Genomic DNA, 57671 nt, shown 5'->3' with positions numbered 1-57671 from the left:
GAGAACGTTGTAAGTGAACCGATGACAGCAACGCTATCGGACATAGTTAGTCGTGTCGCCGAGAATACAGTCGATTGGGACATGGAGATGGGAATCGACTGGGAGAAAGCCTGCCTGATCGATGGACTCCTTGCAACCGGGGAACAACCCGAACGAACCCAGGAGATCGTCGATCGCTGTATAGCGACCCAGACCAGTGATGGACAATTTTCCTACGGCTCGCTTGATCCGCTCCACCTCGACTGGGCGGCGGAGTGGACCATCGGCGAATATCAGTCCGTTCCCGACCCGGCCGCGATCGGTCACGGGGTTCTCGAGTACTACGATCGAACGGGAGAGGAATACTATCTCGACGCCGCACGAAAGCAAATCGAATACCTCCGAGATGTCGAGCGTTCCAATGAGGGTGGCATTCCCCAGCAACGCGGTGAGATCTCGCTCGCCGTTGACGGCCTATGGATGGTCTGTCCGTTTCTCGCTCGGTACGGGGTTCTCGCAGATGACCCCGTGGCAGTCGATGACGCGATCCAACAGTTCGAAGTACAACGCAAACACCTGCAAGATCCCCACACGGGCTTATTCCGACACACGTGGATGGAACAACCAAACTCATACGTTCAGAGTTGCTTCTGGTCGCGTGGGATCGGATGGGCCACCTGTGCGCTAGTAGACACCATTGAGCACGTTCCTGATGATCACGAAGGACATGCGCTCATGGAAGAAATACTTCGAGAAACGTGTTCGACAATGGTCGGCCTCCAAGATGACACAGGATTTTGGCACAATATCGTGGATGATCCAGAGGAACCTCTCGAGACGTCGGGAACGCTTATGGCAGCGTACACGTTCAAACGAGGGCTCGAACTTGGAGTCCTTGAGGACGAGAAATACGAAAAATCTGCTGAACGAGCAATGGAAGTCTGTAAGGGCGTCGTAGACGACGACGGAGACGTTCGTCGCGTCGCGGTCGTTCCCGGTGGACCTGAGGCACCCATTGGTGTTACACTCCACGGCCAGGGATTGTTCCTGATGGCGGCGAGTTGCTTCCAATAATCAGTTATCCGAGTGCGATAAGAGCGACGCCAACTGCGGCACTGCCAGCGGCTACGAGCCGCAGCGCAAGGCGATCCTCCCCAAGAATGATTCCACCGAGTACGACGGCAACAATCGCCTGTAAACTGATGATAGGGGAGGCGACGCTTGCAGGGACGGATGAGAACGCGAGTGCAGTCAACCACTCGCCGACACCGACGAACGCACCGGCGACCGCGAACTTGCGAAGATCGGCCCATACACTGGACGTCCAGTTTCGCCACACAATAGGACTCAGAACCAGTGGTACGCCTGCGAGTTTGACCAGCGTCCAAACCTCCGGAGTGATTCCCCCATCTTGAAGCAGCGCTCGCTGACTTACGTCTACAATCCCGAGTAGGAGTGCGCTCGCTAATGCGAGGCGCGCAGGACGAGCGGATATGGCGGTGCGGAACGGTTCGTGGAGACCACCGCCCTGGTAATTTGCTATGTAGACGGCACCCGTCGCGATGATAATTCCCATAACTTGCACAGGCTTGAGAAATTGACCGAGTACAATGACCTCAAGTGGCAGAACGAATGCTGGTGAGAGCTTGCTGAGCGGTGCCACGTACGAAACGTCGCCAACTGCAAGGGCGTGATACAGCATAAGCAGCCCCAGTGAGAATACGCTTACCACGACGAATGCCGCAACCCAATCGCTCGGCGGTAACGACACGATCCCGTCGACCACTGTTCGGTTCGCGGTAAGTCCAACGGCGGCTAAAAACCACGCCACTGAAAAGACGTTAGTCACTGCGAGGACGAGTGCGGGCGGATATTCACTGAAATGGTACTTCAGATAAAAGAGGAACGCGCCCCAAATAACTGCTCCTGTTCCTGCATAGGCTACCCCATAGCTCGATGGAATTTCCACCATTAGTTAAACAATTAAAACGTAGTTTCTTACCTGTTCTGCTATTGGACCCTCGATTGTCATCTATTGTTAAGAATTGGACAAATAATTGAGGGCAAATAATATAGGAGGGCGCTCTAATCGTACTAGTGCATGCCAAGCAAGCAACGCAACTTCATTGGCGGAGCGTGGGTCAAATCCACGTCCGGTGAAACGTTCGAGAACAGAAACCCGGCAGATATCAGCGATGTTATTGGGCACTATCAACAGTCGACAGCTGAGGATACAGAAGCAGCTATCGATGCCGCTAACGAGGCTTCGAATGAATGGGCGGGAACTCCAGGACCAGAGCGTGGACGCATCCTGCGCAAGGCGAGTGAAATACTCGCCGAACGGAAAGAGCAATTAACGGAGACGCTTTCTCGCGAGGTCGGGAAGACGATGTCCGAATCGTCAGGCGAGGTCCAGCGCGCCATCGATATTTACGCGTACTACGCGGCGAAGGCAAGTGATTTCGGTGGCTCTGTAAAGGCGTCTTCAAACCAAAGTACGCACCTTTACTCTGAGAATGAACCACTGGGAGTTGCAGGTCTCATTACACCTTGGAACTTCCCCATTGCGATCGCATCGTGGAAAATGGCGCCGGCCCTTGCGGCGGGGAACACCGTCGTGCTCAAACCCGCATCGCTCGCTCCGGAGATCGTCCTCGAACTCGTCGAAGCGCTCGAGGAGGCGGGCATCCCCGATGGTGTCGTGAATTTCGTGACTGGTCCCGGTCGAGCTGTCGGGTCCACCATTGCCGCTAGCCCGTCTGTGGATGCCGTTTCGTTCACCGGAAGCCATTCGGTCGGCGAAAAGGTCCGCGAACAAGCAGCCAAGGACGGAAAGCGCGTTCAGCTTGAACTAGGCGGGAAGAACCCGACCATTGTGATGCCGACAGCGGATATCGACAGTGCAGTGGATATCGTGGCTGACGGTTGCTTCGGAGTGACCGGCGAGGCATGTACGGCAACGTCGAAAGCACTCGTCCACGAGGACATTTACGAGGAGTTTGTGGACGAGATGACCGCTCACGTCGACGGTATCGAAATCGGTCCTGGCCTCGAAGACTACGATATGGGTCCACACGTCAGTGAGTCAGAACTCGAGTCAACACTAGACTATATCGAGGTCGGAAAACGAGAGGGTGCTACGCTTGAAACCGGTGGGAGCCAACTTACCGGTGGCGTCTACGAAAACGGCCACTTCGTCGAGCCAACCGTCTTCTCCGACGTTACGAACGATATGCGTATCGCTCAAGAGGAGATATTTGGTCCGGTGCTCGGTATCATCCCCGTCTCTAGCTTCGAAGACGCGCTTGCGCAGGCGAATGATGTTCGATATGGGCTCGCGGCGGGGCTCGTAAGTCAAAACCTCTCTGAGGCCCACGAGTTCGCAACGCGTGCTGAAGCCGGTATCATCAAGGTCAACGAGAAGACGACCGGTCTCGAACTCCACGTTCCGTTCGGCGGATTTAAAGATTCCTCGAGCGAAACTTACCGCGAGCAGGGTGATGCCGGACTGGATTTCTACTCGATCAGCCGGACAGTCTATATAAACTACCAACAGTGAATGAAAACTATCCGCGGCTAACGATACGTATCTGAAGTCGGGGCCGGCCACCATTAGCAGGAAGAGACAACCACCTGTCTGTTCCAGACCGACTTTCCGGCCACTCCCTCGAGATTTATCCCCGAAACGTTCGTTCTGAAGTGGTTTTCTCCTGACAGTGCTATTTTTTACCATAGGGAACAGATAACATGTATGCCTACACTCGTCCCGATCGACGACTCGGAGTCGGCGCTGGAATCAGTTCGGTACGCCGCAGAAAGATTCGGCGATCAAGATATTACGTTGGTAACGATCTCTTCGATGAACGTAGGGAGCTATACAGAGGGCAGCGGCTACGCGTGCGATCAGATTTTGGAAAGACAGAACGAAACCATGGAAATGATATTTGCGAACGCAATCGAATTACTATCCTCTTCGGACTGCAACGTTGAAACGAAAGTAATCACTGGAAGGCCCGTTCGGGAGATAATTGCATTGGCGGAGAGTACGGATACGGACCATATCGTGGTGAGCGAGAATTTCAAATCCAGCCTCTTGGAGATTCTCTTTAGAAGTATCGCTGAACAACTCGTCCGTCAGGCTCCAGTGCCGGTAACGGTTGTTCACTAGCCACGTCCGGGCGTTCATCTTTATCCGAGCGTTGCTGGAACAGGTGATGACAGGTTTCTCACAGGAAGACGACGTCGATACATTTAAGATACTGTTGGATAGAAGATGATCAATATGGACCTGCAAATCGAAGGCAATAGTGCACTGATTACAGCATCCAGCAGCGGACTCGGAAAGGCTGCAGCAACTCGCCTCGCAGAAGAAGGGGTAAACGTTGTCCTCAATGGACGCGACGAAGACCGCCTCGAAGCTGCGGTCGAAGAAGTAAGAGAGACAGCTACCGGCGAAGTAATTGGCCATACAGCCGACCTTACCGACGCGGACGATATCACGTCACTCGTAAATCGCACTGTCGAGGAATTTGGTAGTATCGATCACCTTGTCACGAATGCCGGCGGCCCCCCAAGCGGGCCGTTCCTTGAAACGACTGACGACGAGTGGTACGATGCGTTCGAACTTCTCGTAATGAGTGTCGTCCGCCTCGTTCGAGAATCCGTTGATCACCTGGCGGCTGGTGGCGGTGGAACTGTCGTTATGATCACGTCGCGCAGTGTCAAAGAAGCCATTCCGTCGCTGGTGTTATCGAATGCCGTTCGGATGGGCGTCATCGGTCTCGAAAAAACGCTCTCAAAAGAACTCGCACCCGATATTCGGGCCAACGCGGTCCTGCCAGCTCCGCACGAAACGGATCGGACAGCAGCGCTCGTCCGTCAAGGGGTCGAACGTGGTGAGTACGAGTCTTACGAACAGGGGCTAGAGGAGCGCGGTCAAAACATTCCGGTCGGTCGGATCGGCGATCCGATGGAACTCGGTGACGCCGTCGCATACCTCTCTTCGGAGCGCTCAAGTTTCATAAACGGTGTATCTCTCCCGGTTGACGGGGGCCTCGGGTCATCGAACTTGTGACCACCCAATAGTTAGTTCGTGTGGCGACCGGTGTGTTTTCGCAGCCGTTGTACCGTCTCGATATTTTCCACTGTCTTTCCCCTCGAGATCTGCCTAGGTTTATGCTGGTCCGTTCAAATTGGTATCTATGGAGGTCATACATACTGCGTTCAGAGTAACGGATCTCGATCGGTCGAAAGAATTTTACATCGATGGCCTGGGATTCGATGAAAAGTGGGGATTCGTAGAAGACGGAGTCGAACACGTCTACGTCGGTCCGAAAACAGGATCTGACATCCATATTTTTGAGGACCCATCGAACGATGCGCCTGTAGAAGCCAGCAGTGGCAACAACATTCACGCTGACCATTCGGTTTGTCTACTCGTAGATGAGGACCTTCAGGAACGGTTTGAGACCCTCGTTGCGCGCACCAACTGTCACGTTATTCTCGAACCGAAAACCATCGACCTCGGTACGCACCGGAATACTATCACCTTCGTTGCGGACCCCGATGGCCACGCCATCGAACTCATCGAACGTCTTGAGGGACCTCCACCCGAATAACAGCCGCTGTGATCTGTCCCGTTAATGGCGGTTGTGCCGAGGTGAGACGCTTTTTTCACTACTGATCGTGTCTGTACGGTACTAGTCCAATTATCGGTGGAATTAAGCCATCGGTCAACTAGTTCCCTGATGTATGACAACACCACTCGATGATGTGACTATCGCAGATTTTAGCCAAATGCAACAAGGTGGCTGGGCGACCCAAAAGCTCGGAGACATGGGTGCGGACGTCATCAAAATTGAGCCGGCCGGTGGCGAGCTCGTTCGAACCGCCCCGATAGAGGGCGCTCTCCTCGAGGACACCAGTCCATATTTCCTGGCAATGAATCGAAATAAGCGTTCTATTACACTTGATCTCAAGTCTGATGAAGGGCGACAGATCGCTGAGGGCATTATCGACGAAGCAGATGCGCTGGTGGAGAACTTCCGCCCGGGCGTCATGGAGAAGTTCGGTCTTGGTTATGAAGATGTAAAAGAGATAAACAATAGTATCGTCTATGTATCTGCCTCCGGATTCGGATCTGACGGTCCGTATGCAGATCGTCCTGGTCAGGACATCCTCGCACAAGCAATGAGCGGACTCGTACAGAATACTGGCCGGAAGCAAGACCCTCCAACACCTGCTGGTTCGTTTATCTGTGATGCACACTCTGCAAACACAATCGCACTTCACACCGTAGTTGCGCTGTATCACCAGCAACTCACAGGCGAAGGACAAAAAATAGAGACGAACCTCCTTAACGCTGGTATCGATTTCCAGACACAGGAGATTACGAGCGCTATAAACATGGATGCTAAGGCAGAGCGTAGTGAATCGGGCATCGGTCACGTGTACTCCGGTGCGCCGTATGGAGTCTACGAGACGGAAGACGGCTATGTTGCACTTTCCTTCGCGAATCTGCCGAGTATTGCCACTGAACTCGGTATTGAACCGCTCTGTGATTATGCAGATAGTCGTGAAGTGTACGTGAATCGTGATGAGATCAAACATCAACTTGAAGATGAAACGCAAGAGATACCGACGGAAGATTTGATGGATCGTTTGCTTAATGCAGGCGCTTGGGTTGCAGAAGTTAACGACTATACGGAGGCCGCAAATCATCCTCAAGTTAGGCACAATGATATGATCATCGAACTCGAATACCCTGGGATTGGAACGTTCGAAACGACTGGTGTTCCAGTTTCGATGTCGAACGCATCTCTTGAATTCACAGATCCCCCAACACCTGGTGAACAGACCGATGAAATCCTAGATGAGCTTGGCTATGATGAAGATGAAATCCAGACTCTCGAGGAGAATGGAATTACCGCGAAAGAAGGTAGTGCCAGATCACAATAACGATGACCGAAAAAATAACTAAAGAGGACGAGGCGCTTATCGAAAGTGCGCGAGATGTTATCCGAGATGCGTACGTCCACGGGACACACTACGTCGGCTCAGCGGTGCGAACGACCGATGGGACTGTCCACACAGGCGTCCATGTCGAAGCGAATGTCGGCCGTGCGTCTGTCTGTGCGGAACCCGTTGTTCTCGGGACAACCGTTGCGAACGGCAATTCTTCGGATGAAATCGAGACTATCGTGTCTGTACGACATCCCGGGCCCGCGGAAGATGAGAACGAAATCAAGGTAGTTTCGCCCTGCGGCGTTTGCCGAGAACTCATTACAGATCTCGGTGCGCACATTCAGGTAATCTACCCTGGCGAGAAGGATGAGCTACACAAGGACGATGCTATCAATCTGCTTCCAAACAAGTATATTAAAAGTTACCGTGATGTTCACTTAGAAGAATGATGATTTGAACGACTGAGGGCCTGTGTTTAGTTAGTCGCATCACGTTAGACAATAACCGGAATAGAGCCACGATTTAGTAGTGAGATTACTGTGGCTGAAATAGTTCGATGGCAAAGAAGCCTATTTACGTATACTTACTCTTTCAATCTATATCGAACGAAACGCGCCCAACGATGAACACGGATTCTCCAGGAAAGCAGAATTCCCACTCTGGATCCTCAAGATGCCCCTGAACCATGTTCTGATCTTGTTCATTTAGAAACTCGAGGCACTGTCTAATTAGGCCAGTTTGCGGAACGAGCAGGTCGTAGAGTCAGTGTGGAATGTTGCTCCCAGACCTTCTCAGCGTGTACACCGCCTTAATAGGAAGGATACTAAGGAAGTATACTGGGTTTTCATACAGTGATGAACGTAATGTTTCAATTACATCTATAGTTACATTTCCAGTATGGGATTGTCCGCCAGTTAGTAAGAAAATTATAGATAGGGGGCGACTTCTCGAGCGAATAGTTCTGCGGATCTCTTATTAGGATAATCGATGAAATCAAGCACGAATTCATCGATACCGAGTTGAGTGTACGGCTTAAATTTTTCAAGAATCTCACTAGGAGTTCCAACTATAACTGAATCATCAATATTTCCATTTTTCTTCATTTCTTCGAGTTTTTCCCGTGACTCTCCGATGAGACAGCGGCAGAACCAGGATTTTTTTATGTCCTCGAACGATCGATCATATGTGTCGCAGTGTTTTGAAAGAATCTTCATTTTACTATCTATAGTTTCTAGATCACCATAGTAGTTCCAAATATCTGCATGCTTAGCTGCTATACGGAGTGTGAACTCTTCACCTCCGCCGCCGATCATGACCGGAGGATGCGGATTTTGTATCGGATGTGGCTTACAAACTGCGCCATCTAAATTATAGAATTCACCATCAAAATCAACAGAATCTTCTGTCCAGAGTTTTTTTAATACGATTATGCTCTCTTCCATTTTATAAAGTCGCTCTGGGGCATCTGGCCAATTGTATCCATAAGCATTTGCTTCAGCTTCATACCATCCTGCTCCAATTCCCAATTTAAGCCTCCCACCGCTTATATTGTCGATACTAGACGCTGTCTTTGCAAGAAGCGGACCGTGACGTAGGTTATTATTGATTGTATTGAGATATATGTCTATTTCATCGGTAAGCTGTGCAAATGCGGCAGAAAGAGAGATGCATTCAAGTGAATGCTCATCACCAATCATTAAATGATCAGGAATTGCAATCCCATCAAATCCTTGCGATTCAATTTTAGTTGCGAAATTACACTGGTCAGCCCATTTGACTTCCGAATATCCAGATAGAGCAGGATTAGTATCGGTTGAGATGTTAACAGCTATTTCCACACTCATACCCTATCAAACAACTCCGAGTGTAAATAGTATCCCATGATACTATTTCGCATAGTACACTAATGCACAGATCGCGTTCTCCAAACAAATGTTCAAAAACCATCTATGCACAAAATCTTTCGATTTTCGATCTTGTATGACGTTTTGGCGAATATATTCGTATTGGATCGGCTGAGAAGCAGGTCACCGTAGGCGTTGCACAGCTGGTGTTTGACGAACAATGTTTGAAATGGTGTTGTGAAACCCAAAAAATTAGATATTCCCTTGAATGGCAGTGTTTAGTTTAGCACTTCTGCTGGTGTCTATCTGTTAAGTGATTGGTGTAGTCGTTGTATTTGTAATAATGTGTGGCTTGTTCAAGGCTATTGCAGGCATTCGCCTGACTTCCTACTCACTGGTTATGAAGTGGTCAACCCACATGTTATGGGTATGAAACCACTTTTTGAGCAGGTTTCTTCCGACGTAGTCGAACTGATCGCACAATCACAACCAAGAGAATTCAGCCAGATATCCGTAGTCGTCGACGAGAAACACCGTGTCGTCAAGATCGCGTTTCTCGGTCAATCGGTGCAGGAACACAGCGGCTGGATCGGTGTCTCGCCGTTCGGACACTGCGACATCTAGGCTGAGCCGTGAATCTATATTCATTGCATCATATACCCAAGACCAATTGCTGTCTATCTCGTCGACTATTTTACTAATATCGACTCGAGACGGCTTCGCCGTCCTCAGAACGGTTCGAATTCTGGTGGAGCGCACGAGAGTTTCGCCCTCTCGTGATGACGAGGATCTTCGATTCTCGAACCATTTGATCCCCGGGGCGATTCACTGGCCGCTGGTGACCTGAGCGCGACAAGCGTGAGCTATATATAAACGGACCGGACTCTTCCCTATAGGTGGGTCGCCAATTCTACGTGTTGAGTTCACTACTGTGCCGACGGGCGTGATGGCGAAGATCCATCAAGAGATGGACGACGTCCGGAGTATCGAGCTCGACAACGCGTTCTACGTCGAGGACGGAACGTGGATTGAGTCCCTGACCGTCGCGTCAAACACCGGGTTCGACCCCGAAACGCTCCTTGAAGGTATCTCCGGCGCATCGGTGTTCTATAGCAGCGAGATTCCGACCGCATCGGACGATCTCGAGATTCGCCGACTGACTATTTTGGCAACGGAGTCGTACCCGTTTATTCTGAGTCTGGTCCTCCGTCAGGAGGCGATTCCGAACCGCATCGTTCTCCAGAACGACGTCTTCGAAATCGTGACGACGACGCGCGACTGGGACCAGTTTCGATCGATGGCCGACGAGGTCCAAGAGACCCTCGGCGAGTTCGAACTCCTGTCGGTGACCCAAAACGAGAATCCCGGCGAACCGCTCGACAGCGGACGATTAACGGAGGTTCTCGTCTCGAAACTCACCGACGAACAGTTGGCGGTCCTCGAGACGGCGTACAATCACGGCTACTTCGATATCCCTCGAGAGGCATCAGCGACGGATCTCGCCGACGAACTCGACATCGCTCAGTCGACGGTGAGCGAACGTCTTCGGACCGCCGAGCGAACATTGCTCGCACTCATTTACGGGCCGCGAGAGTGATCGCGATTCGAGTTCGTCCCGAGTGTGGACGTTCACACCATCCCTCACTTAAAGAACGATAGCTATCGGCGCCGATAGGGAGTAAATCGAACCTAGTTAGCCCATAACGTGGGGGTGGATGACGACGCAAGAAAATCATGAAGGTTCGGTCGCAGGGGCTGGTGACCGACTCACGCGACGCGGCTATATCGCCACGGCCGCCGCGGCGCTCGGAACGAGCGCACTGGCGGGCTGTAGCGCCAGTCGCGGCGAGAGTCTCGAGCCGGACGTGTCCGATGGCGTCCCGGAGACCGTCGAAACAAAGCACTGGCGCGAGTGGGAGACCGTCGACGCCGAATCACCGCCACTGGATTACAGCGCAACGGCCGGTTCGGTGCTCGACCGGTTACCCGTCGAATTCTCGAGCGAGGACGATCCGTGGATGCGCGAACACGCGTTGATGGTCAAGCGCGGTCTCAGCGACCTGGGTATGGCCGTCAGGCTCAACGATCGACCGCTGAACCAGCTGTACGCCCAGAGCTGGGATACGCGGGGACTCGAGGCGGTAATCTCGATGAGCACACACGGGCCCGACCCGCAACGGGGGCTCGATCCGAATCCGCTGTTGATGCGTACGACCGAGGGATCGCTCTCGAACTACGACAATTACCACAATCCCGAGTTACAAGAGATTCTCACGGAACAGGCCCAGACGACCGATCGCGAGAAGCGCGAGGAACTCGTCGACCGCGCGCAGGAACTGTTCGCTGAAGACGTCGGGGCACTCATCACACTGTACCCGAACATCATCACGGCGGTGAACACGGGGCGGTGGAGCGGCTACGTCGAAACGCCGGGCAACGGTCCGACGATGGACTCGTTTGTCTGGACGGAGGTTAACCTCCAGCCCGAGACGGACAACCGGACCTACGTCAAGGGCGTCACCACGTCGATGAACTCGCTGAATCTGCCGTGGGCCGCCGGCGGCGCGGAGGCCAATCGACTCACGTTCATCTACGACGGATTATTCGACGCGACGCCCGATTTGGACGTGGTCCCCGCACTGGCGACCGGTGGCGATTTCGTCGACGATACGACCGTCGAACTCACGCTGCGCGAGGGCATCGAATGGCACGACGGCGAAGCGTTCACCGCCGACGACGTGACGTTCACCGTCGAACTGTACAAGGAGTACTCCTCTACGAGCCAGGTGCCGTTCTACGAACCGATCGAGTCCGTCGAGGTCCTCGGCGATCACGAGGTCCGGTTCAACCTGTCGAACCCCGACGCCTCGTTCATGACTCAGCGGGTCGTCCGGAGCGTGATCCTCCCGGAACACCGGTGGGAGGACGTCGACAACCCGTCCCAGCACAACCCGGACGCCCCCGTCGGCACCGGCCCCTTCCAGTTCGAAGACTGGGAGCAGGGGACCCGGTTCGAGGCCTCGCGCAACGAGAACCACTGGATGTTCGACGACGACTGGCGGGCCGACGCCCTCGGCGATCAGGCCGAGCGCGGCCCCGGCGTCGAGAACGTCATCTGGATCAACGTGAGCAACGTCGACGCGCTGATCGGCTCGCTCCAGAGCGGGTCGATCGATGCCATCGGGACGACGCTCTCGACCCTGCAGGCCGACCGTGCGGCCAACACCGACGGGATCGAGAAGATGTCCGTCGGTAGTTACGCGCCACTGAACGCGAAGCTCATGTTCTCCTGTCCGCCGATCCGGGACAAGGAATTCCGCGTCGCGCTCGCGAAAGCGGTCGACTCGCAGGGGTTCGTCGAGGACTTCCTCCAGGGGCAGGCGACGGTACCGAACGGAGAGAACCTGATCTCGTCGCTCACCCAGTGGCACAACCCCGATACGACCGACTACAGCTACGACGTCGAAGACGCACGAACCATCCTCGAGCAGGCGGGCTACACGTGGGACGGCGACGGCAACTTGCGGTTCCCCAACGGCGACGCGTGGGGAGCGTTTGTCGAACGACTTCAGCCCGAAAACATCAACAAGCGTCGCTCGGACCTCGACCAGCCAGATTTCTCATGACCAACCAGACACCAATGGACCGTGCAACCGACCGCCTCCCGCGACCGCCGCGGGGACGGACCCGACCCGAGACGAACCGACACCCCGACCGCGCCACCGTTCGAGCCGAGCGCGCGGCCGATGCAACGGCGCGGCCGGCGACCGGTATCGCGGCGGGTGAGACCCGATGAGCAAATTCCAGCGGTTCCTGCTCAAGCGGCTCGCGATTTCGGTCCTCCTGACCCTGGTCGCGGTCTCGGTCATCTTCGTCGTCCTCCGGCTCCTGCCGGGGAGTCCCTTCGAGACGCTCGTCACCTCGGGGAACCTCAACCAGGAGCAGATCGACGAAATTCGGGCGATGTACGGGCTCGACCAATCGATCTGGAAACAGTACGTCAACTATCTCGGGAGCCTGCTTACCTTCCAGTTCGGCTACTCCATCCTGCGGAGCCAACCGGTCTGGGACGTCCTCGAGCCGCGGCTGATCAACTCGCTGATCCTGTTGGTGCCCGCGCTGGTGACCACGGCGATCCTGAGTTCGGTGCTGGGCATGTACGCCGGCTGGAACCGGGGCAGTCGACTCGAGAAGGCGAGTATCGTCTCGACGACGCTGCTGCGCTCGACACCGGTGTTCATCACGGCGATCTTCTTTATCATCGTCTTCGCGTACAATCTGGAGGTCGTCCCCGCACTCGGGATGCGGTCGATCCGGGCGACGCCGGACGGCTACCTCGACACGTTCGTCTCACTGGACTTCCTCCATCACTACCTCTTGCCGTTTACCGTCGCCGTTCTCTACTACAGCGGCGACTTCCTGTTGTTGGCCCGCAACGGCGTCGTCGAGAAGCGCGGCTCGGAGTTCCTCAAACTCCACCGGGCGAAGGGACTCTCGGAGACGGAGCAGTTGGCCCGTGCAGGCCGTAACTCGATGCTGCCGATCCTGACCTACTTCACGCTCCGACTGGGCATGATCTTCCAAGGGCTGATCCTGCTCGAGGTAGTCTTCAGCTGGCCCGGCATCGGTCGCGAACTCGTGTTGGCAATCCAGCAGCAGGACTACCCACTGGTCCAGGCCGCGGTCTTCATCATGGCGCTGGCGGTCATCATCGCGAACCTCGCAGCCGATGTCCTCTACGCGTACTTCGATCCGACGGTGTCGACGAACGGAGGTGGCTCCGCATGAGTACCGAAACGAAACCCAAGGCGGAGCTGTACAAGCGCGTCGACGCGCTGTGGACGACCGTCCGCGACCAGTTCGCGTTCCTGCGACAGGACCCGATGGCCTTCGCCGGCATGCTCGTCGTCGCGGCGTTCGTGTTCCTCGGACTGTTCGGGCCGTATCTGGCCCTCCACGACCCGATCGAGCATACCGTTCGCGGCGACGGCGGCTCCGTGCTCCGGCTCACTGCCCCGAGCGCGGACGCGTTATTCGGGACGACGGCGTACGGCAAGGACGTGCTGAGCCAGTTCCTCGCCGGCGCGCGGCCGACGCTCATCGTCGGCCTGTTCGGCGGTCTGGGGACGGGCGCGCTCGGCTTCACCGTCGGCGTCGTCAGCGGCTACTACGGTGGCTGGGTCGACGAGCTCCTGATGCGGCTGACCGACCTGACGTTCTCGCTGCCGTTCATGCCGATGGCGCTGCTGTTGCTGACGTTCATGACGCCGAATATCTGGCTGATCACGGCGATCATCGCCGCGTTCCTCTGGAAGATGCCGGCGCGGGTCGTCCGCTCCGAGGTGCTGTCGGTCCGCGAGCGGACGTTCGTCAAGTCCGCTCGAGCCAGCGGTGCGAGCAACCTGCGGACGATGCTGTACCACGTCGCACCGAACGTCCTACCGATCGGATTCCTCTACACCGCCTACGGCGTCGCCTGGGCGATCGCCGCGCAGGCGAGTCTCGCCTTCCTCGGCTTCGGCGATCCGACGATGACCAGTTGGGGCCGAATGCTCCGGCAGGTGTTCGCGTCGGGGAACATGCGCGTCGCGTGGTGGTGGGTGCTCCCGCCGGCCATCGGTATCGCCGCGATAACCACCTCGGTGTTCCTCATCGGGCGGGCCTACGAGGAAGTCATTAATCCCGAAATTCAGACCAACCAATGACGCTACTCAACGTCGAAGATCTCAAAGTCACGTACGCGACCGACGACGAACCAGTCCACGCCGTCAACGACGTCTCCTTCACCATCGACGAGGGCGTCAACTACGGCCTCGCCGGCGAGTCCGGTTCCGGAAAGTCCACCGTCGCGGAGGCGCTGTTGGGACTGCTCCCAGGCAACGGTACCGTCGAGAGCGGGACGATCGAGTTCAGCGGAACGGACCTCACGTCCCTCTCCGAAGCCGAGCGCCGAGACATCCTCTGGGAGGACATCGCCTATATCCCCCAGAGCGCGATGGACTCGCTCGATCCCGTGATGTCGACCGGCGACCAGATCGCGCAGGCGATACACACCCACCGCAACGTCACGGACGCGAAGGCGCGCGACCGCGTCCGCGAACTGTTCGAGATCGTCGGCCTCGATCCGGACCGAATCGACGAGTATCCCCACGAGTTCTCCGGCGGGATGCGCCAGCGAGTCACCATCGCGATGGCGCTGGCCCTCGAGCCGGACCTGATCATCGCCGACGAGCCGACGACCGGGCTGGACGTCATCGTTCAGGACAAGATCATCGACAAGATCTTAGAGATCCAAGAGCGGATGGACAGCTCGCTGCTGCTGATCACCCACGAAATCGGTGTCATCGCGGAGACCTGCGACGAGCTGTCGATCCTCTACGGCGGGAAGGTCATGGAGCAGGGCAGCGTCGACAACGTGCTCGTCAATCCCACCAACCCCTACACGATGGGGCTGAAGAACTCCTTTCCGGAGATCGACGAGAACGAGGACCCCGTCGCGATTCCCGGTTCGCCGCCGAACCTGAACCGAGAACCGACGGCCTGCGTCTTCGAGGACCGCTGTCCGTTCGCCACGGACGAGTGCGGGGAATCCCATCCCGATCTGGTCAATCTCCCCAACCGGAACCACCGCTCGGCCTGCCACCGCGTCAAGGAGGCGGCCCAACTCCGGCGGGACGCCGACGAACCGGAGACGTGGAACATTCCCGACGACGGCGACGCGGACTCCGACCGTGGCGAGGTCATCCTCGAGACGAACGACCTCGAGAAACACTACGAGCAGAGCCAGCCGTTGTTGGACAAGTTCCGTGGTGAAGACCCCGACTACGTGAAAGCGGTCGACGGCGTCTCGCTGTCGGTCCGCCGTTCGGAGGTGCTCGGCGTCGCTGGCGAGTCCGGCTGCGGGAAGTCGACGCTCGGCGAGACGATGGCCTTGCTCGAGGATCCGACCGGGGGCGAGTTCACGTTTGACGGGAAGCCCTACGAGTACTATCAGGACGGCAACCTCCAAGAGTTCCGGCGGAAGGTCCAGATCATCTTTCAGGACCCCTTCGATTCGCTGAACCCCCGCCAGACCGTCCGCAAACTCGTCGGCGAGCCGCTGACGATTCACGACTACCGCACGGACGAAAAAGAGCGGGCGATCGTCGAGACGCTCGAGAAGGTCGGGCTGACCCCGGCCGAGAAGTTTCTCGATAAGTACCCCCACGAACTCTCCGGAGGGCAGCGCCAGCGCGTGGCGGTCGCCAAGGCGCTGGTTCTAGATCCGGACTTCCTGATCTGTGACGAGCCGGCGTCGATGCTCGACGTCTCGTTGAAGGTCAACCTGCTGAACCTGCTGCGCGGGTTAGCCGACGCGGAGGACATCGGGATCGTCTACATCTCCCACGACCTCGCGAGCCTAACACAGGTGTCGGATCGGCTGGCCATCATGTACCTCGGCCGCGTCATCGAGGAGGGCGACGTCGATCGAATCGCGTCCCAGCCGCGACACCCCTACACCTCGTCGCTGCTCTCGGCTGCACCGGAGAAGGATCCGACGGCCGATCGAACGCGCGTCCTGCTCGAGGGCGAACCGCCGAATCCGGTCAACCTCCCCTCGGGCTGTACGTTCGCCCCGCGCTGTCCGCGGGCACAGGAGTCGTGTTGGGAGGCCGAGCCGGCCATCGACGAGACCGGCGATGAGGCCCATCGAGCGGCGTGTTATTTCCCGGAGGGAGAGGAGAGACTCAACGCGTCGGACGCATCGACGGTAGACGAGACCGAGTTCCCGGAGTCGGCCAACACTGACTCGGTCGGTGACTGACTTCCACGTCCGGCCTCGAGCCAGTCGTTTGGGTTGTAGTGAACTTCGATAACGTCGGATGCTCTGTCATGGTGTCCACCCATTCGGCACCACAGAAACCGCACCGGTGGCTACTGGGAAATCACACTGACTGTTGGTCCAACTTGACGAGCCCCTGCTCTTCAAGCGCATTGATGATCTCGAGCAGAAGTAGTCGATCACTCATCACCGGTCAGTGACTGCCAGTAACAGTACCGGTTGTCGTTGATCTCTTGATGATAGGCAGCGCCTTTGCAGGCACGGCATCAATGAGCTCCTCCGAACGCCGCGTGTCACTCTACCGCACGGAAGTGAGTGTTGAGGCGTTCGGCCCACGATTCGTTAGCGTCGCGCGTGCGACCGGCGATGTGGGGCGTGTGGACGACGTTGTGCCGGTCAAGCAGCGGGTCGTCCAGCGGCAGCGGCTCCTCGTCCCAGACGTCGGCAGCCAGCGCGATCTCGTCGTCGAGGACGCGCTCGCGGACGGCGTCCATGTCGATCACGCCCGCGCGGGTGATCAGAAGCATGACACAGCCCTCGGGAAGCGCGTGAACGTGCTCGGCCGTGATCAGCCCCTCGGTGGCGTCGGTAAGGGGGACCGTCGGCGCGAACACCTCGGCGTCCTCGACGAGCGCTTCCAGCGACCAGATCCGGTCGGCGCCCGATCGGTGGAAACAGGGCTCGTCGGCGTAGGGGTCGTAGGCTGCGACGTCCGCGCCGAGCGAGGCGACGGCGTCGGCGTACGTGCTGCCGATGTTTCCGATGCCCGCCACCCTGACGCGGGTGCCGGCGACGGTGCCGTTCGTAAACGCTGGGTCGTCCGCGAACTGGTGGCCGTTCGCGCCCGGAACCTTGTTGTCGAGCTTCTCCAGGTCCCACGGATCGTGGCTCTCAGTCATCCTGGCGTGCTTCTGTGGGATCTTCCGGAGGGCGTCGATCGTTAGGCCGAGCCCGAACTCGGCGACCGACTGCGCCCAGAACCCCTCGTCGGTGTGGTCGTGGACGACGACGCCGCGCTCCTTGAGGCGCTTGTGAGCGTCGGCATCGACGGCGTACATCGAGTCGGTCATCACGAACGCCGACTCAAGGGCGGTCAGGCGCTCGGTGTCCCCTTCGGTGACGGGCACGCCCAGCGCCGCGAGTTCTGTCATCTCGCCCGGGTCGTCCAGCACGTCGACGAGTCGCTCGGGCGTCTCGTCGAGGCGTCGGAACTCGACGGAGCCGCGCTCGGCCCACAGCTCGCGGAGGTGGTTGGCGGCGAGCGGCCAGACGTCCTCGAACAGTGGGCCGACGACGATCGCCCGGGTCATCGGCGATCACCCCCGTCCTCGAAGAGGAACCGCATCGTGTCGAGGATATCCGGGGGCATCCGTTCGGGGAACGACGGGTAGGCGGGCACCTCGGCGGTGATCCAGTCATCGTACCCGATCGCGTCGAAAGCATCGAGCACGCGCGCCCAGTTAATGTCGCCCTGCGGCGGGTAGGTTACCCGATGGGCGTCCGTGTGCCAGTCCTTGACGTGAATCTTCGCGATGCGGCCCTCGAGCGCGTGCAGCCAGCGGCTCGGCAGCCCGGAGCGGAGCGCGTTGGCGACATCGAAGTACGCCCCGACGGGGCCGGCGTCTTCGACGTCGTCGAGGAACGCTGCGAACTCGTCGGGCGAGGGCAGGAAGTTGTTCTGGACGTTCTCGATCGCGACGCCGACGTCGCGGTCGGCCGCGTAGTCCGTGAGCCTGCGGACCGAGTCGACGGCGCGCTCGTAGTCGGCATCGTAGCTTGCGCCGTCCTCGATTACGGCGGGAACAATCAGAACGTCCTCGGCGTCCAGCGCCGCGGCGGCATCGATCATGTCGCGCCCGATCTCGAGGCCGATCTCGCGCAGTTCGTCGTCATCGCTGGAGAGGGGATACTCCCAGTGGCTGATCGTCGAAATCGCTGGGACGGTCAGACCGTGCGCCGCGACCACCTCGGCGGCCTCTCGGCGACCGTCATCGGTCGTTAGCGGGCCGTCGCGCTCGACGTTCGGCTCGACGCCGTCGTAGCCAGCCGCAGCGAGGATCGGGCAGGTCTCCGCGAACTCGTCGGTGGGGAATCCAGCTTGGTTGAGTCCGTAGCGCATCGTCAGTTCATCCCCTCCGTCCAGCTGTCAGGCTCGTCGAGCACGACTCGGGTCGCCTCGACGTCCTCGAGCGTCGAACCACGTCCGCCGACGCCGTACTCCCGCTCGTCGGACTCGAGGACGATCGTCGCCTGGCCGGCGAGCTGTGTCAGCGTCAGCGAGCCGTCGTCGTTCGGCGGCGCCGCAGAGATTATCTCGGTGATCTCGCCAGACAGCGTGACGTCCTCGCCGGTCTGGACATCGAACCCACGGACAGTGGCCGGGATCGTCGTCCCGTCGTTGATGATCGGCGCAATGTCCTGGACGCACTCGCGGACGTCGACGTACTCCAGTTTCGCACCCTCAGCGACCGAGTCGTAGACGTGCGGCCAGGTCCCCCAGAGCGCGCCCTGGAAGTACCAGTGGAACACGTACGTCAGGGTGAGGTCGTCGATGATGATGCCGTACTGGTCGGTCGGGTGGGACTGCGAGGAGAAGAACGTGTGGGAGCGGTCGACCAGCGCGGTGAACGGTGCCGGGAGCGTCCGGTGGCGAACCTCGGTCGCGACGTCCTCGAACGACATGTCGTCGACGACGTGTAGATCCTCCAAGCCAGTCGTCACGCAGAGCTTGACGAACACGCCGCGGTCGACGGCGTCGGCCAGCGTCGGTCGGACGGCTTTGAACTGCGAGGGCGAGACCGCGATCTGGATCCGGTTGGTCGCGTCGGCGGCGGCCACCCGGAACTGTTCGACGACGGAGTCGAATCGCTTGACGATCGAGATTTTGTGGCCGCTGATCTCGGGGCGCTCCCAGCGATCCTCGATCGCTTCAGCGGTCGTCACGAGCCTGTTAGCGCGCCGCTGGAGGTTCGACATTACCTCCGCGGGATCGCGCGGGCGGGCCGACAGCGCTGAGTCCTGCTCGAACGTCTCGACGTAGTCGTCCTGCTCGAGATCCTCGAGAACGTCGTAGATCCGGGACTTGGGAATGCTTGTCTGTTCGGCGATCTTGACCGCGGGCGCTGTCCCCCGCTCTAGCACGGCGAGGTAGGCGTCGGCCTCGTACTGAGAAAGACCCGCTTCCTGCAGCCCGTCGCGTAACTCGTCTTCGTCCATTATCGGCCTCCTTGTTCGTACAGGGGCTTGGGTGCCGTGCCGATCTCGGTCGGAGGAGCTGGGCGAGTAGAATTCACTGTAGTATACAACCGCTGGCAAATACTTATATATTTTCGTTATGTATCCGCCGTATGAGCAGCGTCTCGGAGGTACATCTCGTTCACCTCTGTCACACGGACGTCGGGTACACGCACGACCAGCCGACGCTGTGAGACCTGCAGCGGCGGTACTTCGACCAGGTGATCGACCTCGCGGAGCGCCACGGCGGGCGACGATCGGGCCGGGCGTTCTCTTGGTCGACGTCGTCGACGCGGCGGCGGGCGCCGCAACCGAACCGCCGATCGGTGCCGCGTCGGCATCGCTCGGCGCCGAGATGTCGGACGACGAAGTCGAGGTAGCACTCGGCGCACGCGAGTTGCGGACCGTTCTACTACGCTGTTCGTCCCGATCTAATCGGTTACGAGGTGGGCGGCGTCGCGGTTGCGGCCGCCACGATTGAAGGGGATCGACTAGCTTTGGGTTTCGACCGCGTCCGCGATGGCCAAGACGTCCCCGACGAACCACCGAATCCGCGGACGACAGGCGAGCGCCACGAGTAGTAACTCCAGTGAATGTGCTCACACAAAGTTTTAAGTATATGATTTGCGCATATCGACACGGATTACCATGACAGATCCGACGACCGGGCGCGAACGGCGAACGGTGCTGAAAGGGATCGGCGCGGCGATGCTCGCTGGCGGACTCGCGGGCTGTATGGGCGGGGGCGGCGACGACGATGCGACGACGTACTGGACGACGCAGGTCGAGCAGGATCGCCAAGAAGTGATCAAAGGCCTGATCGAGAGCTACGAGTCCGAGGGCGACGGCACGATCGACATGGTCTCGGTCGAGGAAGGGGACCTACCGACGCAGATCTCTTCAGCGACCGCCTCGGGGACGCTTCCCGCGTTCGGCGAGTGGGGACTCGACCCCATGCAGAACCTCGGAAGCGAAGACTTGCTCTCGACGGAGTCCGCCGAGTCAGTCGTCGATAGCATCGGACGCGACGACTTCTACGAGGGGGCGCTGTCGCTGGCGACCTCCGGGGGCGGGGACCTGCTCGCGGTGCCAGCCCACGGCTGGGTGCAGGGGTTCTGGTACCGCCAGAGCGCGTTCGACGACGCAGGTCTTTCCGCGCCGACGACGTGGGACGCCATCCTCGAGGCCGCCGAGACGCTGCACGACCCTGACAACGACCAGTACGGCATCGTCGTCGGCTCCGACGAGACGCCGTTCGCGCGCCAGTGTTTCACGCCCTACGCGCGCTCGAACGGCGCGCGAGTGCTGAACGGCGACGGCGAGATCGTGTTCGACAGCGCCGAGATGGTCGAGGCGCTCGACTTCTACGGTTCGCTGGCGGAGTACAGTCCGCCAGGCGCCGAAACGTTCGAGACGGCCAACAACACGTACCTCAACGAGCAGTGCCACATGATCATGTACTCCTCGTACATCATGGGCGACATCTCGAGCAACACGGACGGGATGGCCGGCGACACGGCGTTCGCGCCGTACATCGAGAACGACCGGCGCAGTTCGTTCGGCCAGCTCGTGCTGTTCAACGTCATCGACACGGTCTCGGACGAGAACCGCGAGGTCGCCGAAGCGTACGTCAAGCACGTGCTCACCGGGGATCAGTACATCGACTTCCTGCACATGGCGCCCGGCGGGATGAACCCCGTGCTCCAGTCGGTGGCCGAGAGCGAGGCCTACCGCGACAACGAGACGCTCCAGGAGTGGGGCCAGGAGACCCTGAGCAACATCTCGGGAGCGTTCGACAACATCGAGCGGTTCGGCTACGTCGACGGCCAGATGATCCCGGCGTTCGGCGAGATCACGAGTCGCAACCTCGTCGCGCAGGCCGTGCGGCGCGTCTCCGAGGGCGAGGACGCCCAGACGGTCGCCGACGACGTCGCCTCCCAGATGCGCGACGTGATCAACTGACTCCACCGTAGCTCTTTCACAATGGTCACACTCACTCGTAGCGGCGACCGGACGATCGAGGAAAAGGAGGCGCTGCTGGGGTACGCGCTGATCGCGCCCGCGCTGTTGCTGATCACGGCGGTGATCCTCTACCCGGTGCTGTACAACGTCTACCTGAGCTTCACAGTCGTACCGCTCAGACCGGACGAAGCGCCCCAGTGGGTCGGGTTAGAGCACTACTACAGCCTGTTCGGGAGCAGCGCGTTCTGGTCGGCGCTCCGGACGACGATCGTGTTCACGTTCTTCAGCACGACGCTGGCGACGTTGGGCGGGCTCGGGACGGCGCTGCTGTTCAACCGCTCGTTCCGCGGTCGCCGGTACCTCCGCGGGATGGTGCTGCTGCCGTACGTCGCGCCGCTGATCTCGGTCGCGTTCGTCTGGCGGTTCATGCTCGATCCGCTCTACGGTATCGTTCCATACATCGGCAGCGACCTCCTGGGACTGTACGCCGGAAATATCGATCTGCTGAGCAACGGCGATACCGCGATCTGGAGCGTTATCCTCATTGACGCGTGGCGGTACTTCCCGTTCGCGTTTCTGATGCTGATCGCGCGCGTCCAGGCTATCCCCGGCGACATGTACGAGGCCGCGAAGATCGACGGCGCCTCGAAGTTCGCCCAGTTCAAGGATATCACGCTGCCGGAACTGAAGTACATCCTGGCAACGGTGTTCCTGTTGCGCTGGATCTGGAACTTCAACAAGTTCGCCGACATCTGGCTGCTGACCCGCCGGGTCGACACACTGCCGATCTACGCGTACAAAGTCGCATTCGCGAACTACCAGCACGGACAGGCGGCTGCGATCTCGATGGTGCTATTCCTAGCGCTCATCGTGTTCGTCCTCGCGTACGTCGCCTGGGCGCTGGACTGGTGATACGATGAGCACGAAACAATCCACATACCGACACGTCGTCGACTCGTTCAAGACCGCACTCGGCGTCGGCGAGAACACCATCGAAACGTCGCTGGCCGAACGCGTCGTGTTCTACGTCGCGCTGGGGCTGACGCTGCTGGTCACGCTGTTCCCGTTCTACTACATGACCGTGGCGAGCGTGCTGCCCGAGTCGAGCCTGTACTCGCTCCCACCAACGCTGATTCCGCAGGACATCACGCTCGATCACTACCGAACCGTGTTCGGGCCGGAGACGTTCCCGTTCGTGACGTACTTCAAGAACAGCTTCATCATCGCGACGACGACGGCTGGCGCGTCGGTGCTCGTCGCCACGTTCGGGGCCTACAGCTTCGCCCGCCTGGACTACCGCGGGCGCGGGCTCATGTCTCGCGGTGTGCTGATGGTGTACATGTTCTCGGGCATCCTGCTGGTCGTACCGATGTTTCAGGTGATCGTCTGGCTCGGCTTCGTCGACTCGCTGGCGAGCCTGTTCATCACGTACCTGGTTCAGACGCTGCCCGTCTCGCTGTACATGCTGGGCAACTACTTCCGGTCGATCCCCGAGGAGATCGAGGAGGCGGCGATCATGGACGGCTACTCGCGACTGGAAGTGATCTTCAAGATCACACTGCCGCTATCGGCGCCCGCGATCGTGGCCGTGTTCTTCTTCACGTTCATGATTGCGTGGAACGAATACCTGTTTGCCAGCATCTTCCTCCAGTCCCAGAGCGTGTTCACGCTGCCGATCGGCATCGAGGCGCTGTCCTCGAGCTTCCGGCAGGTCTGGGGCCAGATCATGGCGGCGTCGCTGCTGACGAGCATCCCGCTGATCGTGATGTTTACCTATCTGGAGAAGTTCATGGTTGAGGGCCTGACCTTCGGGGCGGTGGAGGGATAGCATGGCAACTGAACGCACCCCTACCGCCGACGCCGCCTCGCTCAGCTCCGACGAGGACTCGGAGATCCAACTCCGGGGCGTCACGAAGCGGTACGACGACCTCGTCGCGGTCGACGATCTCGACCTGACGATCCGGAACGGCGAGTTGCTCGTCCTGCTGGGCCCCTCGGGCTGTGGCAAGTCGACGACGCTGCGGATGATCGCCGGCCTGGAAGTGCCGACCGAGGGCAGCATCGAGCTCGGCGACGCGGAGATCACAGAGACGCTGCCCCAGAAGCGGGACCTCTCGATGGTGTTCCAGAGCTACGCGCTATACCCTCACAAGACCGTGCGAGGGAATCTCGCCTTCCCGCTCGGGAAGATGGACGTCGACGACGAGGAAGCCGACGAACAGATCCAACGTACCGCTGAACTGCTGGAAATCGACGACCTGCTGGACAACAAGCCTGGGCAGCTCAGCGGCGGCCAGCGCCAGCGCGTCGCGCTGGGGCGGACCATCGTCCGCGAACCGAAGGCGTTCCTGATGGACGAGCCGCTGTCGAATCTCGACGCCAAGCTCCGTGTCCAGACACGCTCGGAGCTGCGGAGCCTCCAGCAGAACCTCGGCACGACCACCGTCTACGTGACCCACGACCAGGAGGAGGCGATGAGCTTGGCCGACCGGGTCGCGGTGATGAACGACGGTGAACTCCAGCAGGTCGGCACGCCGAAGGAGGTCTACGAGAACCCGGTCAACGAGTTCGTCGCCGGGTTCCTCGGTGAGCCGTCAATGAACTTCCTCGACCCCGACCGGCTGACGACCGGCGCGTCCGACGACTCGTTCGCGGGCACGTCGACCGTCGGCGTCCGACCGGAGGACGTCGCGATCGCCGAGGAAGGCGGCCAGCAGACCGGCGGCGGACAGGCTTACGAAATCGACGGCGAGGTGCTCGTCGTTGAACCGCTGGGCAACGCCTACGAGATCGAGGTCGAATGCAGCGGTGATCAAGTTACTGCGCGCCTGCGCGACCGACCCGGTGCTGTCAGTTCCGGATCGGCCGTAACGCTCCAACTGCCGGCCGACGCCGTCCATCGGTTCGGCGCCGACTGCGAGGTGATCGAATGATTCCGGACGGCTGCGCGCTAGCGGTCTGCGACGGCATCGTCTGTGTCGTCGGGGAGCGCGGCGACGTCCGTTCCGATCACGCCGGAACCGGCGTGTACGCCAACGATACGCAGTACCTCAGCGAGTTCGAGGTCGCGGTGACCGACCGCGACGCGCCCGAAAGCGGCTGGGACCGGCTCGATCGGCAGGCCGGGGCGGACGGCATGACAACCGTGCTGGTCGGTGCCGCGCCCGGCGAGGGCCGGGGCGACGCTCGACGGTTCCTGCTGAAGAAGGACGTCGCCATCGACGGCGACGTGGTGACCGTCGAGACGACGCTCCGGAACTACACGCCGGAAGAGCGCGTCGTCGACGTCGAATTGACCGTCGCGTCCGACTTCCAACACGTCTTCGAGTGCCCAGGCTTTTTCGCGGCGCGCGACCCGGTCGATCGGGACGCGACTGCGTCCGACCGCGAGAGCGGCGCGGAACTGTCTGGAACGTCCCCCGACGGGACGACACGGGGCGCGACGGTCCAGTTGGAGGGCGGTCGGACCACGTCCGTGGAAGCCGGTACTGACACCGCCGGCGCGGTCGTCGAACGAACGTTGGAGATCCCGCCGGGCGACGAGACGTCAGTCGTCGCGACGGCGCGGCTCCGGCCGATACGTGGTCGGGTCGACCTGTCGTTCGATCCGTCGGTGTCGATGGCGTCGCATCCTGGGCTGTTCGACGTCGCCGCCGACACTCTGCGGGCGCTCGTGCTGCCCGCGGGCGTCCCCGCCGCCGGCGCACCGCGATTCGTCGCGCCGTTCGGGCGGGACGCGCTGCTGGTCGGCTTCCAGACGCTGCCGTTCGCTCCCGACCTGACCCGGAGCGTGCTAACCTACTTCGCCGGGCGACAGGCCTCTACGACCGATCCGGAGACGCTCGCCGAGCCGGGCAAGATCCCCCACGAGGGACGACGGGGCGACCTGCCGGCGCTCGGCCGGTCGATCCGCTCGCCGTACTACGGGACGGTCGACGCGACACCGCTGTTCGCGGCGCTCGTCGCCGCCTACGCAGAGTGGGCCGGTGAGGATGCGATCACCAACGAGCTGTACGACGCCGCCCTCAGGGCCGTTGAGTGGACGGTCGCAACCGGCGACAAGGACGGATTCGCGTGGTACGAACCACACGACCACGACTACGGGCTCACCCACCACGGGTGGAAAGACAGCGACCGGGCGATCGCGCGACCCGACGGAACCGCCGCGACGCCGCCGATCGCTCTCGCGGAAGTGCAGGGGTACGCCTACCGCGCGCTTCGGGGCGTCTCCGAGCTCGCGGCGGCCCGCGACGACGGCGACCTCGCACAGCGCCTCGACGAACGCGCGGGGCGTCTCCGCGAGGCGTTCGACCGGGAGTTCTGGCTACCTGACGAGGAGTGTTACGCGCTCGCGCTCGACGCCGACGGTGTGGTCGAAGCCGTCGCCTCGAACCAGGGCCACGCACTCTGGAGCGGGATCGTCCCGTCGGAGCGCGCCGACGACGTGATCGGCAGGCTGCTGGCCCCGGACATGCTGACCGACGCCGGGCTCCGCACGTACTCGGCATCCCACGTCGCGTTCGACCCACTGTCGTACCACCGCGGCAGCGTCTGGCCCCACGACACCAGCATCGCTGCGATGGGCTGTGCGCGCTACGGCCGCGACGACGCCGCCGCAGTGCTGGTCGAGCGCGGACTGGACGCGCTAGCGGCCGGCGCGACCGGCGACTCCGGTCGCTGGGGATTCCCCGAGTTGCTGGTCGGCCTCGACGACTCCGACGTGAACGAGGGCCGAGCTCGCCATCCCGATTCCTGCGAGCCGGCCGCCTGGAGCGCCGGGAGCGCGTTCGGCTTCGCCCGGGCCGCGCTCGGCCTGGGCGTCGAGTCGGGGACGCCGGTTGCCGAGCCCGCAGCGGGCTTCGGCTCCGGGCCGTGTCTCGGCACGACAGAGGCGACGCTGCACTGCCGCGAGCAGCGCTACGCCGTTCGACACAGCGGCGATTCGACCGTCGTAATGCCGACGTGCAGGGCATCGGCGGCGGGAGGACCGCCCGACAGCGACCGCGATCACCCGGAGGTGACTACCGATGGCTGAACTCACGCTACACGACGTTACGAAAGTCTACGACGACGCCGAAGGAACCGAGACCGCCGTCGACGAAGCGTCCGTAGCCGTCGAGGACGGCGAGTTTCTCGTCCTGGTCGGCCCCTCGGGCTGCGGCAAGTCGACGACGCTGCGGATGATCGCCGGCCTCGAGACGATAACCGACGGGACGATCGAGATCGGCGACCGCGAGGTCCAGCATCTCGCGCCGAGTGAACGCGACGTCGCGATGGTGTTCCAGAGCTACGCGCTATACAAGCGCATGACCACTCGCGAGAACATGGGCTACGGGCTCAAGCACTCGACCGACATGTCGAGCGACGAGCGCGATCGGCAGGTGAGCGAGAGCGCGGAGTTGCTAGGTATCGAGGAACTACTCGACGACAAGCCCGAAGAGATGAGCGGCGGGCAGAAACAGCGCGTCGCGCTGGGACGGGCGATCGTCCGCGATCCGGACGTGTTCCTGCTCGACGAGCCGCTCTCGAACCTGGACGCCAAGCTCCGGTCGCACATGCGCACGGAACTCCAGCGCATCCAGTCGGAGCTCGGCGTCACCGCGGTGTACGTCACGCACGACCAGACCGAGGCGATGACGATGGCCGACCGAATCGCGATCATGAACGATGGCATCATCCAGCAGGTGGATCCGCCAGAGGTCGCCTACGACCACCCGAACAACGAGTTCGTCGGAGCGTTCCTCGGCAGTCCGGCGATGAACGTCTTCGACGCCGTCGTCCGCGAGGACGGCGACGGGTACGCCGTCGATGTCGACAGCATCACGCTCGGCAGAGTGCCCCGCGAGGCCGTCGAGGACGACATCGCCGGCGAGTCGGTCCGCTTCGGCGTCCGGCCCGAAGACCTCCGCCTCGACGACCTCCCAGACGACGCGGCCGGCGGCTGCCGGTTCCCCGCGACAGTCACGGTCACCGAATACCAGGGGAACGACAACTTCGTCTATCTCGACGTCGGCGACCGGTCGCTCACGGCACGCGTGCCGCCGGGCATATACCCCGAACCGGGCGACGAGGTGACGGTTCGCGTCGCCGCCGAAGACGTCTTCCTGTTCGATCCGGAGACGACGGCGGCGATCAAGACGCGCGGAATCGACGGCGAGCGTACCGACACGCAACCAATCACTCGCGGCTGATCCCCGTTTTTCCTACTGATGACCCACTCTACGCAGACGACGACAGGCAGTATCGTCCCCCAGCACGTCGACGCACCGATCGACGACCCGATGTTCCACCTCGACGTGCTGGACGAGCTGAGTTACGACGCCGAGGTCGACGGCGCGGTACCTCTGGCCAGCGATCCCGACAACCGATATCCCTACGTCTACCCGCGCGACGTCGCCTCGATCACGCGCGCCTGGCTGACGGCGCTTCGACACGGCGTCCGGCCGGACGCCTGCCGCGACCGCGTCGTCGACGCGGCCCGTTTCCTGATCGCCGTCGAGGATGACGGCTGGTGGTACCAGCGGTACGGGCTCGACGGCACCGATCAGTCGATCTACCGCCAGGAGGACAACGTCGCCCACGGGATCAGGATCCTCTCTCACGCAGTGCTCGCGCTTGATGCGGCCGACGACCTCGAATCGGCGGACGAGGCGTTCCTGGCGAACGTGGTCGAGTGCATCGACGCTGCGGTGGCGACCGCCCGCTCGGAGCTGTACGACGCTAACGCCCACCTGATCGAGAGCACGACGAGCATCCACGAGGGCGCAATCGAGTCCGGCTACACGCTGTGGGTGAACTGCGCGTTTCTCGCCGCGTTGCAGCAGGCGGCCGACGCGCTCGACCAGATCGAAGTCGCTGGGCAATCCGGGGATGTCGATCCGATAGCCGTCGACGATACCGTCGAGCGGGTCGACGAGCTTTGTTCCCTGCTGGAACCGGGCGTCGAACGGTGCTTCGCGGTCGACGGGACAGTCGTGCCGCGTCGGTACACCCCTGACGGCGAGCGCGACGACCGCCCGGACATTACGCTGCTCGCGCCCGCCTACTTCGGACTCGAGGACGTGTTCGATGAGCACGCAGTGCGCGCCGCCAAGCGAGCGACGGCGAGCCTGGAGGATCCGCGACTGGGCGGGCTCCAGCGGTTCCGCGGCTTCCACCGAGACCACGACGTTCACCAGCACGGCGGCAACGGTCCGTGGATGCAGTACACGGCCTGGCACGCGCAGTTCCGCTACGATCGTGGCGAGTGCGAGCGGGGCGACGAGGTGCTCTCGACGATCACCGGCCACGCCGACGCGACGGGCCACATTCCCGAGCACCTCTCGACGCGCGAGCGCTTCGAGCAGTTCGTCGAACAGGAGTGGGACACTGGCGCGGACTTCGAGAAGGAGTTCGACGACGATGTTCTCCGGGATGTTCCGTTCGACCGCATCGCCGAGGAACTGGGCCACATGCGTACGGCATACGACGAGATGGCAGCCGCTCTTGAGGAGCGAGACGTCATCTCCTTCGCGGCGCCGCTGGCGTGGTGTCACGCGGAGTTCCTGACAGCGCTGCTCAAGCGCGAGCCGTAGTGATGGCGGGTCGCACCTTCGAACACGTCGCGTTCAACACGACCGCCTACTCAATCATTGACATCCTCCCGCGCCTGAAGACGCGGGAATCCAACGACTTCAGTCGTGGGAGGAGGTCAACTGGATAACCTCTAACAGGCAGTACTACTGCGCTGTCCAGCAGTCAGACGATCTCGTCAGTTAATTCGCATCCATTCTTGTCGACGAACGTTGATCTCAGGCGTGTTTTGTGACGTCGCGTAGGTCGAACACGTGTAAGTCATCGCGTTCGGAGACCGCTTCCTGTACGGATTGTGTGACGCCGCTACGCGTGAACAGTGCGTATTCCATATCGGTGTCGCCAGTATCTGGTGTCCAGCGGATTTCCGCAGAATGGTCTTCGAGTGAGGCGAGCGCACTGTAGTCAAGGGGCGCGTTCGTGAACTTACACTCCCCCGCGACCATGGTTCCATCTGTCGTGAATCCGACGACGTCAACCTCATGCTCCCTGTACCACCAGCGGCCGATATCGAGGAACGTCTCCTCGGGAAACAGATTGGGCAGCGCATCCTGACAGATCTTCTCGAATTCTTGGCTCACGAAGTCAGGGAGTTCTGGTTCGATAACCGCCTCGTAGGCGTCTTCACCCAAGCGTTCGTATCGGTCTTCCTTGCCGTAGACGAAGTGGAACCAGAAGCGAAACAGGGGGTCAAGGATTCGATAGCGTCCGCGGCGTGATTTCGCTTTCTCTTCGGTAATTGGAACCTCACGCTCGATGAGTCGTAGCCGTTCCAACTTCTGGGTGTACGTCGAAATCTGCTTCCCATCGATCCCCACTGCCTGTGCAATCTCGTTCGACGTCGTCTTCCCTGCAGCTATCGCAATGAGGATCGCAAAGTACCGATTCGGGTCTGTGAGTTCAGTTCGGAGTACGTACTCTGGTTCATTGTGGAGGTACCCCTTCTGAGAGAGTACTTCCTCAGTGAGAACTGCTCCGAGATCCTGATCAAGATTGACACCGTCGAGATAGTACGGGACACCGCCAAAAATGCCCCACGTGAAGATCCGCTCTTCGGGCGAGTAGTCGCCCGGAAGGAACTCCTGTGCGGCTGAGAAATCGAGTGGCCGGAGGTCAAGTTTCTCTGTAAACCGCCCGTACAGGGGGCTATTTCCAAGAAGAGTCGCTTCTTCCATCATGCTAATCGAGGATCCGACCAGAATGAGCGTGCCGGACGTGTCTTGGAATCGTTGGTCCCACAGCCGCTGAATAACCGAAGGGAGGCTTTCGTCAGCATCGATCAGGTAGGGGAATTCGTCAAGGACCACAATCCCGTCGCGGTCGCCGAGATACCCCAAGAGGGACTCCCAGTTCTGTTTGATCTCCGTAATCCCAGAAAACGTGTCGGCCGCAACATCGACGAACTCGTCAAGTTGTATCTGTGAAGTGGTCTCCGTGGCTTGGTAGATGACGGCGTCGTCCCGTCCGGAAAGCGAGTGCTGGACGAGCTGTGTCTTCCCGAGTCGTCGCCGACCAAAAATAACGACCATCTCGGCGTCGTCGGATTCATAGCACCCACGTAATCGTGAGAGTTCGTTTTCCCGATCCACGAAGCGTTTCATGTGTCTACTCTCTCCCACTAGAGAATAACACTTCCGGATAACCTATTTCAGAATAGGCTAATTCAAAATTGGCTATTTGCTAATCTTCAATCGTAATGTACTCAGAGGGGGTGAGCAACAGTTCTAATTAATCTCGGCGATGAGTGCGCACCCCTCTCGTGGGCGGGTGAAACGCCATGAGCGTCCGCGAACGAGATGCGACCATCCGCTTTCACCTCGGCAGCAAGCCGCCAGTCAGCTCGCTCAATTTGAATCCCCTACCGCTCGAGCGCACGGAGATCGCGATTGGCAGTGCGAAGTGAGTTTGTCGTGGGTTTGTCGTCAATTCCTTCGAAGCGAGCGATGAGTTAGAGTATTTCACCGGCGTTGGTCTCTGCCAACAGCCCTTCGACAGCCCCGTCACGAACGTCTCGAAGATACTCTTCGACGACGCTTCGACCTGGCTCGTCGTAGAGGTATGTGATGTTCGCTTCGGTGTCGCGAACGTCGATATCGGTTGCGACCATCCGCAGGGTCGTCTTCCTAGCAAAGTGCAGCCCTGCACCTCGCAGTGCAGCGATGAGTTTGCCAGCACCATAGCGGTCCATGAAGTATTCTCGCGTTGAACTCAATAATTTGACCGTCGGAGACGAAGGTTCCGCAGCGTTCTCAGGAAGCGTTTTCAGGGCATTGTTCAATGACTGACTCGTTATCGGACCCGTCCGATGTTTCACCAGCCGAGTCGTCGGTTGTTGTCTTCGTTTCGAACAGTCCCTCTTCAACCAGGTTTGTGACTAACCGTGTGTGCCAGTGAATGCGCGTCTCGAGGTCGGGACCACGCGAGAGGGTTTCGATGAGAAACGACTGTGCGTTCAGGTTTCGAGCGGCCTTGTGGACGAGCAACCCGCTCGGTTCGTTTTCCGGCTTGGCAAAGGTATCGGTCTTGAATTCGAGCCCCGGTTCATCGACGTGGTTTCGGTTCACGGTGTCGGCAGCCTGCTCGGCATCAGTAGCGGTCTCGGTACCGTCTGAGTGGAAGATCGCCTGCCCGACGCCGTCGACGGGGCCGCCGGCGTAGATGCCGATTGACTCGTGGAGGTCGATAACCACGTCGGGATCGTAGTCGTCGACGACGTTCCAGAGTTCTCGGGCGAGGTCTGTTGTTGGCTCCTTGTCTTCGGGGAACTGACGATTGAGATCAACGCCATCGTCGTCCGTGCGTGTCTGCCGTTCGACGGCCTCGGCGTTCGCGTCGGGGATCGTTACAAGCGTGCCAGCATCGATTTCCCACTCAGAAATGGCGCTCGCTGCCTCGTACCCTGCAACCTCGTTGCCGTGTATTCCGCCAATGACTAGTACGGTCGGTCCGTCGGCGTTTGCAACCGTCCGATACACCGTCGTTTCGTGATCAGTGCCTTCGAAAATTTGAGATGAGTGTCTCGAGAGATCGCTGCCGGATTCTTCGCTCGAATCAGCGCCAACGACGCTGGCGAGTGCACAACTGGCTGCGGCTGTCAACACTGTTCGTCGAGATGTCTGCAATGATCCCATGTGACCGCTACCTCGAAGTAACAGACCTTATTTATAGTTTTAATATTGTGTTGCACCCTGTTCGGTTGGCGAAAGCAATTGTTCTCTCCCGGGTAATCGAGCGTACGCTCGACAGGTCGGGAGATCCGTAGTCTCGAATCGCCGTTTCGCTGCTTGAAACTGTCTCCGGTACATACGTATAGAGTGAAACTGTCCTGAAATCCTAGCTAACGTGGTTATAAATATACCGTGTGGCTCCAAAAAAAGCGATAGCCAACGAGAACACGGGAGGATAATCACCCTCGCAGATTCGAAACGACCGCAGTAGTGAAACGGAGACGGCGTCGACTCGAGGCGAAGTAGCCGCGGAACAGGACTGGTCGCCGATACCGGATTCCGTGCGGCCAACACCGACTGTAACCATCCGCCGCGATCTCCGCCGAATGCACGCGGTGAAACCGCCGGTACTGCGCTCCGGAGGCTGACGGCGTGGTACTACAGACGGCGCCGGTGATTCGATGGAAATTCGCTCAGACACCACCCAAAACATATGACATTCGAAACAACAACTCGAGAAACGCGATGGACCGTACTCGCCGTAGTGATGATCGTGTCGATGGTCGCTCTGTCGACAGTCGCTGCGGGCGCAGCAACCGCGGCCGCTGCAGACACCGACGACGGTGCTGATACTGACCTCGAGGTGACGGTTGATGCACCGAGTTCGATCGAACCGGCTGAATCGGGCACGTTCGACGTCACCGTGACCACATCCGATGGCGAGCCAGCCATGACTGACGTCGTCTTCGAGATCAGTGGTGAGGGAATCCAAGAGGAAGTGCCTGCCAGCACCGACGACACGGGATCTGTCACTTTCACCGCTGAAGGGATTGTCCTCTCTGAAGGTGACTACGAGTGGACAGTCACCGCCGGTGACGAGGAACGTTCAGGGACACTCACTGTTACCGACACTGCGAACGACACTGCTACCGACGATACTGCTGACAACGACACCGACGCCGCTGACAACGACACTACTACTTCGGAGAACGACACTGCTACTAACGATACTACTGCTTCGGAGAACGACACTGGTACTAACGATACTGCTGACAACGATACCGACGCCGCTGACAACGACACTACTACTTCGGAGAACGACACTGCTACCGACGATACTGCTGACGACGACACCGAAGCTGCTGACAACGATACTGCTAACAACGACAGCGAAACCGAGGATGAATCAGTTCCCGGCTTTGGCATTGGCGGTACGCTCTTCGCCTTGCTTGCAGGAACAGTGCTGTTAGTCCGTCAGCGTAGCTAAGCACACAGCGACCGGGACTTGGCATCTTTTGTCGACGCGTGACTTCTTTACGGCGTGTCTGGTACGTTGATGACCCTCGCGTGGAGCGGTCATTTTCGCTCCACTCGGATCCTCGGTCCAGTTGATTGTCCTTGAGGACGAGGCCACAGTCCTCACAAATCGTTTTACGGTCAGTTGTTCGAACAGTGCCATCACAGTCCGGACAGTCAGTTGCAGTCGTCTGGACGTCTTCGTCGAACGCGGTCGTGTAGATGTCTCTCGTTGCCATCGATAATTCCGAAGGAGCCAACTGAACAGCCCCTTCACCGCTTCTGGGGCGATAAACAATACTAATTGATCACAAACCCAATTAGATAGCAGCGATAGTGGCCTCACGAGAGGTAGCCGATTCGTCATCGATCATAGAATAGTCGTTCAAGGCGGATTCTGTGTCTGCGGTATAGGTGCCAAATGATCGGCAGCTTCAACCCTACAACGGTCCTGCTGAAACAGGCGTATTCAACCGACGTAGTTAACCAACATACGCTAGATAAACCATCCTGTGTTGGTTAACAATAGCTGGTAATTCTGTGAATGCGTTTCTAGTTAGCGATTGAAATTAGTACAGACAAATGACAAGATTCCAATGGAGACAGTCGTGGTGTGGGTTACCCCACAAAATACAACCCAATTCAATGTGGGATAACTCAGATCTCACCAAGAGACACCACTGTTTCCAGTATTTCTGCTGTTAGCGCCTCGAGGAGGTGGCATTACCTTCTCGCTCTAAGTTCGTAGTTACGACCGTTCATCCATCGATGCTCTCGGAGCCCACTCTTGAGCTGTCGACGGGGATCTTTCGCTCGCCGAGCAAGTTCATGCTCTCGAGTTCTTTGCAGCGATTGAGCGTCCCACTCACAGGCATCAGCAGAGAGTGCCAGCCACGCTACTCGAGTGTGGACACGCCCATGTCGACGTCCGACCATCCAGATCGTCGCGACGACGAGTACTCCGATCACCGCCCCTACGAGTGCAAGGAGCCCCAAAACGACGAGCGGAAGGTGAAGCCATCGACGGCTGATACAGCCGTGTAAACCTACAACTCCGTGTTTGGGTCTGTTTGGGTTGAAGGTGTTGGCGGGTGAGTACAACCGTCGCGACGCCGTCGACGGCACCGACATAATGGGGGCCGGCTCACTCTTGAGCGAACTTCTCGAAAAGCTTCCGGTGCTCTTCGATGAACCGCTCCGCGAATTCGCGAGCGTCACGCCTATCCCGATCCTCAGAGATATCCGCTGTCATACTTGCCGATTATTGGTCTATTGTAATGGCCGTTGTGGTGGGTTCGATCTCATTCCGGGCCTGGAGACCAATACAGTCGGCCGCTGGCGCTGACTTTTTTCGTTTTGAGATCGCCGATAAAGATGAGATCCTCCAACTTATTTCGGGCAGTGTTCCGAATACAGTTGAGCGCCTCGGCGATCTCTGGGGCGGTGAACGGTTCACAGGGATCGTCATTCTCCTCAAAGATGGTCAGCTTGTGCACAGCGATAGGAATACACGAATTCACGCCTATAAGATCTGTAGGAGGATTTTAGTAGGAATGAGTTCGTTCAACCTATGATGACAGTCAATCAAGTAGATGCCGACGAATCACTGAGCACAGCGTTTGTCCGAGTACTGGGAGCGATGGCCAATACCTCAACCGAAAAAATGCCACACTGTACGATTCTGTTGATCAGAGGCGTTTGATAGGTTGTTCAGCAACGCAGGGAAGGTCTGGTTCGAGCACGTAGATACCAAAATACTGCTCATGGAAGTGAGAAGATCCACCTTAAAGAGGTGAAAGATGAGTCCTGATCAAGGAGTTTCCGGAGGACCTCATGAGGCAGATTGGAAGTTAAAATTCTCCGTGAGACACTTTGAAGAGTACATCGTCTAGGGATTTTGATCCTGCAAGTGACCTTGATGACTGTGTCCACATTGGTCTTTAGCTAAGCCTCAGCACTCGGTTGAATGGTGGTAGGAGCCGTTCTTGAAGGATCGGTCGTTGTAGAGTGGCGGTGGTGAATAGGCGAGATACTCCCTCAGTTCGCATATTTCGAATTTCTTAAATAATCAGTAAGTGTAGAGTTCTAATATATTGTCTGCCTGAATATATATTCAGAAACGATCTGATTTTCCTGTTTCTCGGATCGAAAGCGGAGCCCGGTTCGACGGGGTGCAGTTCGAAGATGTTTCGGTCTATCGATGAGAAACACGATCGTATTTTTCAGTGAGTTTCGCAGAAGCCGTTCCATCAATACGGCCGTAATCGTCAGATGCGGCCGCATATGGCGAATTTCATTCGTTTCTGGATCACCAACAGTGTACAACCAATAGCGATGAGCATCAAGCGCGACGTGATTCAACTTCTCGTCATTTGCTGGCTGTAGATCGCACTCGTGAGTCCAACCGAGGACTGTCTTATGATCTCGTTTAATGTCTGAATTCTATGTATTCTGGCCAATATCTAAAAGTGGGGAATTAGCAAGATAATATCGAATATCGAGTTCCGTTATCTGAGGTGATGGCCGTCCTCACTCCATGAAATTCGACTCAATCTAATCGATATATTCAATAGGGGGTAAACCATATGACAATAGTCGAAACTACACACAACATTCCATAACAAAATCTAATTAGCATGAAAAATTTATAGGGTACAAAATGCACTTATCAATAATCATTACGTTTATACTGTTTCGAGTGTAGGGATAACGGTATGAGTACACAAAAAACGGTGGGTTCTGTCAAGAGGAGCTTTGAAATAATTTGGACAATTAGGGAATTAGGAGGGGCGCGTATTAACGAAGTAAGTGCATATACCGGAATAACAGAAAGTTCTATTCACAGCCACCTGACAACGCTTGAAGAAGAAGGATATATCCGGAAGGAAGGCCACGAATATGATATCGGCTTTAGATTCCTCCAACTAAGTAGGTATGTGAAGCATCAGAACCCGCTTTATCACCACTCAGTGGACAAATTAAATACAATTGCTAGAGAAACGGGAGAAGTCGCTTCAATAATGGCGGAACAAAACGGAGTCGGATATTATATATTGGGTAGAAAAGATCCGAATTCTGACCGGCCAGGCACGGAGGGAAAAACCTCTATATTACACTGTTGTGCACCTGGGAAAGCCATTCTTGCACACTACTCTAGAGACCGTGTACAGCAGATCATCTCCAAACGAGGACTGACTCCATTAACTGACAGGTCTATTACTGATGAGGCAGAACTGTTCAATGAACTCGAGAAAATTCGAGAACGGGGTGTTGCCTTCAACCGAGGAGAATGCTTAGAAGGTCTCAGAGGGGTCGCAGTGCCAATTAAAGGCAAGTCAGGAAAGGTAGTTGCCGCGCTCAGCGTATACGGCCCATCCCATCAAATGAAGGGTGAATTTCTAGAGAACGACATTCCAGAACTTCTTAAGGTTCATGCAAATGATATTCAACTTGGCGTCATGTATGGGGATGATTGATAATCCTAAAGAAGAGGAATTATTTAATATATGAATATAATTCGCTCGGATTTACCTCGCTCTCGTTCGCTACGTCTTGTTCGTTGAGGAATGGTTGAACAACGAATCATCTCTGTGAAGGGCTGCAGCGAAGACCTCACAATATGATGTAGTAATATCATGATGTAGGCAATGGTGTGGAATATCCAATCATTACATCATACATTTTGTTATACTACTGTTCTATGATGTTATAGAGTGAATTCAATGGCCGCACCTTGACCGAAACCAACGCATTCAGTTGCAATTCCGCGGCTGACGTCTTGGCGGTTCATCTCATGAACGAGCGTCACCGGCAGTCGCGCACCGGAGGCACCTAGCGGATGACCGATCGCAATGGCGCCGCCGTTGACGTTGAGTCGGCTATCCGGGATGCCGAGTTCTCGCTGTGAGTACAGTGTTTGGCTGGCGAATGCTTCGTTAATCTCGACGAGACCGTAGTCGTCGATATTACGGTCAGCACGTTCAAGTAGACCTTCTGTTGCGGGAACTGGGCCAACGCCCATAATAGTCGGATCGACTCCCGCAACGTAACTGGTTCCGACTTCCACGAGGACGTTCAGACCGTTTTGGTCGGCGAACTCACGGCTGGTTAACATAACGCCGGCGGCGCCGTCCGCGATTTGAGACGCGTTGCCGGCTGTGACTGTCCCGTTGTCCTTAAACACGGAGGGAAGCTCGCTGAGCTTCTCGGAGGTGGTACCGGGACGTAATCCCTCATCTTCGTCATGGATGCCATCTTCAGTTTCGATGGGTATAATTTCATCATCGAACCGACCTTCTTCTGTTGCTTCAACCGCTCGCTGCTGGCTGCGTACGGCGTACTCGTCTTGTTCTTCACGGCTGACGTCGTACTTTTCAGCAACTTTCTCGGCGGTCATTCCCATCCGGAGATTTTCCATCCCGTATCGCTTGTCAAGTCCGGGATACATATCCCCGCTGTCGCCGATTTCCATCTTAACGCGACTCATACTCTCGACGCCGCCTGCGACGACTGCCTTGTGGCGTCCCGCAGCGATCGAATCTGCCGCACTGATGATCGCTTGCGCTGATGATGCACACTGCCGGTCGATGGTAGTCGCTGGAACGGACTCGTCGAGGTCGGAGAAGAGTGCAATCTGTCGCGCGATGTTGGTCCGCTGCTCGGAGCGTTGCTGTGCACAGCCCCACATCAGGTCGTCAACATGGTCCCCCTCGACGCCTGTTTCAGCGATCATCTCGTTAACCAACGGGATCGAGAGGTCCTCGCTTCGGACCTCGGCGAGTGCACCGTCTTCCTTACCCTGTGCGGTACGCTTGGCACTAACAATTACAGGAGTAGTATATGACTCTGTCACACCGAGGTCATGTATTCATCTAAGTTTAATGGTTTCGGTGTGGTTTTACGCCGTCAAACAAAAATAAAATAATGCCCCATTCGTGCTGTCACTGTTGAATGATCTCTGATCATGGTCCTATCTTTAACTAAGCTTCATAAAAATTCGCTCATGGTGAATACGCCTCCTGCACCCCGTTCTATATTTGGCCGTTTTATTTACACCCATACGATTGTAATCCTGTGTTTTAGAAGGCAAAATCTGGTGATCTCTAACCTCACAATTGTAGATTCTCTAATGCAGAACCTCGATATCCTGAGATCACTGGCATCGGAAATGAGGCTCACAAACATTTATTATTTTGTATGGCAAACTCCGGCTCGTTGTGTATGAGAAACCATAGCAACGATAAGCAAGACATCGTATGTGCCGTCGACGTCGGTGGGACGTTCACTGATTCCGTTCTCATCGATGAAGACGGACGAGTAACGACAGCAAAAGCGCCCTCGACTAATGATGTCGTTAGTGGGTTCTTCAACAGTTTGGAGACCGCGGCGGCAAAACTCGATCTGGAACTGGAGGATCTATTCGACAAAACCCTCAGATTGGCTCACGGTACTACTGTATCAACGAATATGGTGGTCGAACAAGGTGGTGCCAAAACTGGCTTGATAACAACGCAGGGGCACGAAGACGCAATCAAGATCATGCGCGGCAACGCTAAAGTGATGAACGAACCACCAGAAAACGTATTCCAGCTCACGCAGCTGGAGAAACCTGACCCCATCGTTCCCCAATCTCTCGTTCGAAGAATCCCGGAACGAGTGGATGCTCACGGACAGCAGGTAGTCAACTTAGACGAAGAAACCGCACGAGGGGCAGTCAGGTCCCTCATTGACGAGGGTGCTGAAGCTATTGCAGTCTCACTCCTTTGGTCGTTCAGAAACCCTGAACATGAACAGCGACTAAGAGAGATAATTCACGAGGAGTCATCGGATGTCTACATCTCTTGTTCACACGAGGTATCCCCGACACTTGGTGAATATGAGCGAACCGTCGCTACGTGTATTAATTCCATTGTCGGTCCGGGGACGGAGGAGTATTTGCGCGAGTTAGATAGTGAATTAGGTGATCGATTCGAATTCGACGATCCGTTTCTCCTCATGCAATGCAATGGCGGTACTATACCAGGTCACCAAGCAGCAGACTCACCAATCATGCTCATCGGATCCGGACCTGCCGGTGGTATGCGTGCTAGCGCGCGATTAGTGGAGGAAATTGGGTCTCAGAATGTCATTGCTACGGACATGGGTGGGACGAGCTTCGAGGTGGGACTAATTCAAGATGGCGACCCCCTAGTCCAAGACCAGACAGTGATCGAAAATCATCAATACAACATATCGAAACTTGATATCGAATCAATTGGGGCTGGCGGCGGGAGTATCGCTCATGTAGATGAATATAGTAACAGCCTGAGAATTGGTCCCGAAAGTGCTGGCGCAAACCCCGGTCCTGCATGTTATCGGAACGGTGGCGAACAACCAACGGTAACTGACGCGGATCTCCTCCTGGGATATATTAACCCTGAGGCTACGATCGGCGAACACATTACGCCGAGTACGGAGCTTGCTCACGAGGCAATGGAGAAACTTGCTGAGAAACTTGGCCTCACCATCCATCAGACCGCGCGAGGGATCTATGATGTTGTAAACACAAAAATGGCGAATCTGATGGAGAACAAGATCATCGGTCAGGGTTATGATCCTCGCGACTTCAGTCTGATCTCTTACGGTGGCGCAGGCCCGATTCACGCCGCGTCATATTCCCAGGAATTGGGTGTCGAATCCGTATTAGTTCCCAGTGAGATATCACCCGTCTGGTCAGCGTACGGTATCTCCCAGTCAGATATTCGATATACGCTCGAAGAAGAGATGGTCATGTTAGCGCCGTTCGACCCAGAAGAACTGCAAGCGACGTTCGACCAAATGAGATCGAGTAGTCGCGATCTCGTCGAAGAAAGTGCTGTCGATGAGGAAGCAGTCCAATTCGAGCGTACGGTCAAGATGCGCTACGAGGGACAAGTGCATGAACTCAACGTGACAGTACCTTCCGGCCGTGTTGATGGGGATACTATTAGTACTATCATTGATCGGTTTGAGACGCAGTATGAACAGCGGTATTCGGCTGCTGCGCGCTTACCGGAGGCTCGGCCAGAGATTGTAAGTCTCTCGTTGGAACCAATTGGACGCGTTAACAAGTTCGATCGACAGATTTCCGACATCGTATCGACTGATCCAGATGAGGATGCTAAGCTCCCCTCGCGGACAGTATATTTCTCTGAAAAACAGCCCGAAAGAGAGATATCCGTCTACGATGGTGCGAAGCTTCGCCCTGGAAACACTATGGATGGTCCAGTGATAATCGACCTCGACAATACGTCAACCGTTGCCCATGAAGGACATGAAGTGACCGTGAACAAATACAACGACTTCAAGATCAAACTATAACAATGGCATCAAATCAGTTCGAAAATTGGGATGGAACGGACCTGCCGTATGTCCCATCAAATGTCGAAGTCCCCGACGAAGTAACGCTTGACGAAAAATATGATGAGAATGTCGATCCGGTAACTCACGAGGTCATTAGGCATTCGCTCTGGAATGCGAATGAGGAACACGGTAGTACCATTGAAAACACCGCTGTCTCGCCAATTACACTCGAGACTCGAGACTTTCAGACGGGTATCCTGACGGAAAACGCGGAGTTCGTCTTCTTCGGACCATATCTGCAGTACTTTGCAGGTACAATGGATCTTCTCGCCAACTGGATCTTGGAAAACCGAGGAAAGAGTCCCGGTATCAACGAGGGTGATATCTTCCTCAGTAATGATTGCTGGGTGGGTTCACCTCACCAGCCCGACGTCGCGCTAATCACACCAGTATTCAACGACGGGAAGGTGTTCTGCTGGGTCAGTAATCTCATGCACCAGAACGACGTCGGGGGAACTGTTGCTGGAAGTTTCTGCCCAAATGCAGCCGATACCTATTGGGATCCACCAATGTTCCCACCGATGAAGATCGTCGATGGTGGCGATATTGTTGAAGACAAGGAAGCGGTTTATCGGAGACAGTCGCGGACTCCGAGGCAGCTTTCGATGGATCTCCGTGCCGGTATTGCCGGTATCAACACCGCTCGAGAACGAATCAAAACCCTCATCGATAAATATGGTGTTAGCGCTGTCAAAGGAACGATGCGAGAACTAATCGATAGCGGTGAACGAGCATTTAAAGAAGATATTCTCGCGAAGATTCCTGACGGTGAATGGTCCGAACGCGTCTATCAGGAACGAGCAATAACTGGTGATGACGGTGTCTATCCAGTAGAACTCACTGTACGAAAAGAGGGGGACCAACTCACCTTCAGCAATGAGGGAACACATGAACAGGTCGGCTCCATCAACCAGCCGTTCCCCGGATGGCGCGGTTCCATCATTTCTGTGGCGAACTTGCTAATGCAGCCCGAGCAAATGGGCGCAACAGGCGGAATGATGCGGTCGTTGAACTTCGAACCAGAACCAGGGACGATCACTTGTCCTGAGTTCGGCGCGGCAGTTAGTCCCGCGGGCATTTACGCGAACGAACTCGGGGTCGCAATGGCAAATGCGATTATCTCGAAAATGTTACTGAGTGCGGATGACGAAGAACTGCGTAACAAGGCAGTTTCAACGACTCAGCCGCAATGGCAGCTCACGATCGGCGAAGGTAACAATCAGCGGGGGGACTACTATGTCGCGCCTATGCTTGACGGGATCGTTGCCTCAACGGGTGCGAGATTGAACCAGGATGGTGCCTTTGCTGCGGGTCAGTTCTGGATCCCTGAAGGCGTAGGTCCAAATGTGGAGTATTACGAACGGGAATGGCCGATCCTGTATCTCTACAGGTCAGAGCATCAAGATACTGCTGGGGCCGGCAGACGACGGGGCGGTAATGGGGGGAGACTTGCATTTACTCTTCACCAGGGGTCGATGGATATCGGTGTCTACACAACTGAAGGTGTCCCGAAGGGACCGGGGATTTTTGGCGGCCTTCCCAGCAGTCGTGGCGAGACCCGTGTAATTCATAATTCTGACGTAAACGAGCAGTTCGAAGCGGGGAAAATAGCGAAAGAATTTGACGACCTCAGTGGTGAGGAGGAATTGACCGTTGGGAAAGGCCCAGCGATAAGTCTTGATGATGATTCCGTCACCGAGTGGTGGTGGGGTTCCTGTGCCGGACTCGGAGATCCGATTCTCCGAGATCCTGAACTTGTCGTTGAGGATGTTGTCAATGGCACTATTAGCGAAGATCAGGCTCACGAGACGTACGGAGTGGTCCTCACAAACGATGATGCAGTTGACGAGACCGCGACTGAAACCAGACGCCAAGAAATTAAGCAGGAACGTCTCGAACGGGCACAGACTGCGGACGAACTCGGTATTCCCAAGGAGGTGCGATAATTATGAAGATCGGGAATCAATTTATTGTGGAGGACGATCTCGTCTCCTGTGGTTTCTGTTCGGCAGAGTTGGGAGACGTCTTAGGGAATATTAAGCGAAACTTGGCTATCGAGCAGGTAGGCGTCGAGGAGGCGGGGCCTCACTACGAGGAACCGTCACGCTATATTAATCAGGAGATAGTCTTCCGGAGGTTCTACTGCCCAGGGTGTGCCACGATGCTTACCAACGAAGTAGCACGTCCGGAGGACCCTCTCCACGACGAGGTTACGCTCTTCGAAAGTTGATTGATCGAAGCGAGGTTTAGAGATAAGGGGATCAGCCTCGATCAGTTTCCGTTCTTCTCTATGTCGCAAATCTCACCGAACTAGGTGACAATAGTAACTCTGATGATAAAACGAAGGGAAAGATTTAGTACATACCTCACACATATACGTATCTATGGTTGGAGGAGCTGATATGACAATACAGCCGTTCCTATGGCGTGCCGAACGGCTTTATCCGAGTACAGAAATCGTTTCTCGAACTGTTGAGGACATCGAACGCTACACTTATAGCGAGTATGCGAACCGTGTCCGTCAATTGGCAAATGCACTCGATGACTACGGCATTACAGAGCGAGATAGGATCGGGACGTTTTGTTGGAACGACTACCGGCATTTCGAGACGTACTTCGCCGTCCCGTCAATTGGTGCGCAATTACATACAATAAATCCACAGCTCCCCGACGAGCATATCAAATACATCGTCCAGAACGCTGAGGACCGTTTGCTATTTATCGGTCCTGAATTAGTCGATAGCGTCGAAGAAGTTGCCAAATCTTCGGAATTTAGTTCGGTGGAACAGTATGTCGTGATGTCCTCCGAGTTGCCCGAAACTGAACTTGATGCAGTCCCGTACGAAGAATTCATTGGAGACCAGTCTACTACATACGATTGGCCCGAAGTGGCCCAGGACCAACCGGCGGGAATGTGCTATACCTCTGGGACAACTGGCAAACCTAAGGGTGTTAAATACACCCAGCAGATGATCTGGGCCCATACAATGCAACTCCAAACACCCCAGGGAATTCCAGTAGAAGATGATGATGTCGTTATGCCTGTTGTACCGATGTTCCATGTCAACGCATGGGGGTTGCCGTATGCAGCTACTACGGCTGGAGCGAAACAAGTATTCCCTGGACCTTCTCCTGACCCAGAGGATCTCGCCCACCTCATCGAAAAAGAGGAAGTCACGCTGACTGGTGGTGTCCCGACCGTATGGCTTGGATTGATAGAGTACTGTAAGGAGCATGATGTCGATCTCTCGGCCCTTGAACGTGTTATTGTCGGCGGGTCGGCTGCTCCAGAGTCAATGATCCGCTGGTTCGATGAGCATGACATTCAAGTCATTCATCCGTGGGGTATGACTGAAACGACACCTGTAGCCTCTGTTTCCTACCTCAAGAATGACCTGCAGAACGCGGATGAAGGAACAAAGATGAATAAATACACCAAGCAAGGACTAATATTGCCTGGATTAGAGTTGATTGTTGTAGATGAGAATGGAAATGAGGTTGAGTGGAACGGGGAAGAATTCGGTGAATTGTGGGTCCGTGGGCCGACTGTAACTACAGAGTATTTTGAGCGGCCTGAAGCAAATGAGGAAAGCTTCGAGGATGAGTGGTTGAAAACGGGTGACATCGTCACTGTTGATGAGGACGGGTACATCGAAATTGTGGACCGCGTTAAAGACGTAATCAAGTCTGGTGGGGAGTGGATTTCGAGTGTAGAACTTGAGAACACCATCATGTCGAATGATCACGTTCGAGAGGCGGTAGTTATCGGTGTTCCACATGAGAAGTGGCAAGAACGTCCCGTTGCATTCATCGCGCCCATCAATGGAACGGATCACGAAACAATCGTTGAGGAGATATACGACATGTTGCATCGAGAATATCCAAAATGGTGGGTCCCGGACGAGATTGAATTCACTGATGAGATACCTAAAACAGCCACTGGGAAGTTCTCGAAGAAGGATCTGCGCGAGCAGTATGCGGAAAACGAAAAATAGGCTCCGGATATCATAACACGGACAATAACGACTACCAATAAAACAATGTGCGATACAGATTACGATAACGTGTATATCGAACGGGAAGACTCATTAGCAACAATCTACGTGGATCGTCCTGAGGTGAGGAACTCAGTTAATTTGGATACTATCGTCGAGATCACTAACGCGATTAAAAAAGTAGGTCGAGACGAAAAAACGCGTGTGATTGTTTTAACGGGACACGGTGAACGAGCGTTTATCGGTGGTGGTGACATTAAACAATTTCAGGATAAATCCGGCATCTGGTTTCAGCGAGAATTCCGTCCTGCGACCCATGACTTAGAACGGGCTATAGAAGAGTCAATGCACCCGGTTCTTGCCGCAGTTAACGGTGATGCTCTAGGTGGTGGCACCGAGATAGCCATGATGTGTGACATGATAGTTGCCGCTGCATCTGCGAGGTTCGGTCAACCCGAGATCAGACTAGGAATAATTCCTAATGCTGGTGGTACCCAACGTCTAGCACATCTCGTCGGATCCCTAAAAGCAAAGGAACTGATCCTAACTGGGCGCCACATCTCCGCTGAAGAAGCTGCTGATATCGGTCTTATCAATGAAGTAGTCTCTGATGATGCGTTCGAAGAACGAGTTTGCGAACTTGCGGCAGAACTCGCTGCTGGCCCTGCTCTTGCTCAGTGGTTCGGTAAGCGTGCTGTGAACGCAACCCGTACGAATCTGAATACGGGGTTACAGTTGGAGGCAGCGCTGTCTGGATTGTTATTCAACACTCGCGACAAAGAGGAAGGTATGGGAGCGTTTTTCGAAGACAGGGATCCCAACTTCGAAGGTTACAGTAAAGATGAAGATGGGCGGAACCAGTCATAATATCTCGATGTGTTATAGCCTACTGGAATAATTCTCGCATCGATTGGGGGTGAGGTCGCCCGTTTGCCCTGGTGCCATTGGGAACTGCGAACGCATCGAAAAGCCCGAAAAACTGGAGAGATAACGCCTGAATACCCATTTCCCTAACACCAAAAGGCGCTTCTTTCGAAGGATTCTATTGACGGATATTGTATACGGCCACCGCATTTATGTGACATTTCCCATAATGTCCGAATCATCTAGTGAGGCCAAATATTTAGAAGGCTTAATAATATATGATTATATTCGTTGTAATGTGCGAGACGATAGCTCGGTAGAGAGACCCCACACGTATCGTGTCCCGACGAAAGTACTTGCAGCTTGGTAGCGGAACTGCTGCTGTCGGCGTAGCAGGTTGTCTCGGTGATAGTGGTGATGCCCTCACCTACATCAATCGTGGCGGAGTCGTCCTTGAGGCTGAACAGAAAGTTATGGATCATGGACGCGATCGTGAACAGTATTGTCATCGGTACTGGTGCATCACTGCTGGCTGGTACCATGGGAACCGCAACTGCGTTCGGATTCGTTAGGAGTGATCTCCCGTACAAGGAATTACTTGCGACAGTAATGCTGTTGCCAATCATGATTTGCCCGTCATTGCGGGTCTAGCGCTGCTGCGTTACAGCGTACGCATCGGTATCCCGTCGGGTCACCCGAGAATAATCCTCGTCCACTCGATCTTGGTATTCCCCTTCGTCTTTTTGATCGCCCGCTCGCGGCTGCTTACGTTCGATGATCGACTCGAGCAGGCATCGCGTGTCCTTGGAGCTAACCGACCTGAAACGTTTCTCAACGTCGTTCTACCGATCCTCACATCGTCGATTATCGCCGGGATATTCATCGCATTTATCATCTCATTCGGTGAGTTTACTGCGACTCAGTTCCTGGTCACACCGGATACGACAACCGTTCCGATCATCATCTACAACCAGATTCAAACGGGACTGAGTCCCGAGATCAGCGCTCTTGCAACTGTGTTGGTCGGTCTTATGATCGTCTTTGGTGTCGTCGGCGACTTCGTCACCTGATTGTTCTTCGGTCGGATTTGAGTCGAGTTCGGTTGCGACACCGATTTCGAGGATCGCTTTCGTCTAAAGTTACGCTAATCAACCGGCTAGAACTGCTACGGAGGTGATGGACTCTTTTGCCGATCATTTCCTCATGGTGAATGTGGACAGTGAACTAGACTATGGCTTAGATTCGGTCAGAGGAAGAATCTGGATTACATGCGTACGAGTGTAATATGATGGGGCATTTTCTATCGATCCGCGGTAATCTGATTCACCAATGCAGAATGTGGGACCTGAGTAGTGGGCGGTTTTAAGCCGAGTCGGTCACAATTGAGCGAGGAGAAAACGGTCGCCGTAATGAATTAAGAGTGGATGCTCCGACTCACTCTGAGAAGATATCTTCTGAGTCTCGGAGAACGAAAGTACGTGACTTTCGATAGTTATAAATGACATCCGCAGAGACTCAAAATATGCTCAAAGATAGAGTGTGTATTATCTGTGGTGCCGGTAACGGACTCGGAGAAGAAACGGCGGTAGCAATGGCTGACCACGGTGCAAAAGTGGTAGTAAATGATCTCGGTGTTGATGTCTCTGGCAAGGGATCGGACGAAAAGCCAGCAAATGAGACAGTCCAGCGCATTAGGGACAACGGCGGCGAGGCAATAGCCCATTTTGGGAACGTTTCTGACATAAACTATACCCAGCAACTCATCGAAGACACAGTTACGCGGTACGGGCGTGTGGATAGTATTGCAAACTTTGCGGGAGTACTCCGAGATAGAATGATTTTCAATATGGACGAGGAGGACTTCGATGCGGTCATCGAAGTCCATTTGAAGGGGCATTTTTCCCTGTTACATAGCGCCGCCGTACATTGGCGATCCAAATTCAAGGAGAATAACGGTTTCGACCGCCAGCGGTCGTTTATGTGCGTTTCGAGTGGTGTCACAGCTGGAAATCCTGGTCAAGCGAACTACTCCGCGGCGAAAGCTGGCATCTTAGGATTAATGCGAGCAGCAGCGCTGGAACTACACCAATACGATGTCCGCGTGAACGCGCTGTGGCCTACTGCTATGACACGGATGACTGAGGACTTGTCCTGGATCGACATGAACGAAAAAGAAATGGGGCCACACCATGTCCCCGGCGTCCCGGTGTTCCTCGCAAGTGATAATGCCACGGATGTAACGGGTTGTACCGTCGCCATCGCAGGCGGCCAACTTTCAATCGTCTCCGATCCGGAACGTGAACGTTCACTCTCGAAAGATGTCGTTGCGGAGGGCCGATGGACCGCTCAAGAGGTTCGTGACCGGTGGGAGAATCTCACCGAAGATTTCGAAACTACGCGGATGACTTCCGGTTGGTAAATTCTATCTGAAACTTGACTCGCGGCGAATCCGACCAGGTCTGGATCGACGCCGCTACAGATTTCGATTATCGTCGTCTCGAGGACCCGACCGTCCTTGCGGTGATGACGCTTCGTCGCCGACACGTTCGCTATCGAACCCTGCGTCCGGGACCTGTCCGTGCTACGATTGGGCCTCCGCCGCTTCGGCGTCTCATTCCGTCTCGATGGCCGCGACGGTCCGTCACAGATTGAACAGAAGCAAACTCACAATACACCCAAATGAATACTAATGGCTATGGAATCAGGATGTGAATTATAGCTCTGATATTGGAAGGCATATCTGGGAACAGCCGAAATCATAACCTTTAACAATATGCCGGCTTACAAGTAAGTATGCCAAACATACTCAAGCAAATGGCAAATAGATTTAATGTTGGTATTGAAAAGTATATGCCGCACTCGTTCGTTTTCGCGATCATTCTAACGTTCGCGGCATACGTAGCAGCACTCCTGCTGACATCTACGGGCCCATCTCAAATTGTCATCGAGTGGAACAACGAGTTTTGGGGCTTCCTCGAATTCGCGATGCAACTAGTTGTCATAATTGTGACAGGATACGGTATTGCTTCTGCACCAATCACGAGACGCATTATTAGTAAATTAGTTCGCATCCCGAATACTCCTTTGCAAGCATACTTCTCGATTGCAATCTTCGGATTCTTCGTCACCCTCATCCACTGGGGACTCGGGCTAGTCTCCGTCTCGCTCTACGCGATTTTCCTCGGGAAAGAACGGGACGATATCGATTTCGGATACACCGTCGCGATGGCGTACTCTGGAGCGACGGTCGGTTCCGCCGGCTCGATATCACAGACGGCGCCCCTGTTGGTAAACACGCCCGATCACTTCATGGAAGATCAGATCGGGCTCATTCCGCTTAACGAAACGATATTTAGTCTGTTCCATTTATCGATCGTGTGGGGTGTTTTCCTCTTGTTGCTCGTGATAATCTACTTCACGTATCCGACGCAGGAGAATACGGATCCACTCCCCGAGGAGCGAGTAGACGAACTGCTTCCGGAATACCACCAGGACTTCGATTCGACGACGATCGCAGGTCGTTTCAACGGTTCGCGATTGTTTAATACCGGTATCGTTTTACTAGGCGGATCCATTTCTATCTGGCTGATCATCTCAGAGGGAGCGTTCCAGATGTTGGAACTCAATACGATGAATCTGATATTCCTCATAATCGGTATCGGACTCCACAAGAACATAGTCAGCTACGCCAAATCGATAACCGATGCCGCGGAGCGATGCGGACAAGTGATTCTTCAGTTCCCCTTCTACGGTGGTATCCAGGGGATCTTGATCGGAACCGGACTCACAACGATTCTCATTGATTCCATCACGGGTGTTTCTTCAGCGGAAACATTCCCCTTCTTCACGTGGTTCATGACCGGAATCGTCAACGTGTTCGTCCCGTCGGGTGGTGGTCAGTATATCGTCACCGCCGAATTTCTGCACCCCGCCGCGGAGAGCATGGGGGTTTCACACGCAGTTATCGTCTCGGCCTATACCGTCGGTGACGTCTGGACGAACCTCCTCAACCCATTCTGGGCGCTGCCCGTTCTCGGTATCGCTGGATTGCAGGTTCGAGACATCTGGGGATACGTTCTTATGGTGCTAATCGGCTACGGACTGGTGGCTGGCAGTATTACGCTGCTCTTCCCGATGCTTGGAATCGTCTGATCGATCCTTTGTTTTGTTTCACTGTAGAGACGAACTCCAGGGAGTTGGGTGGTACGTTTCTGTTTCACTACTGATGGTCACTCTCAGGTAAGGGGTAAACGAGAGGGGTGTTATAAAGCAACTACCATAGCAAGGAGAGTCGGGGTTAGTTTGTAGTATTGCCCCAGCGATGGCTTGGAGCCTCGATGGAGCTGTCGACTGTTTGGTGTGACTGAAATAGTTTGAAAGCACTCGAATCATCGCTCCATCGTCCGCCTCTCCGCTCGTCCGTACCGATTCCCGACGGCGCGGTGCTGTTCAGATAAGAGTTTGAAGGAGTGAGGCGGTGGAATTCGAGGTGTCCGTGCCTGAATCGACCCGTCTCACTGGATCTAGCACCGAGATTCAGTTAGAGTTTGTGGAGCGCGAAGCGACACAGCGTGAGTTAATGCGGCTCAGTATTCAGCTCCATCTGCATGAATTATAATTTTTGAATACTGTATCTGTACTGGAGAGCTTCGGTGTCGAGCGTGCACGATCGCCCGTCCATAATTGGGTGCAAAAGGCCGAGTTACAGCCGGCCACCGAACGGAGTCCGGATCACGTAGCGCTCGACGAAACCGTGATCAAACTCAATACCGAACGCTACTGGCTGTACGCTACTGTCGATCCCGAGACGAACGAGTTCCTCCACGTCAGGCTCTTTATGACCAGAAACGAAGGCGTTACCTCGATCTTTCTCTCGGAACTCGCCGAGGAACACGACGTCGAGAACGCCGTGTTTCCCGTCGATTCTGCTCCCTGGCTACAAGCTGCACTCCACCGACACAGGCTCCGATTTCAATACGAACGACACGGAAATCGCAACGTCGTCAAACGTCTCCTCCAAGAGATAAAACGACGTACCTCACAGTTTGGAAACTATTTCCGAAACACCGATCCAGCAACCGCCGAAACATGGCTGCAGAACTATGCATACTTCTATGAAGATGTCTTAAACCACGTTGAACGGTTTCGATACGTCCTTCTTTCGGAGAGACCTCCTCGAGTTTCGCGATCGGGATGACGTGTCCGGGTGCCGTCTGCAATTCCTCGAATACGTTGACGACCGCACTTGTCAGGTCTTGGCCACCGACGACAGCTTCACTCAACCGCCGACTAATCGCCGCTCGAGACCAGCCATCGAGCTGCTTGGCCAACCGCATCGACTGCTCGTTCACGGCTGCCAGCTCCTCTCGTGTGAGTTCTGTTCGAGGATCCGGCCGCTCCGAATCTGCCATCGGGTCCACACTTGCTGCCCGCTTCTGGAACCGCTCCCGCCGCTCTTCGCTCTGCTTTGCAGCGATCTCTCGCGCTCGTTTCGCTCGTCCCTGCTGCTGACTGCACTCGGCCTGGGCACTGATGCGTTCGAGTTCTTCCTCTCGAGCCCGAATGCGCTCTTCCTGGGCTAGGGTCGCGCCGTAGATCCGATCGTCGCTCGTATCGACGATTCCGTCAGAGTGGTTCGCATCCACCTTCGCCTGGATCTCCATCTCGACCGTCGCCTGGAACGTCGGCGTCTCGTCGACGACATCCTCGTGTTCGTCTCGAGCCTGCTCCTGTTCGTATGCCTGTTCATCCACCGAAACGACCTTGCCGCTAGCGCTGTTACTAGACATTGGGTTTCAAATCCGAAGGCGCTCACTCGGCGTCTTCTTCCGACATCACGACTCTCCAGCCGTGGCTGTCCACAACAACCAACTCAACCATCGCGCGCTCTCGCTCGCGCCCCACAGGGACGCGAGCGAAGGCGCGAGCGAGAGCGTCTATGGAGAAGACTCAACCAGCACCGCGCATCGATCCGCCCAGAGCGAGCGGCCAGCACACAAGCCGGTTTCGCGTCCGTCGAGCGAGCGACCACTGGAGCGAGTGAGACGCAACCGAAAGCGCGCTTGGTGCTGGCGCCGAAACCAGATGCCCGGCAGGAACCGCACCCACTGGAGCGGAAGCCCGCCCGGAATGGTCGGTCGCGAGCGAAGCGAGGCGCGACCGTAGGGAGCGCCTCGAAGCGAACGGCGAAGCCGTGAGCGACGCGGAGGGCGGCAGCGGCGAGCGGGGCGGGCCGTTTAGTACCTCTGGTTATCCGGCTACAGCGCTTGGCAAAGCAGCCACCGTCCTGGCGGACTCAGAAAGGGCGAGGCCGTCCCCCGACCCCGCAAGCACCGCAGGTATGAGGAGCGTAGCGTGGTTGCGGGACGTCGAGCGGCCGAGGGCTTTCACCGCTCGTTATCGAGTGCGGTCGCCACCACTTGACCCGCCGCCGAGACGTCTGAAAAATGAGCTGCCACGCTTGCTTTAGCTGAATTGAGGCGCTAAGCCCCCTTCCTCAGCGAACGTCGAAGACGCGAGCAGGGAGGGGATACAGCATCCCCAGAAATCTCCGATTTCTGGCGTGCGAACGAGACGCTTTGCGTCTCGTCAACGCCGCTCGTTTTTCATACACTCTACTACAGCAGGCTCACGCCCGAGTATCGGTATAGGGTGGGGTAGTTCACAGGGTCATCAGAGCTAGCCACCGACGTAGGGTTTCAACGGGGCCGTCTATTTCCGATAAATCGTCTGACAAGCCGTGCTTCTGCCTTCTGTAGATGGTTCGAGGCAGTGCTCGTTGCACAGTCGAGAATCTCGGCTACGTCTGCGACACTCCCGGTCCGGGGATATTCATAGAACCCAACCTCAACCGCCGCTCGAAGCGCCTCACGCTGCCGGGCTGTGAGATCGGCAGCAGGGACGCTTGGGCGAACGTCGTACTCGCCGATCTCAGACACCTCTGCAGTGATTTCGTCAGGCAACCTATCAAGAATCCCTGCTAGATCTTCAGGCTTGCCGACGACGTTGAAGTCTACCCTCCCGTTGGGTCGATAGGCGAGTGGGGGCACAACAACCACTGACGGCTTTTGGAATGCTGTCCGGAAGCGCTTGAAGATCTCCTTTTCACGCTCCTGAACGTATGCGTAGAAAGAGCTGTCGTCAACGGGTGTAATATTGTAGTCGACCGTCCCCTCGGCACCAGCAATGTGTTGTTTGTATCGTTCCCGATCGCCGATAAGATAAAATAACGTATGGATGATGTTTCCCTCACCCAGCAAGTTCCACGTGATGAGCCAACTGCGCTCAAGAGTCTCAGAATCAGTCAGGAGCTGCTGCATCGGATGCTGGACCTCCCGCTCGTACTGCAGCGACAGATGAAGGTATTTCATGGCTAGTGCAGCGGCGGCCTCGCTTTTAAATGCACTAGGACATCCGACAACGACGGAATACGATTTGAGCCCCAACCGCTGTTGATGGCAGTCACAGAAACGTCCCCGGACACAGATGCATCGTTACTTACTGTACACGGGCTCGAATCCTCCTACCGCGAAATTAACGACTTGCAATTACACGTCGTGGCCGTGGGCGACCCCGACGATCCACTGGTCGTCCTCCTACACGGCCATCCCGATTTCTGGTACGGCTGGCGCGACCAGATCGGCCCGCTCGTTGACGCCGGCTTCCGTGTGGTCGTTCCGGATCAGCGGGGTTGTAATCTGAGCGACGCTCCCGACGGTATCGATGCCTATCGGCTCTCGACTCTCGTAGCTGACGTCTGCGAGCTGATCCATGGCGAGGGACAGGAGTCAGCCCATGTCGTTGGGCACGACTTTGGTGGTTTTGTCGCTTGGCACCTCGCTCTTCGGCACCCATCCATAGTCAATCACCTCGGAATCTTGAACGTCCCCCATCCGACGGTCTATAGAAAGACCCTCCGCTCAAGTCCCCAGCAGATCATCCGGAGCTGGTACGTATGGTTCTACCAGATCCCTACGCTCCCCGAATGGCTTTTACGTCGGAACGACATGGACAATATGGTCGATTCCCTCGAAACCACGTCAAATGAAGGTACGTTCGACGGCGAAACGATCAAGCGCTACAAGACGGCTTGGCAATACACCGGCATCGAGCCAAGGATTAACTGGTATCGGGGGTTCCGTCGGTCAGTCAGCCCTCCGCGGGACACTGTTACCCAGCCAACGCTAATTTGCTGGGGCGAAGATGACATCGCTCTCCGCCCCTCGATGGCCGAAGAGAGCGTCGAATACTGCAACGACGGGCAGCTCCGGATGTTCCCCGATGCGTCACACTGGGTCCATAACGAGCGTGAAGAAGTGACTGAAGAACTGATCCAGCATCTCGCATAGAACTCGCTGTAGATGTCTCCGAGGTTCTCAAATCTTCGTCCGAGTACTCGAAATAGTCACTATTCAATCGAATCCGTCTGCCGGATGTCTCCTCTGTATCCAGCACGCAGTTTCTGCTATTTCCTGGATCTATCGGTCGGCACTTCGTTATCTACTTGACCTGGACTTACTGTTTGCCGGGTAGTCACAGAGAATGTATACGAACTGTCTGTGATACCCTCACAGCATGAACGATTGACTACCACGTATATCCGATTCGTTCAACGGAAAAGCTAGGCTTCATACAACACTGAATAGAAGCTACCCTAACGTATGCGTGTCTCCTACCAACACGCGAACGTTCACAGCGGCAACGAGTCGACGCTCCTGCGCTTCACCACTGAGGATGGCACGCGTGCGTGTGTTCTCGTCGATGCTGGCGACGGTGTCGACGTCGAATCCATGCTCGGCGACGACGAGTACCTGAACGCAATTTTGCTCACTCACGCACATATCGATCACTACCGAACACTCGCGAGAAACGTACAACACAGCGCCCCTATTTACACCTCACCTGCAACGGCGACGATCCTCGAGCAGGCATTACCTGAAGCCCAGAAGGACAACGACCTCGGCGATATCTCGGTTGCGCTTGACGCTCTTGACCCGATCGACGAGTGGACGTCGATTCTCCCCACGCTCGAGGTCCGACCGATTGCAGCTGGACACACGCCTGGTGCTGCCGGATTCATACTCAGATTTCGCGACGAGAACGCGAGCGACGACCCCCTCAGCGCCGAGCAACACCTGCTCGTTACCGGGGATTTCACGACGCGACCGTGCGCCGGGTTTCCAGGGCTCGAGACCGCGTACCCGTTCGATATCGACTGTGTGTTGTTGAACGTCTCGAGCGACGATTCGTACACGGCCGCGCTCAACGAGTCACTCGAGACGGTGCTCGAGCGTACGTTCGCCGGTTCACGAGTCGTGATCGCAACGAGCTCGCTCACTGGCGTCCACTACGCGACGCTCCTCGCACACGTTGCAACGGCGCTCGAACGCGAGTTGCCGATCACCCTCGTCGGACAGGCGGCCAAACTGTACAACGCACTCGAATACGGCGAGCCATCGGTTACACCTGTTGAAGTGTTCGAGCGACCTGCGGAGGTACTCGAAGCCGGTGGCGTGACGATTACGGGTCCAGAGTCGCCGACGACCGAGAGTTCCCATCGACTTCTCGAAACAATTGGCGACGATCCAGGAGCGCTGTTTCTCCAACTCGCGACGGGAAACGGTGACGGCATCCCGAATACTCAGTGTACGACGCGATCGGTTCGGCTATGCAACCATCCCACACTCGAGACGATCGACAACGTCGTCTGCTCACTCGCCCCGATCGAGGTCGTGATCAAACACGCAAGAGGCGATACACTCAACCGGTTTCAACGCCGCTTCGATCGGTGTTTCACCTGGGGAACAAACGACCAGGACGTCCACCGACTCTACGAAGATGGACGCTGGAACGCCCCCGGGTGGATCGCAGAAGCGACTGCGAGACAGATTCGTAGACGCCACTGGGAGGCGGTACAGGAACAATCTCTCGAGGCTAATGCCACGTTGAATGTCAACCGACGCGAATCGATCGATCTCGAGGCCGAAGGCGTCAACCTCGACGCCCTCGAGGCAACGTTTGCACGGACTGCGGTAGATCCGTATACGTCGACGGACTCAGACGCTGTGGCATCTGACACTGAGACGCTTCCTGCAGAAACGGAATCATTTGAAGAACAGTCGCTTGAGGCAGAACTCCTCGCTCGACTCGATGCGATCGACGCGAAACTCGAGTGTTCCGAAGAGACAGTCAGGGCTCGTGTATTAAGTGGGGGAGAAAGCGACCACTTTCTCCACCTTCTGGATCCGGCGGAACTCGAACCTGGTGAGATTATCGAAATAACGCTCAAGACAGATCCACGCAGCGAGTAGTCGAAAAACTGGATTAGATCGAAGAGATCTTTGATTGAGTAGTCATACACCATCCTCACGAAACCGGACTACGTCGACATCGACCGAAAGCGTCTCGAAGTCGTCATCAGCACCGGCGATGAGTGTCGCATCCCTCTCGTGGGCGAGTGCAACGCCATGGGCGTCCGCGAACGAAATGTGACCATCCGCCTTCACCTCGGCGGCAAGCCGCCAGTCAGCTCGTTCGATTTGAATCCCCCACCGCTCAAGCGCACGGAGATCGCGATCGGCGGTCCGAAGTGAGTCTGTCGTGGGTTTATCGCCAATTCCTTCGAAGCGTGCAACGAGATAGAGTACTTCACCAGCGTTGGTTTCTGCCAGCACCCCTTCGACAGCCCCGTCGCGAACGTCTCGAAGATACTCTTCGACGACGCTCCGACCTGGCTCGTCGTAGAGATATGCGATGATCGCTTCGGTGTCAAAGACGTACCGGTCGCTCATTCATCCTCCGAGTCAGCTGGTCGGACTCGGTCAGCACGGGCCTCTTCACGCTGCCGTTCCTCGTGTTTCAGTTCGCGAACCCGCTCGAGTACGTCGCCACGCTCGCGGTCAGTATCGGCGTGAATCCCGCCTAATTCTTCGAGCGACGGAACCGGTTCGACAATGATTCGCTCGTCTTCCTCGTAAATGAACACCTCACCAGGGGTGTCGATCCCGAACTTCTCTCGGAGCGTCTTCGGGATCGTTGCCTGTCCCTTTTGCGAGACGCGTACGACCTCTGGGTCTCGAGTACTACTCGACATATTATGTTGTACTATGGTCTCTATGTACTACTAACTGTCGGTGAGAAAACCCTCCCGCTCATCCAACGTCCTCACTCGTGGGAATCTGCCTCTGTTGAGGCCCCATCTCCCTCGTCAAGGGAAGAAAGATCCATCTGATCGTGGACATCCGGAAACAGATGCTCGAAGAACGGATCATGTGTCCGGCCAACAGTCAGCGCTGGCTCGAGCGCGTAGATGATCATCATCGCTTCGGTGTCGCGAACGTCGATATCGGTCGCGACTATCCGCTGGGTCGTCTTCCCTGCGAAGTGCAGCCCTGCACCTCGCAGCGCAGCGACGAGTTTGCCAGCACCGTAGCGGTCCATGAAATACTCGACGTCCTCGTCAACTTCCTGGAGTGCAAGTGCATGCAAGACTGTCGGCGTGATGACGATAGGGACGTACTGCTCGACAATGATGATCGGATCGGCCGTCAATTGCTGCGGACGTGTCGAGTGGGTTTATTTTCGTGTCGCCACC

At 56.6% G+C, this 57671-nt stretch carries 45 protein-coding genes and 6 pseudogenes (1 of these 51 only partly in view); 34 read left to right on the top strand and 17 right to left on the bottom strand.

Annotated features, from left to right (window positions below):
- Positions 1-21 precede the first annotated feature (21 nt).
- Complete coding sequence (locus DWB23_RS15315; RefSeq protein ID WP_121743644.1) at positions 22-1053, top strand: glycoside hydrolase family 88 protein; 1032 nt, start codon at positions 22-24, stop codon at positions 1051-1053.
- 4 nt (positions 1054-1057) lie between these two features.
- Here DWB23_RS15315 and DWB23_RS15310 read toward each other — a convergent pair whose 3' ends face one another.
- Complete coding sequence (locus DWB23_RS15310) at positions 1058-1951, bottom strand: EamA family transporter (protein WP_121743643.1); 894 nt, start codon at positions 1949-1951, stop codon at positions 1058-1060.
- Between the two features lie 129 nt (positions 1952-2080).
- Here DWB23_RS15310 and xacF point away from each other — a divergent pair, with 129 nt between their 5' ends.
- The 6 genes from xacF (at position 2081) to DWB23_RS15280 (ending at position 7391) form a co-directional block, all read left to right on the top strand.
- Positions 2081-3538 carry a 2,5-dioxovalerate dehydrogenase gene (xacF, locus tag DWB23_RS15305; protein WP_121743642.1) on the top strand — a complete coding sequence of 486 codons (1458 nt, stop codon included), beginning with the start codon at positions 2081-2083 and terminating at the stop codon, positions 3536-3538.
- Between the two features lie 192 nt (positions 3539-3730).
- Positions 3731-4147, top strand: coding sequence for a universal stress protein (locus DWB23_RS15300; protein WP_121743641.1), 417 nt, complete (start codon positions 3731-3733; stop codon positions 4145-4147).
- Positions 4148-4261: 114 nt separating this feature from the next.
- Positions 4262-5053, top strand: coding sequence for an SDR family oxidoreductase (locus DWB23_RS15295; protein WP_121743700.1), 792 nt, complete (start codon positions 4262-4264; stop codon positions 5051-5053).
- A gap of 127 nt (positions 5054-5180) precedes the next feature.
- The gene (locus tag DWB23_RS15290) at positions 5181-5597 is read left to right on the top strand and encodes a VOC family protein (RefSeq protein ID WP_121743640.1); all 417 of its coding nucleotides are present in this window, start codon (positions 5181-5183) and stop codon (positions 5595-5597) included.
- Between the two features lie 133 nt (positions 5598-5730).
- Positions 5731-6936: a CaiB/BaiF CoA transferase family protein gene (locus DWB23_RS15285; protein WP_121743639.1), complete on the top strand. Its 1206-nt coding sequence runs from the start codon at positions 5731-5733 to the stop codon at positions 6934-6936.
- Between the two features lie 2 nt (positions 6937-6938).
- Positions 6939-7391, top strand: a complete 453-nt coding sequence (locus DWB23_RS15280; RefSeq protein ID WP_121743638.1) for a cytidine deaminase — start codon at positions 6939-6941, stop codon at positions 7389-7391.
- Between the two features lie 477 nt (positions 7392-7868).
- On the opposite strand, the gene DWB23_RS15270 is transcribed toward DWB23_RS15280, so the two are convergent.
- Both DWB23_RS15270 and DWB23_RS24050 read right to left on the bottom strand, forming a co-directional pair.
- Complete coding sequence (locus DWB23_RS15270; protein WP_121743636.1) at positions 7869-8786, bottom strand: LLM class flavin-dependent oxidoreductase; 918 nt, start codon at positions 8784-8786, stop codon at positions 7869-7871.
- Between the two features lie 302 nt (positions 8787-9088).
- A pseudogene (locus DWB23_RS24050) lies at positions 9089-9512 on the bottom strand (IS6 family transposase); the annotation flags it as partial.
- A 220-nt stretch (positions 9513-9732) separates the two neighbouring features.
- On the opposite strand from DWB23_RS24050, the gene DWB23_RS15260 reads away from it, so the two are divergent.
- The 6 genes from DWB23_RS15260 (at position 9733) to DWB23_RS15240 (ending at position 16590) form a co-directional block, all read left to right on the top strand.
- Positions 9733-10383 (top strand): helix-turn-helix domain-containing protein, encoded by a 651-nt coding sequence (locus DWB23_RS15260; protein ID WP_121743634.1) that lies wholly within the window; start codon positions 9733-9735, stop codon positions 10381-10383.
- Positions 10384-10501: 118 nt separating this feature from the next.
- Positions 10502-12412, top strand: a complete 1911-nt coding sequence (locus tag DWB23_RS15255; RefSeq protein WP_121743633.1) for an ABC transporter substrate-binding protein — start codon at positions 10502-10504, stop codon at positions 12410-12412.
- Complete coding sequence (locus DWB23_RS23060; protein ID WP_162989841.1) at positions 12409-12582, top strand: hypothetical protein; 174 nt, start codon at positions 12409-12411, stop codon at positions 12580-12582. Before DWB23_RS15255 ends, DWB23_RS23060 begins: the two co-directional genes overlap by 4 nt.
- Positions 12579-13574, top strand: a complete 996-nt coding sequence (locus tag DWB23_RS15250; protein WP_121743632.1) for an ABC transporter permease — start codon at positions 12579-12581, stop codon at positions 13572-13574. Before DWB23_RS23060 ends, DWB23_RS15250 begins: the two co-directional genes overlap by 4 nt.
- A complete protein-coding gene (locus DWB23_RS15245) occupies positions 13571-14491 on the top strand; it encodes an ABC transporter permease (protein WP_121743631.1) in 921 nt (306 codons plus the stop codon). The genes DWB23_RS15250 and DWB23_RS15245 overlap by 4 nt, the downstream gene beginning before the upstream one ends.
- A complete protein-coding gene (locus tag DWB23_RS15240; RefSeq protein WP_121743630.1) occupies positions 14488-16590 on the top strand; it encodes a dipeptide ABC transporter ATP-binding protein in 2103 nt (700 codons plus the stop codon). The genes DWB23_RS15245 and DWB23_RS15240 overlap by 4 nt, the downstream gene beginning before the upstream one ends.
- A 311-nt stretch (positions 16591-16901) precedes the next feature.
- Here the strand turns inward: DWB23_RS15240 and DWB23_RS15235 are convergent, their stop codons facing one another.
- Genes DWB23_RS15235 through DWB23_RS15225 form a run of 3 tightly spaced genes read right to left on the bottom strand, consistent with a single transcriptional unit; the run spans position 16902 to position 19824 of the window.
- Entirely contained in the window at positions 16902-17918 is a 1017-nt protein-coding gene (locus DWB23_RS15235) for an NAD(P)-dependent oxidoreductase (protein WP_121743629.1), read from the bottom strand.
- Positions 17915-18727 carry a sugar phosphate isomerase/epimerase family protein gene (locus DWB23_RS15230; protein ID WP_121743628.1) on the bottom strand — a complete coding sequence of 271 codons (813 nt, stop codon included), beginning with the start codon at positions 18725-18727 and terminating at the stop codon, positions 17915-17917. Before DWB23_RS15230 ends, DWB23_RS15235 begins: the two co-directional genes overlap by 4 nt.
- A gap of 2 nt (positions 18728-18729) precedes the next feature.
- The gene (locus tag DWB23_RS15225; protein ID WP_121743627.1) at positions 18730-19824 is read right to left on the bottom strand and encodes a TrmB family transcriptional regulator; all 1095 of its coding nucleotides are present in this window, start codon (positions 19822-19824) and stop codon (positions 18730-18732) included.
- A 666-nt stretch (positions 19825-20490) separates the two neighbouring features.
- On the opposite strand from DWB23_RS15225, the gene DWB23_RS15215 reads away from it, so the two are divergent.
- From DWB23_RS15215 to DWB23_RS15185, 7 genes are read left to right on the top strand one after another with little or no spacing between them, the layout of a single operon-like run.
- Complete coding sequence (locus DWB23_RS15215) at positions 20491-21804, top strand: ABC transporter substrate-binding protein (RefSeq protein ID WP_121743625.1); 1314 nt, start codon at positions 20491-20493, stop codon at positions 21802-21804.
- 21 nt (positions 21805-21825) lie between these two features.
- A complete protein-coding gene (locus tag DWB23_RS15210; protein WP_121743624.1) occupies positions 21826-22716 on the top strand; it encodes a carbohydrate ABC transporter permease in 891 nt (296 codons plus the stop codon).
- Between the two features lie 4 nt (positions 22717-22720).
- Positions 22721-23632 carry a carbohydrate ABC transporter permease gene (locus DWB23_RS15205; protein WP_121743623.1) on the top strand — a complete coding sequence of 304 codons (912 nt, stop codon included), beginning with the start codon at positions 22721-22723 and terminating at the stop codon, positions 23630-23632.
- Position 23633: 1 nt separating this feature from the next.
- A complete protein-coding gene (locus DWB23_RS15200) occupies positions 23634-24737 on the top strand; it encodes an ABC transporter ATP-binding protein (RefSeq protein ID WP_121743622.1) in 1104 nt (367 codons plus the stop codon).
- Complete coding sequence (locus DWB23_RS15195; RefSeq protein WP_121743621.1) at positions 24734-26839, top strand: MGH1-like glycoside hydrolase domain-containing protein; 2106 nt, start codon at positions 24734-24736, stop codon at positions 26837-26839. The genes DWB23_RS15200 and DWB23_RS15195 overlap by 4 nt, the downstream gene beginning before the upstream one ends.
- Positions 26832-27995: an ABC transporter ATP-binding protein gene (locus DWB23_RS15190; protein WP_121743620.1), complete on the top strand. Its 1164-nt coding sequence runs from the start codon at positions 26832-26834 to the stop codon at positions 27993-27995. The genes DWB23_RS15195 and DWB23_RS15190 overlap by 8 nt, the downstream gene beginning before the upstream one ends.
- Before the next feature lie 18 nt (positions 27996-28013).
- Positions 28014-29378 carry a glucoamylase gene (locus DWB23_RS15185; protein ID WP_121743619.1) on the top strand — a complete coding sequence of 455 codons (1365 nt, stop codon included), beginning with the start codon at positions 28014-28016 and terminating at the stop codon, positions 29376-29378.
- 216 nt (positions 29379-29594) lie between these two features.
- Here the strand turns inward: DWB23_RS15185 and DWB23_RS15180 are convergent, their stop codons facing one another.
- On the bottom strand, positions 29595-30977 hold the full coding sequence (locus tag DWB23_RS15180) for an ATP-binding protein (RefSeq protein WP_121743618.1): 1383 nt from the start codon (positions 30975-30977) through the stop codon (positions 29595-29597).
- Positions 30978-31153: 176 nt separating this feature from the next.
- Here DWB23_RS15180 and DWB23_RS23765 point away from each other — a divergent pair, with 176 nt between their 5' ends.
- Positions 31154-31279, top strand: a complete 126-nt coding sequence (locus tag DWB23_RS23765) for a hypothetical protein (protein WP_275086315.1) — start codon at positions 31154-31156, stop codon at positions 31277-31279.
- A 126-nt stretch (positions 31280-31405) separates the two neighbouring features.
- Here the strand turns inward: DWB23_RS23765 and DWB23_RS23535 are convergent.
- Together DWB23_RS23535 and DWB23_RS15170 are read right to left on the bottom strand one after the other, a co-directional pair.
- Positions 31406-31573 (bottom strand): annotated as a pseudogene (locus DWB23_RS23535) (DUF7437 domain-containing protein); the annotation flags it as partial.
- A 52-nt stretch (positions 31574-31625) separates the two neighbouring features.
- Positions 31626-32351, bottom strand: a complete 726-nt coding sequence (locus DWB23_RS15170) for a M99 family carboxypeptidase catalytic domain-containing protein (protein ID WP_238717468.1) — start codon at positions 32349-32351, stop codon at positions 31626-31628.
- A 922-nt stretch (positions 32352-33273) separates the two neighbouring features.
- On the opposite strand from DWB23_RS15170, the gene DWB23_RS15165 reads away from it, so the two are divergent.
- On the top strand, positions 33274-33810 hold the full coding sequence (locus DWB23_RS15165; protein ID WP_238717475.1) for a PGF-CTERM sorting domain-containing protein: 537 nt from the start codon (positions 33274-33276) through the stop codon (positions 33808-33810).
- On the opposite strand, the gene DWB23_RS15160 is transcribed toward DWB23_RS15165, so the two are convergent.
- Positions 33701-34078: a TFIIB-type zinc ribbon-containing protein gene (locus DWB23_RS15160; protein WP_121743615.1), complete on the bottom strand. Its 378-nt coding sequence runs from the start codon at positions 34076-34078 to the stop codon at positions 33701-33703. The two genes, DWB23_RS15165 and DWB23_RS15160, sit on opposite strands and share 110 nt — an antisense overlap.
- A 2475-nt stretch (positions 34079-36553) precedes the next feature.
- Here DWB23_RS15160 and DWB23_RS15145 point away from each other — a divergent pair.
- Positions 36554-37315 carry an IclR family transcriptional regulator gene (locus DWB23_RS15145; protein ID WP_121743612.1) on the top strand — a complete coding sequence of 254 codons (762 nt, stop codon included), beginning with the start codon at positions 36554-36556 and terminating at the stop codon, positions 37313-37315.
- 230 nt (positions 37316-37545) lie between these two features.
- Here DWB23_RS15145 and DWB23_RS15140 read toward each other — a convergent pair whose 3' ends face one another.
- Complete coding sequence (locus DWB23_RS15140; RefSeq protein ID WP_121743611.1) at positions 37546-38691, bottom strand: thiolase family protein; 1146 nt, start codon at positions 38689-38691, stop codon at positions 37546-37548.
- A 344-nt stretch (positions 38692-39035) separates the two neighbouring features.
- On the opposite strand from DWB23_RS15140, the gene DWB23_RS15135 reads away from it, so the two are divergent.
- The 9 genes and pseudogenes from DWB23_RS15135 to DWB23_RS15095 all read left to right on the top strand — a co-directional run.
- Positions 39036-41177: a hydantoinase/oxoprolinase family protein gene (locus DWB23_RS15135; RefSeq protein WP_121743610.1), complete on the top strand. Its 2142-nt coding sequence runs from the start codon at positions 39036-39038 to the stop codon at positions 41175-41177.
- 2 nt (positions 41178-41179) lie between these two features.
- On the top strand, positions 41180-43165 hold the full coding sequence (locus DWB23_RS15130) for a hydantoinase B/oxoprolinase family protein (RefSeq protein ID WP_121743609.1): 1986 nt from the start codon (positions 41180-41182) through the stop codon (positions 43163-43165).
- Between the two features lie 2 nt (positions 43166-43167).
- A complete protein-coding gene (locus DWB23_RS15125; RefSeq protein ID WP_121743608.1) occupies positions 43168-43449 on the top strand; it encodes an acetone carboxylase subunit gamma in 282 nt (93 codons plus the stop codon).
- 154 nt (positions 43450-43603) lie between these two features.
- Complete coding sequence (locus DWB23_RS15120; protein ID WP_121743607.1) at positions 43604-45214, top strand: long-chain fatty acid--CoA ligase; 1611 nt, start codon at positions 43604-43606, stop codon at positions 45212-45214.
- 45 nt (positions 45215-45259) lie between these two features.
- A complete protein-coding gene (locus DWB23_RS15115; RefSeq protein WP_121743606.1) occupies positions 45260-46081 on the top strand; it encodes an enoyl-CoA hydratase/isomerase family protein in 822 nt (273 codons plus the stop codon).
- 626 nt (positions 46082-46707) lie between these two features.
- Positions 46708-47148, top strand: a complete 441-nt coding sequence (locus DWB23_RS15110) for an ABC transporter permease (protein WP_238717467.1) — start codon at positions 46708-46710, stop codon at positions 47146-47148.
- Positions 47149-47600: 452 nt separating this feature from the next.
- A complete protein-coding gene (locus DWB23_RS15105; RefSeq protein WP_162989840.1) occupies positions 47601-48497 on the top strand; it encodes an SDR family NAD(P)-dependent oxidoreductase in 897 nt (298 codons plus the stop codon).
- Between the two features lie 374 nt (positions 48498-48871).
- Positions 48872-50230: a short-chain fatty acid transporter gene (locus DWB23_RS15100; protein ID WP_121743604.1), complete on the top strand. Its 1359-nt coding sequence runs from the start codon at positions 48872-48874 to the stop codon at positions 50228-50230.
- 343 nt (positions 50231-50573) lie between these two features.
- A pseudogene (locus tag DWB23_RS15095) lies at positions 50574-51206 on the top strand (IS6 family transposase); the annotation flags it as partial.
- 10 nt (positions 51207-51216) lie between these two features.
- On the opposite strand, the pseudogene DWB23_RS15090 reads toward DWB23_RS15095, so the two are convergent.
- Together DWB23_RS15090 and DWB23_RS15085 are read right to left on the bottom strand one after the other, a co-directional pair.
- Positions 51217-51867: pseudogene (locus DWB23_RS15090) on the bottom strand (DNA-binding protein); the annotation flags it as partial.
- Positions 51868-52776: 909 nt separating this feature from the next.
- Complete coding sequence (locus DWB23_RS15085) at positions 52777-53448, bottom strand: helix-turn-helix domain-containing protein (protein ID WP_238717466.1); 672 nt, start codon at positions 53446-53448, stop codon at positions 52777-52779.
- Between the two features lie 84 nt (positions 53449-53532).
- Here DWB23_RS15085 and DWB23_RS15080 point away from each other — a divergent pair, with 84 nt between their 5' ends.
- Positions 53533-54426 carry an alpha/beta fold hydrolase gene (locus tag DWB23_RS15080; RefSeq protein WP_162989839.1) on the top strand — a complete coding sequence of 298 codons (894 nt, stop codon included), beginning with the start codon at positions 53533-53535 and terminating at the stop codon, positions 54424-54426.
- A 312-nt stretch (positions 54427-54738) separates the two neighbouring features.
- Complete coding sequence (locus DWB23_RS15075) at positions 54739-56388, top strand: MBL fold metallo-hydrolase (RefSeq protein WP_121743603.1); 1650 nt, start codon at positions 54739-54741, stop codon at positions 56386-56388.
- Between the two features lie 42 nt (positions 56389-56430).
- Here DWB23_RS15075 and DWB23_RS15070 read toward each other — a convergent pair whose 3' ends face one another.
- The 4 genes and pseudogenes from DWB23_RS15070 to DWB23_RS15055 form a co-directional block, all read right to left on the bottom strand.
- Positions 56431-56868, bottom strand: coding sequence for a PIN domain-containing protein (locus tag DWB23_RS15070; RefSeq protein ID WP_121743602.1), 438 nt, complete (start codon positions 56866-56868; stop codon positions 56431-56433).
- A complete protein-coding gene (locus DWB23_RS15065; RefSeq protein ID WP_121743601.1) occupies positions 56865-57170 on the bottom strand; it encodes an AbrB/MazE/SpoVT family DNA-binding domain-containing protein in 306 nt (101 codons plus the stop codon). The genes DWB23_RS15070 and DWB23_RS15065 overlap by 4 nt, the downstream gene beginning before the upstream one ends.
- A 71-nt stretch (positions 57171-57241) precedes the next feature.
- Positions 57242-57646, bottom strand: a pseudogene (locus tag DWB23_RS15060) (DUF7437 domain-containing protein); the annotation flags it as partial.
- Positions 57642-57671 (bottom strand): annotated as a pseudogene (locus DWB23_RS15055) (VirB4 family type IV secretion system protein); its annotated part runs 2043 nt beyond the window's last position; the annotation flags it as partial. The pseudogenes DWB23_RS15060 and DWB23_RS15055, both read right to left, overlap by 5 nt.

It is taken from the genome of Natronorubrum halophilum, assembly GCF_003670115.1.
Classification (GTDB): Archaea; Halobacteriota; Halobacteria; order Halobacteriales; family Natrialbaceae; genus Natronorubrum; species Natronorubrum halophilum.
The sequence above is the reverse complement of the archived record's forward strand: the minus strand, read 5'-3'. Positions and strand labels throughout refer to the sequence as shown.

Coding starts and splice junctions, on each gene's coding strand:
- DWB23_RS15315 (WP_121743644.1), top strand. CDS start 22: ATGACAGCAACGCTATCGGACATAGTTAGTCGTGTCGCCGAGAATACA.
- DWB23_RS15310 (WP_121743643.1), bottom strand. CDS start 1,951: ATGGTGGAAATTCCATCGAGCTATGGGGTAGCCTATGCAGGAACAGGA.
- xacF (WP_121743642.1), top strand. CDS start 2,081: ATGCCAAGCAAGCAACGCAACTTCATTGGCGGAGCGTGGGTCAAATCC.
- DWB23_RS15300 (WP_121743641.1), top strand. CDS start 3,731: ATGCCTACACTCGTCCCGATCGACGACTCGGAGTCGGCGCTGGAATCA.
- DWB23_RS15295 (WP_121743700.1), top strand. CDS start 4,262: ATGGACCTGCAAATCGAAGGCAATAGTGCACTGATTACAGCATCCAGC.
- DWB23_RS15290 (WP_121743640.1), top strand. CDS start 5,181: ATGGAGGTCATACATACTGCGTTCAGAGTAACGGATCTCGATCGGTCG.
- DWB23_RS15285 (WP_121743639.1), top strand. CDS start 5,731: ATGACAACACCACTCGATGATGTGACTATCGCAGATTTTAGCCAAATG.
- DWB23_RS15280 (WP_121743638.1), top strand. CDS start 6,939: ATGACCGAAAAAATAACTAAAGAGGACGAGGCGCTTATCGAAAGTGCG.
- DWB23_RS15270 (WP_121743636.1), bottom strand. CDS start 8,786: ATGAGTGTGGAAATAGCTGTTAACATCTCAACCGATACTAATCCTGCT.
- DWB23_RS15260 (WP_121743634.1), top strand. CDS start 9,733: ATGGCGAAGATCCATCAAGAGATGGACGACGTCCGGAGTATCGAGCTC.
- DWB23_RS15255 (WP_121743633.1), top strand. CDS start 10,502: ATGACGACGCAAGAAAATCATGAAGGTTCGGTCGCAGGGGCTGGTGAC.
- DWB23_RS23060 (WP_162989841.1), top strand. CDS start 12,409: ATGACCAACCAGACACCAATGGACCGTGCAACCGACCGCCTCCCGCGA.
- DWB23_RS15250 (WP_121743632.1), top strand. CDS start 12,579: ATGAGCAAATTCCAGCGGTTCCTGCTCAAGCGGCTCGCGATTTCGGTC.
- DWB23_RS15245 (WP_121743631.1), top strand. CDS start 13,571: ATGAGTACCGAAACGAAACCCAAGGCGGAGCTGTACAAGCGCGTCGAC.
- DWB23_RS15240 (WP_121743630.1), top strand. CDS start 14,488: ATGACGCTACTCAACGTCGAAGATCTCAAAGTCACGTACGCGACCGAC.
- DWB23_RS15235 (WP_121743629.1), bottom strand. CDS start 17,918: ATGACCCGGGCGATCGTCGTCGGCCCACTGTTCGAGGACGTCTGGCCG.
- DWB23_RS15230 (WP_121743628.1), bottom strand. CDS start 18,727: ATGCGCTACGGACTCAACCAAGCTGGATTCCCCACCGACGAGTTCGCG.
- DWB23_RS15225 (WP_121743627.1), bottom strand. CDS start 19,824: ATGGACGAAGACGAGTTACGCGACGGGCTGCAGGAAGCGGGTCTTTCT.
- DWB23_RS15215 (WP_121743625.1), top strand. CDS start 20,491: ATGACAGATCCGACGACCGGGCGCGAACGGCGAACGGTGCTGAAAGGG.
- DWB23_RS15210 (WP_121743624.1), top strand. CDS start 21,826: ATGGTCACACTCACTCGTAGCGGCGACCGGACGATCGAGGAAAAGGAG.
- DWB23_RS15205 (WP_121743623.1), top strand. CDS start 22,721: ATGAGCACGAAACAATCCACATACCGACACGTCGTCGACTCGTTCAAG.
- DWB23_RS15200 (WP_121743622.1), top strand. CDS start 23,634: ATGGCAACTGAACGCACCCCTACCGCCGACGCCGCCTCGCTCAGCTCC.
- DWB23_RS15195 (WP_121743621.1), top strand. CDS start 24,734: ATGATTCCGGACGGCTGCGCGCTAGCGGTCTGCGACGGCATCGTCTGT.
- DWB23_RS15190 (WP_121743620.1), top strand. CDS start 26,832: ATGGCTGAACTCACGCTACACGACGTTACGAAAGTCTACGACGACGCC.
- DWB23_RS15185 (WP_121743619.1), top strand. CDS start 28,014: ATGACCCACTCTACGCAGACGACGACAGGCAGTATCGTCCCCCAGCAC.
- DWB23_RS15180 (WP_121743618.1), bottom strand. CDS start 30,977: ATGAAACGCTTCGTGGATCGGGAAAACGAACTCTCACGATTACGTGGG.
- DWB23_RS23765 (WP_275086315.1), top strand. CDS start 31,154: ATGAGCGTCCGCGAACGAGATGCGACCATCCGCTTTCACCTCGGCAGC.
- DWB23_RS15165 (WP_238717475.1), top strand. CDS start 33,274: ATGACTGACGTCGTCTTCGAGATCAGTGGTGAGGGAATCCAAGAGGAA.
- DWB23_RS15160 (WP_121743615.1), bottom strand. CDS start 34,078: ATGGCAACGAGAGACATCTACACGACCGCGTTCGACGAAGACGTCCAG.
- DWB23_RS15145 (WP_121743612.1), top strand. CDS start 36,554: ATGAGTACACAAAAAACGGTGGGTTCTGTCAAGAGGAGCTTTGAAATA.
- DWB23_RS15135 (WP_121743610.1), top strand. CDS start 39,036: ATGGCAAACTCCGGCTCGTTGTGTATGAGAAACCATAGCAACGATAAG.
- DWB23_RS15130 (WP_121743609.1), top strand. CDS start 41,180: ATGGCATCAAATCAGTTCGAAAATTGGGATGGAACGGACCTGCCGTAT.
- DWB23_RS15125 (WP_121743608.1), top strand. CDS start 43,168: ATGAAGATCGGGAATCAATTTATTGTGGAGGACGATCTCGTCTCCTGT.
- DWB23_RS15120 (WP_121743607.1), top strand. CDS start 43,604: ATGGTTGGAGGAGCTGATATGACAATACAGCCGTTCCTATGGCGTGCC.
- DWB23_RS15115 (WP_121743606.1), top strand. CDS start 45,260: ATGTGCGATACAGATTACGATAACGTGTATATCGAACGGGAAGACTCA.
- DWB23_RS15105 (WP_162989840.1), top strand. CDS start 47,601: ATGCTCAAAGATAGAGTGTGTATTATCTGTGGTGCCGGTAACGGACTC.
- DWB23_RS15100 (WP_121743604.1), top strand. CDS start 48,872: ATGCCAAACATACTCAAGCAAATGGCAAATAGATTTAATGTTGGTATT.
- DWB23_RS15085 (WP_238717466.1), bottom strand. CDS start 53,448: ATGAAATACCTTCATCTGTCGCTGCAGTACGAGCGGGAGGTCCAGCAT.
- DWB23_RS15080 (WP_162989839.1), top strand. CDS start 53,533: ATGGCAGTCACAGAAACGTCCCCGGACACAGATGCATCGTTACTTACT.
- DWB23_RS15075 (WP_121743603.1), top strand. CDS start 54,739: ATGCGTGTCTCCTACCAACACGCGAACGTTCACAGCGGCAACGAGTCG.
- DWB23_RS15070 (WP_121743602.1), bottom strand. CDS start 56,868: ATGAGCGACCGGTACGTCTTTGACACCGAAGCGATCATCGCATATCTC.
- DWB23_RS15065 (WP_121743601.1), bottom strand. CDS start 57,170: ATGTCGAGTAGTACTCGAGACCCAGAGGTCGTACGCGTCTCGCAAAAG.